The following is a 44092-nucleotide window of genomic DNA, read 5'->3' as shown; positions in this document are numbered from 1 at the left end:
AGACTGCGGCGGATGTGCGTGGGGACAGCGGGCCGGAGGTTGCTCGGCTGGTGGCCGGGCGGGTGCTCGATGTGCCGGATTTCCCCAAGGCGGGCATCGTTTTCAAGGATCTGACGCCGCTGTTCGCCGATGGTGCGGTGTTCCGGCAGGTCGTCGACGGGATCGTTGCGCACTACGGGGCGGACTCGTTCGATGTCGTCGCCGGGATCGAGGCGCGGGGGTTCGTGCTCGCGGCTGCCGTCGCCTATGCGACCGGCAAGGGCGTCGTGCCGGTGCGGAAGGCGGGCAAGCTGCCTCGGGAGGTGTTCGCGGCCTCCTACGCGCTGGAGTACGGCGAGGCGACGCTCGAGGTGCACCGGGACTCCTTCGCCTCGGGGCAGCGGGTGCTGGTGCTCGACGATGTGCTGGCCACCGGGGGCACGGCCGGGGCGGCGCTGGACCTTGTCGAGCGTGCCGGGGGGACCGTCGCCGGGCTCACCGTGGTGCTGGAGCTGGGCTTCCTCGGCGGACGGGAACGGCTCGGGGCGCGGGGCGTGCATGCCCTGCTGACCGTTTGATCCGGTTCTGCTCGGGCGTCGGCACTCTTTCGGCGGTTCGGGCCGGGGCGGCCGGGAACGCCCACGGGTAGGATGGCGTTTCCAACCGAGTGAGCAGAAGCGACGTGAGGAGGCCGGTGTCCAGCGACGTCGCCCCTCCGACGGAGGGCACGGTGCAGCCGACCGACGCGACCAGGGCTTCGACGACGCCGAGTGACTCGGCGTCGACGGCGGAGCCTGACCTGACCTCCACCGTTGCCGACGGCGCGGCGCAGGTCTCCGAGCGCACGCCCGGCGCAGCCGCGTCCCCGGCGGCGAGCACCCCGACCGGGACGCCCGCGGCCCCGGCCACGGCGACACCGGCCACGGCGGCACCGGCCACGGCGGCACCGGCCACGCCGACACCGGGGGCGTCGACACCGAGGGCGGCGACACCAGCCACGCCGGCACCGGGGGCGGCGAAAGCCACCAAGCCGACACCGGGCCCGGCCACCGCGGCCAGCGCGGCGCCGGGGACGACGAATGCGGCCGAGGGGACTCCGGCCAAGGCGACCCCGGCCAAGAAGGTCACGGCCCCGGCCAAGGCTGCGGGTGGAGCGGCGGCGGGCAAGGCCCCGGCGGCGGCCAAGGCCCCGGCCAAGGCCCCGGCAGCGGCTCAAGCGCAGGCCCCGGCAGCGGCCAAGGCCCCGGCAGCGGCTCAAGCCCAGGACTTGACGGCGGCCAAGGCCCCGGCGGCTTCGGCGCAGGCCGGGGGCGAGAGCGGCGGAAAGGCCGCGGGCAACACCGAGGGCAGGGCGGGCGAGAACATGACCGCGTCCGACCGCGGCGCGGGGCCGAACATGACCGTGTCCGACGAGAAGGGCAGCCCGCGTCCGGCACCCGGGCCGATGCAGCTCAGCCGGCCGATTGACGCGAACGGCGTACCCATCACGGGGTCGCAGTTGCCCGACCCCGACGTGACCCGGCCGGTCTCGCCGGCCTCGGGGGAGACGGCCGGGGGTTTCGGGCTGGCCAGCGCGCCCACCGGGCGGCGGGTCCGGGCCCGGCTCGCGCGGTTCAACGCGCCGTGGCAGAGCACGCAGGTCAGCGAGGTGCTCGAGCCGCTGATCGCGACGCACCGGGCGAGTCATCCGAAGGCCGACGGGCGGGCGCTGCAGCGGGCGTTCGACGTGGCGGCTCGGTGGCACTCGGGGCAGTATCGCAAGTCGGGCGACCCCTACATCACGCACCCGCTCGCCGTGGCGACGATCCTGGCCAATCTTGGCATGGACACCACGACGCTGGTGGCGGCGCTGCTGCACGACACGATCGAGGATACCGACTACGGCCTCGAGCAGATGCGTGCCGACTTCGGCGGCGAGGTGGCGCTGCTCGTCGACGGCGTGACCAAGCTCGACCGGGTCAAGCTCGGCGACGCCGCCAAGGCGGAGACGATCCGCAAGATGGTCGTGGCGATGGCCAAGGACCCGCGGGTGCTGGTCATCAAGCTCGCCGACCGGCTGCACAACATGCGTACCCTGACGTTCCTGCCGCGGCCGAAGCAGGAGCAGAAGGCGAAGGAGACGCTGGAGATCCTGGCGCCCCTCGCGCACCGCCTGGGCATGAACACGATCAAGTGGGAGCTCGAGGACCTCGCCTTCGGGACGCTCTTCCCGAAGCGGTTCGAGGAGATCAACCGCCTGATCGGCGAGCACCAGCCGCAGCGCGAGCATCTGCTGCGCCAGGTGACCAACCGCGTCCAGCTCGACCTCAAGTCTGCCAAGATCAAGGCGGAGGTCACCGGCCGGCCGAAGCACCTCTACTCGATCTATCAGAAGATGATCGTGCGGGGCCGCGACTTCAACGACATCTACGACCTGGTCGGGGTGCGGGTCCTGGTCGACACGGTGCGGGACTGCTATGCGGCGCTGGGGGTCATCCACGCCAACTGGCAGCCGGTGCCGGGCCGGTTCAAGGATTACATCGCGATGCCGAAGTTCAACATGTACCAGTCGCTGCACACGACGGTGATCGGCCCGACCGGCAAGCCCGTCGAGATGCAGATCCGCACGTTCGCGATGCACCGGACGGCGGAGTTCGGCATCGCCGCGCACTGGAAGTACAAGGAGCAGAAGGGCGCGACGATCGTCGGGCCGCCGGCCCACATCGACGAGATGACCTGGCTGCGGCAGCTGCTCGACTGGCAGCGCGAGGCCAGCGACCCCAGCGAGTTCCTGGACGCGCTGCGCTTCGACCTGTCCAGCCAGGAGGTGTACGTCTTCACGCCCAAGGGAGACGTCATCCCCCTGCCGACGGGCTCCACGCCGGTCGACTTCGCCTACGCGGTGCACACCGAGGTCGGGCACAAGACGATCGGCGCCCGGGTCAACGGCAAGCTCGTGCCGCTGGAGTCGACGCTGTCCAACGGCGACGTCATCGAGATCTTCACGTCGAAGTCGGCCACGGCCGGCCCGACGCAGGACTGGCTCGGGTTCGTGAAGAGCCCGCGGGCGCGTACGAAGATCAGGCAGTACTTCAACAAGGAGCGCCGCGAGGAAGCGATCGAGGTCGGCAAGGAGTCGATCGTCAAGGCGATGCGCAAGCAGGGCCTGCCCCTGCAGCGCATGCTGACCAGCGACAACCTCACGACCATCGCCCGCGACCTGCATCTCGCCGACGTCGCCTCGCTCTACGCGGCGGTGGGGGAGAGCGCGGTCTCCGCCCAGTCGGTCGTCCAGAAGCTCGTCGCCGGCTTCGGCGGCGAGGAGGGCGCGGTCGAGGACATCGCCGAGACCGCCGTCGCGACCCGCCCGCCGCGCAACCGCACCTCCGCGCAGGATCCGGGCGTGGTGGTGAAGGGCGTCAGCGACGTCTGGGTCAAGCTCGCCCGCTGCTGTACGCCGGTCCCGGGCGACTCGGTCTTCGGCTTCGTCACCCGCTCCGGCGGCGTCAGCGTGCACCGCGACGACTGTGCCAACGCCGAGGACCTGCGCGCCCAGGAGGAACGCGTCGTCGAGGTCAGCTGGAAGCCGACCGCCGCGTCGACGTTCCTGGTCGCCATCCAGGTGGAGGCGCTCGACCGGCACAAGCTGCTCGCCGACGTCACGCGGGTGCTGAGCGAGGAACGCGTCAACATCCTGTCCGCGACCGTCACGACGACGCGCGACCGGGTGGCGGTCAGCCGGTTCACGTTCGAGATGGCCGACCCCAAGCACCTGGGCCACCTGGTCGCCGCCGTCCGCAAGGTCGACGGGGTCTTCGACGCGTACCGTGTGACCTCGGGCGCTTGATCAACTAGCGCCTGAGCACACATCTCGGAGCGCAACCTTGAGAATCGTCCATTTCCGCGCGGCCGGGGTCTCCCTGGCGCTCGATCTCGCCGGGCCGGTGCCCTCGGTGCTGCACTGGGGCGCCGACCTCGGCGACCTCAGCGAGGCCGGCCTGCGGGCGCTGGCCGACAGTTCCGTGGTCGAGGTCCCGCACAACGCACCGGACGTGCCGCGGCGCCTGACGCTGCTGCCCGGCGAGCGGGAGTTCTGGTCGGGAACGCCGGCGCTCGCCGGGCATCTGGGCGGCCGGCGAACCACTCCGCGCCCGGTGCTCGTGGAGGCACAGGTCACCGGCGACACGCTCGTGGCGGAGCTGGCCGACGAGGTCACCGGCCTGCGGATCGGCGTGGAGGTTCAGCTCACGCCGCAGGGGCTCGTCCGGCTGCGGCACCGGGTGCGCCGGCCCGCGGGCGACGCCGATCCCGGGCAGCCGTACGAGCTGGCCGGGGTGACCGCCCTCCTGCCGCTCCCGCCGCGGGCGACCGAGCTGCTCGACTTCACCGGCCGCTGGGCCCGGGAGCGCCAGCCGCAGCGCCGCGAGATCACCGACGGCTCGCACCACCGGCACGGGCGCCGCGGCAAGCCCGGCCCGGACTCGCCGTTCCTGCTGGTGGCGGGCACGCCCGCGTTCGCGAACCGGACCGGCGAGGTCTGGGCCTTCCACCTGGCCTGGAGCGGCGAGAGCCACTGGCGCGTCGAGCGGCTGCCCGAGAGCGCACCGGTGCTCGGCGGGGGCGAGGCGCTGCGGCCGGGCGAGGTGCGGCTGCTGCCGGACGACGAGTACGTCACCCCCGACGCCTTCTTCGCCTGGTCCGACCGGGGTCTCGACGGCATCGCCGAGCGCTTCCACAGGTACCTGCGCGCCCGCCCGTCGCATCCCGTGCGCCCGCGTCCCGTGATCGTGAACACGTGGGAAGCGGTCTACTTCGACCACGACCTCGACCGGCTGCGCGCGCTCGTCGACAAGGCCGCCGAGGTGGGCGCCGAGCGGTTCGTGCTCGACGACGGCTGGTTCCTGGGCCGGCGCAACGACCGCACCAGCCTGGGCGACTGGGCGGCCGACCCGGTGGTCTGGCCGGACGGTCTGCGCCCGCTCGCCGATCACGTACGCGCGAAGGGCCTGGAATTCGGTCTGTGGTTCGAGCCGGAGATGATCAGCCTCGACTCGGCGGCGGCCCGCGAGCATCCGGAGTGGATCCTGAGCCCCTCGCCGGGCCTGGGCGCCCCGACCCGCCAGCAGTACGTGCTCGACCTCACCAACCCCGAGGCGTTCGACCATGTGCTGTCCGCGATGAGCACGGCGGTCAGCGAGTACGGCGTCGCCTACGTCAAGTGGGATCACAACCGGGAACTGCAGGAGGCCGTCTCCAGGACGAAGGGTGACGCGGTGGCCGTGTCGGCGCAGGCGCGGGCGGCCTACGCGCTCATGGACCAGCTCCGCGTACGCCATCCGGGCCTGGAGATCGAGTCGTGCTCGGCCGGCGGCTCCCGCATCGACCTGGGCGTCCTGGCCCGCACCGACCGGGTCTGGGCCTCCGACTGCATCGACCCGGTCGAGCGCGTGATGACCGACCGCTGGACCATGCAGCTACTGCCGCCGGAACTGGTCGGCGTGCACGTCGGCTCGTCGCCCGCCCACACCACCAGCCGCCGGACGGACACCACGCTCCGCTTCGCCGGCGCCCTGCTCGGCCACGCGGGCGTGGAGTGGGACCTCACCGCCCGTGACGAGGAGGAGCTGGCCGCCCTCCGGGCGTTCATCGCGTTCCACAAGAGCATCCGCCCGTTGATCGCGCGCGGCACGGTGGTGAACGCCGACGTGCCCGACCCCGCCACCACCCTCCGCGGCGTGGTGGACGAGGGCGCCGGGCGGGCGGTCTACGTCTGGACCCGCACGGTGACCTCGCCGGCCGTCCTGTCGGGGCAGGTGCTGTTCCCGGGCCTCGACCCCGCCCGCGACTACACCGTGCGCATCGTGAGCGACTTCGGCCTGCCGCAGTTCCACGGCCGGGTCCACTCCTCGTGGGTGCGGCAGGCCCTGGACGGCGGCATCGTGCTGCCCGGTGCCGTGCTCACCCGCGGCGGCCTGCCGATGCCCACCCTCGCCGCCCAGCAGGCCATGGTCTTGGATGTGATCTCATGACTGTGGATCTGCGACCCGTCCGGCGGCAGGACGTGCCGGAACTCACCGTGCTGCTCGGCCAGCTCGGCTACCCGACGACCGAGGCCGAGGTGTCGGATCGCCTCGCGCCCTGGCTGGACGACGCCGCGAGCTGGCTGATCGGCGCCGACGACGGCGGCAAGCTGGTGGGGGTGGCGGCGCTGCACGTCTCGCCGATGCTGGAGGTGACCGGGAAGAGCGCGCGGCTGGCGGCGCTCGTGGTCGATGAGCGTTACCGCAGCAAGGGCGTGGGGCAGGCGCTGGTCAAGGCCGTCGAGGAGCAGGCCCGGGCCGCGGGCGCCGTGAAGATGGAGATCACCAGCAGCCGGTACCGGGAGCGGACGCACCTGTTCTACCAGCAGCTGGGTTACGAGGACATCTGCTCGTCCTCCGCGCGCTTCATCAAGAGCCTCACTGCTTGACAGCTTGCTGAACCGGGACGAGCAGCGGGTGGCCCGGCTGGTCGCGACGCTGTACCCGGGCGCTGGGCCGTTCCGCCCGCGACGAAGGGCGCGCATGGAACGCGACAGCCGCGGCGCTCACGCTCATCCCGGCCGAGGCGGATGAGCTCACGGCCTCGTGGGCTGGACGCGCGGCTGGCGGGCGTACCCGGGAAGCGAGCAGGGCGGGCCCCCGAGGGGGACCCGCCCTGCTGAGCGTGAGGCGACGATCAGGACGCGGCGGTCATCGTCAGCGTCTTGATGTCGACTTCCTTCTTCGGGTGGCCGTCGCCCTGGCCGTTCGAGTTGTCGGTGCCGGCCTTGGCGACCGTGTCGACGATCTCGATGCCCTTGGTCACCTTGCCGAGCACCGTGTACTCCGCGGGGAGGTCGGTGTCGGCGTACGTGATGAAGAACTGGCTGCCCGTCGTGCTGGGCTCCGACGTCTTGGCCATCGCGATCGTGCCCTTGGGGTAGGCCGGCGTGGCGTTGGTCGGGAGGTTCTCCTCGGCGTACTTGAAGCTGGGGCCGCCGGTGCCGTCGGTGTCGCGGTAGCCCTTGCCGGTGGCGGTGGGGTCACCGCACTGCAGGACCTTGATGCCCTCGGTGGTGAGGCGGTGGCACTTGGTGTTGTCCCAGAACTTCTTCGACGCCAGGTAGGTGAACGCGCCGCCGGTGCAGGGTGCCTTGGACAGGTCCACGGACGCGGTGATGGCGCCCAGGTTGGTGTCCATGGTCAGGGTGCTCGTGCCGGTGTTGGGCACGTTGGCCGGGGGCGTGCCGACGTCCTTGACCTTGGAGCCGGTGCTGCCGTCCTCGGGGATCCACTGGCAGGCCACCGTGCCGGCGGGCGCGCTGGACGCGGAGGTCTTGGTGTCGTCCTTGCCGAGGGCGGTCACGACCCAGACCGCGGCGCCCGCGATGACGATGACGCCGATGGCCGAGCCGATGATCGCCTGCCGCTGGCGGCGCTTCTTCGCGGCGGTGGCGCGCTCGGCCATCTCCTTCTCGAGGCGGGCCCGCGCCGCCGCGCGCTGCCTGTCCTTGATCGACGACACGGTGTTCCTCCTGTATGCCTTCGTGCGATGAGGGGTGTCCGGGGGAGATTGTGCTCCCGAAAGCTCAGGACTCGCTGGAAGCCGACGGCGCGGTGGACGCTACGGCACCCTCCGGGACGTAGTCGCCCACCGTGATGCTCTTCACGGTGATCGTCTCCTTCGGCTTGACCTTGTCGCCGGCGGCGTCCGCCACCGTCGGGATCTTGCCGAGCTTGTCGACGGTGGCCATGCCGCCGGTCACCGTGCCGATGATCGAGTACTGCGGGTCGGTCTTCGGCGCGTAGTCCTTGAAGAAGATCAGGAACTGGCTGCCGTTGGTGCCGGGCGGGTCGCCGATCATCGCGACCGTGCCCTTGGGGTAGAGGGGTGCGGCGGGCGCGGCCGATGCGCTCGGGCTGGGCGCCGGGGCGTCGGCGACGGGCAGGTTCTCGTCGTAGATCGAGTACGTCGGGCCGCCCTGCCCGGTGCCGGACGGGTCGCCGCAGCGGATCGCGCCCTCGGCGGTGATCTCGTGGCACGTGGTGTTGTCGAAGAACTTCTTCTCCGCCAGGTAGGCCAGGTCGGCGGCGCTGCACGGCGCGTTCGTCAGGTCGAGCGTCGCGGTGATCGGGTCGCCCTTGTCCGTGGTGACCGTCATCGTGCGCGTGCCCGAGGTGGGGATGCCCGTGGTCGGCGGCTCGCCCACGTCCTTGAGGCTGGTGTTGCTGGTGGCGTCCTGCGGGGTCCAGACACACACGTCGGAGTCGGCGGCCGTGGTGGTCTCGTCGTCGGGGTCGAAGGCCCCGCTCAGCCACGCCACGCCACCCACGATCACGACCAGCGCGAGCGCGGCGCCGACCCCGGCCTGGATCTGCCGCCGCCGGCGCTGCCGGGCGGCCCGGCGGGCCATCTGGCGGTCGAGCTTCTCCCGCGCCAGCTGCCGCTGCCGGTCCTTGCTGGAAGCCACCGGGTGTTCCCCTCCTCGAGCTGAAACGTGCGCCGTGCCACACGCCCGCACGAGTGTACGGGTAACTCCTGGGAAAGTGGCGTGCGAGGTTGCGTCCCGGTCCGTACGGTGTGTCCCGCTAGGCTTTCCCGGGAAGGTCGGCTGGGGAAAGGGGCGTGCGGTGCTCGTCACCGGATTCGAGGCGCAGGCGTTCGGCACGAATTGCTACGTGCTGGCGGCCGGCCCGGGCGAGCAGGCGATCGTCGTCGACCCCGGCATCGGCGTGCTCGACCGGCTCGACGCGGTCCTCGCCGAGCACCGGCTGCAGCCCGCCGCGGTGCTGCTGACCCACGGCCACCTCGACCACGCCTTCTCCGTCGCGCCGGTGTGCGGGGCGCGCGGCATCACGGCGTACGTGCACCCCGACGACCGCGAGATGCTCGCCGACCCGGAGAAGTACCTGGGCCAGGGGCTCGCGCAGATGTTCGGCGGCCGGCTGCCCTACGCGCGGCCCGAGGACGTCACCGAGCTCACCGACGGCGCCACCCTGACCCTGGCCGGCCTGGAGATCACGGTCGACCACGCGCCGGGCCATACCGGCGGGTCGGTGCTCTTCCGCCTGCCGGGCGAGGGCACCCCGTGGGACGCGGACCAGCTCTGCCTCTCCGGGGACGTGCTCTTCGCCGGCTCCATCGGACGCACCGACCTGCCGGGCGGCGACACCGCCGTGATGCTGACCAGCCTGCGGGAGAAGATCCTGCCGCTGGCCGACGACACGGTGGTCCTGCCCGGCCACGGTCCCGAGACGACGATCGGCCGCGAGCGCGCCGGCAACCCGTACCTGCGGGAACTGCGCGCGCCCTGAAGGAAACGGGTCTGCGCGCCCGCTGAGGAGACGAAGAGATGAGCAAGCCCACCCCGCTGTCCGGCTTCCCGGAGTACCTGCCGGCCCAGCGGATGATCGAACAGCGCGTCGTCGAGCGCATCCGGACCACCTTCGAGCTGTACGGCTTCGCGCCGCTGGAGACCCGCGCGGTCGAGCCGCTCGACCAGCTGCTGCGCAAGGGCGAGACCTCCAAGGAGGTGTACGTCCTGCGCCGCCTGCAGGAGGACCCCGGCGCCAAGGACGACGCGAGCCTCGGCCTGCACTTCGACCTGACCGTGCCGTTCGCGCGGTTCGTGCTGGAGAACGCCGGCAAGCTGCAGTTCCCGTTCCGCCGCTACCAGATCCAGAAGGTGTGGCGCGGCGAGCGCCCGCAGGAGGGCCGCTACCGCGAGTTCCTGCAGGCCGACATCGACGTGGTCGACCGCGACACGCTGCCCTTCCACTACGACACCGAGATGCCGCTGGTGGTCGGCGACGCCCTGCGCTCGCTGCCGATCCCGCGCGTCACGATCCTGGTCAACAACCGCAAGGTGTGCGAGGGCTTCTACCGCGGGCTCGGCCTCGAGGACCCCGACCAGGTCCTGCGTACGGTCGACAAGCTCGACAAGATCGGCCCGGAGAAGGTGGCCGCCCTCCTGGTCGAGACGGCCGGCGCGACCGACGCCCAGGCCCAGGCGTGTCTCGCCCTGGCGTCCATCTCCGCGACGGACGGCTCCTTCGTGGACCGCGTCCGGGCGCTCGGCGTCACGAACGACCTCCTCGACGAGGGCCTCGACGAGCTGCTGCGCGTGGTCGAGGCGGCACCCGGCGATCTGGTCCGCGCCGAGCTCAAGATCGCCCGCGGCCTCGACTACTACACCGGCACGGTGTACGAGACCTCGCTCGAAGGCTACGAAAGGTTCGGCTCGATCTGCTCCGGCGGCCGCTACGACAACCTGGCCTCCGCCGGCACCGAGCGCTTCCCGGGCGTCGGCATCTCCATCGGCGTCTCCCGCATGCTGGGCCTCCTCTTCGGCCGCGACGCGCTGACGATCTCCCGCAGCGTGCCCACGGCGGTGCTGGTCGCCCTCCCGAACGAGGACGTCCGCCCGGCCAGCGACCGCATCGCCCGCGCCCTGCGCTCCCGCGGCATCAACACCGAGGTCGCCCCGGCGGCGGCCAAGTTCGGCAAGCAGATCCGCTTCGCCGAGCGCCGCGGCATCCCGTACGTCTGGTTCCCGGGCGCGGACGGCGAACCCGACCAGATCAAGGACATCCGCTCCGGCACCCAGCTCGACGCCGACGCCACCACCTGGCAGCCGCCGGCCGACGACGTCGACCCGCAGATCAGCGGCGGCTGACGAAGCGGGGATCCGCGGACCAGCGCTCAGGAGGCCCGCAGGGCGTCCCGCAGCGTGCCGAGCTCCTTCGAGACGGTGACGCCGGGACGTCCTGCAACGCTCTGCGCGCGGCTCAGGTTGCGCCGATAGCACTCGCGCTCGAGGCGCTCACTGGTGGATGTCGGCCGCGTCGGTGGGGAGGAGGTGTTCGACGGCCGGGGGACCCTCGGCCAGGGCGACCGCCTTCTCCTCCTCGTGCTCGTCGCTGCCGGTGAGGCGGCCGCCGTGCTGGCGCAGGTGCTCGTCCCAGGTGGGCACCTGGTAGACCTCGACGAACTGGTCGGCCTGCTCGCCGTCGCGGAAGAGGCCCCAGCGCGTCGCCCCCGTGCGCAGGCGGGAGCGGCGGACCGTGGACATCGCCTCGACGAAGGCGGCGCGGTTCTCCTCGCGGACCCGGTAGCGGGCGGTCACCAGGACCGGCCCGTCGTCGAGGTGCGGTTCGAGCATCAGGTTCGGCTCGGGCCAGTAGGTGGCGGGGCTGCGGTCGCCGGCGCGCTCGTGGAGGGGCAGGCGGCGGACGGTGGCCGTACCCGCGAGCATGCAGGCCGCGGCGGCGAGATAGGCCGCCTTCAGGCCGGTGAGCTCGGTGACCTGACCCCACACGAAGGCGCCCAGGGCCTGGGCGCCGGCGAAGACGACCTGGTAGACCGCGAAGCCGCGGGCGCGGACCCAGTTGGGGAGGAAGAGCTGCAGGCTCGCGTTCATGCGGGAGACCTGGGCCATCCAGGCGAGGCCGGCGAGTACGAGGGCGGGCACGACCGCGGCGGGCGCCGGGACCAGGGCGACGACGGCGAGGGCGGCGGCGTAGGCGAGGCCGGAGACGACCAGGAGCCGGTTGGGGGTGAGCCGGTCGCGGATGCGGGGCATGAGGATCGCCCCGAGGATCGCGCCTGCGCCGAGGGCGGCGAGCAGGACGCCGTACCCCCGGGAACCCATGTGGAGACGCTGGGCGACCAGCGGCACCAGGCCCCACACGACGCTGCCGGGCAGCACGAAGAGGATGACGCGCAGCAGGATGCGGCGGACCAGCGGGGCGTAGCGGACGTAGCGCTCGCCGGCGCGCAGGGCGGGGCCGAAGTGCTCGGCCTGGCTGCCGCTGTGCGGGGGCCGGCGCCAGCGCAGCAGCGCCAGGCCGAAGACGACGAAGGACAGGGCGTTCAACCCGAAGACCACGGGTACGCCGGCATGCGCGACGAGCAGCCCGGCCACCGCGGGCCCGGCCGAGCGCGCGAGGTTGGTGTTGACGGCCCCCAGCGCCGAGGCGGCGGGCAGCGCGTCGCGCGGGACGAGCTCGGGGATGATCGCCTGCCACGTGGGCAGCGTCAGCGCCTGTCCCACGCCGAGCAGGAACGTGAAGACCAGCAGCACCGGCGGCGGCATCCGGTCCGTGGCGGTCAGCACGGTGAGCGTGGTGGCGACCGCGAAGAGGGCGGCCTGGACGGTCAGCAGCAGCCGGCGCCGGTCGAAGACGTCCGCGAGGGTGCCCGCGGGCAGGGCCAGGAGCAGGACCGGCAGCATCGTGGCGGTCTGGACGAGGCTGACCCAGGTGGCGGCGCCCGGCTCGTCGACCAGGCGCCAGGACGCGCCGACGGTCTGCATCCAGGTGCCGACGTTGCTGGCCAGCGAGCCGATCCACAGCCCCCGGAAGATCTTGTCGCGCAGCGGCGTCCAGGCTGTGGTCACACGCCCGGAGCCTACTTCCTGCGCTTGGCCCCCGGCCCGGGACGGGGCACCACGTCCCGGTACGCCGTCACCGCGTGCCCCTCCGCGCAGTGCAGCTCGGCGTGGATCTCGGCCCCGCAGTCGCGGTGCGTCAGCGACAGCGCGGGCCCCTCGGGATCGGCCAGGTGGCGGTCTCCCCAGGCCTTCACCGCCACGAGTACGGGGTACAAGTCGAAGCCCTTCGCCGTCAGCCTGTACTCGTGGCGGACCCGCGCGCCCGGCTCCTGGTACGGCTCGCGGCGCAGCACCCCGTGCGCGACCAGGTCGGCGAGGCGGTTGGCGAGCACCTGGCGCGGGATGCCGGTCCGCTCGCGCATGTCGGCGAAGCGCCGGATGCCCATGAAGATCTCCCGGAGCACCACGAGGGTCCACTTCTCGCCGAGCACCTCCATGGCCCGGGTGATCGTGCAGTTCTCGACGGACCAGTCCAGCGAGACGGGACGAGATGTGGCCTGGGTCATAGTCACGAGGCTAAGTCTGATTGACAGACACAGCAACCCGTGCGAATCTGCGTCCATGACGCAGACCCAGAGCCGGACTCGGACCTTCGAGTGGACCGACCCCGCCGGCCACGCGGCCCACGTGAGCGGCATGTCCGGGCTCGCCGTGCTGCAGGCCATGGCGACGGGCGAGCTGCCCGCGCCGCCGGTGCTGCAGATGCTCGGCATCACCGGGTTCGAGGCCGCCGAGGGCAGCGTCACCGTCCGGCTGGTGCCGCAGGAGTTCCACTACAACCCGCTCGGCAGCGTCCACGGCGGCGTCATCTCGACCCTGCTCGACACCGCCGCCGCCTGCTCGGTGCACAGCACGCTGCCCGAGGGCGTCGGCTACACGAGCCTCGACCTGTCCGTGAAGTTCCTGCGGCCGGTCACCCTCGCCCTCGGCGAGATCGCCGCCACGGGCGCGGTCCTGCAGCGGGGCCGGCGCACGGCCCTCGCCGAGGCACGCCTCACCGACCCGGCCGGCCGGCTGCTGGCCCACGCCACGTCCTCGTGCATGCTGTTCGACCTCACAGCAGGACATTGAGCAGGATCGTCAGCACCACCGACGCGACGATCGAGAGCAGGATCATCGACAGGCAGCCGCCGGCGCCGCCGAGGACGCGGACTTCCGTGTTTCCGATTCGCATGCGGGGTCGCGTACCCATCGAAACCGGTCTCATGTCTCGGCGTTGAGGCGAGCGGCCTGGCGGGTCAGGTGGTCGCGCTCGGCGAGGTTCGGGGCCTTACGGGCCGCTTCCGCGTAGAGGCGCGCCGCCAGCGGGAGGTCGCCGGCGCGCTCGTGCAGATAGGCGGCCACCGCCGTGTGGCGGGGCAGGGCGTCGTCGACCTCCCCGAGCGCCGCCAGGCCGGCCCGGGCGCCGTCGGCCTCCCCGACCGCGACGGCCCGGTTGAGCCGGACGATCGGGCTGCCGGTCAGGCGGAGCAGCTCGTCGTACCACTCGACGATCTGCACCCAGTCGGTCTCGCCGGCCGTGGGGGCATCGGCGTGCAGGGCGGCGATGGCGGCCTGGGCCTGGTACTCGCCCAGCCGGTCGCGCGACAGGGCCAGCTGCAGGATGCCGACGCCCTCGGCGATCATCGCCGTGTCCCACCGGCTGCGGTCCTGCGCGGCCAGCGGCACCAGGCTGCCGTCGGCCGCGGTCCGGGCGCCGCGCCGGGCGTGGTGCAGCAGCATGAGCGCGAGCAGCCCGGCGACCTCGGGGTGGTCGAAGGCGGCCGCCAGCTGCCGGGTGAGCCGGATCGCCTCCGCGGCCAGGTCCACGTCGCCGGAGTAGCCCTCGTTGAACACCAGATAGAGCACCCGCAGCACGGTCGCGACGTCGCCGGGCGTGTCGAAGCGGACGCCGTCGACGGTGCGCTTCGCGCGGCTGATCCGCTGGGCCATGGTGGCCTCGGGCACCAGGTAGGCCTGGGCGATCTGCCGCGTGGTCAGCCCGCCGACCGCCCGCAGGGTCAGCGCGACCGCCGACGCCGGGGACAGCGACGGGTGCGCGCACAGGAAGTAGAGCTGCAGCGTGTCGTCCACGGCGGACGCCGGCCCGGGCGGCGGCTCCGCGTCGACGAGCTCCTCCCGGCGCCGGCGGGCGGTCTCGGAGCGGGCGGCGTCCAGGAAACGGCGCCACGCCACGGTGACCAGCCAGCCCTTCGGGTCCCGGAGCGGGCCGGCGCGGAGAGCCTCGATGAGCGCCTCCTGGACGGCGTCCTCGGCCGCCGCGAAATCGGCTCCGCGGCGGACGAGAACCCCGATCACCTCGGGGATGAGCTCCCTCATTCGGTGATCGTCGGCGGCTCGGTCAGGAACGGGCGCAGCTCCAGCCACTCGTGGATCGGCTTGCCGCCGGCGCCGGGCGCGGCCGACAGCTCCCCGGCCAGGGCGACGGCCCGCTCGTAGCTGTCCACGTCGATCACCATCCACCCGGCGATCAGGTCCTTGGTCTCCGGGAACGGCCCGTCCGTCACGGGCGGCCGGCCCTCCCCGTCGTACCGGACGAAGGTCCCTTCGGGGGCGAGCGCCTGCCCGTCCACGAACTCCCCGGTCTGCTCCAGCCGCGCCGCGAAGTCGTTCATGTACTTGATGTGCGCCGAGATCTCCTCCGGCGTCCACTTCTCCATCGGCACGTCGTTGACCGCCGCCGGGGCGCCGCGGTAGTGCTTGAGCAGCAAGTACTTCGCCATGATGGTCTCCTCGGTCCGTGTGCGGCCCATTCTGGCCGCTCTCATCCCGGGGACGGAGCCGCGCCGCCGTTCTCGACATCCCGCACCCATTCATTTCTCAGAACGGCGTAGACCAGCTGATCCGCCCACGCGCCGCGCAGCTGGTAGCTCGCGATGTGCCGCGCCTCCTGCCGCATTCCGAGCCGGGCCATGAGACGCGCGGACGCCGTGTTCTCCGCGTGGCACCGCGCGTAGACCCGGTGCAGGCCCCACTCGCCGAACGCCCAGTCCAGCATCGCGGCGGCCGCCTCCGTGGCCAGCCCGCGGCCGCCGTGCTCCGGATGGAAGACGTACCCCAGCTCGGCGGTCCGGTACTCCGCGCTGCGCCAGACCAGCTCCACCGTGCCGATGACCCCGGCCCCCTCGGTCACGGCCACGGTCAGGCAGTCGCCCTCGGCCCGCAGCACGTCCTCGGTGGCCATGGCGATCACCGAAGATCTCGACTGCTCCCGCGTACGCGGCCCGGCGCCGAGCATCCAGCGGGTGACGTCCTCGCGGCGCTGCCAGGCGTACACGTCGTCGAGATCGTCCAAGGAGATGGGGCGCAAGGTCAGTCGCGCGGTGCGGAGCGGGAACGGCGGCCGGATCATCGGACGAGGGTAGCGACGCCCTACAGTTCAGGCATGATCAATGGCATCCTGATCCCGGGTGGCACCGGCCGCATCGGCACGGTGCTCGACCTGGCGTGGGAGACCCTCGCCGACCGCACCGCCCACGTCGAGGACATCACCTGGGAGACCCCGCGCGGCCTCCTCGACGACGACGCGGCCGCCGCCCTCTTCGTCCGCAAGCACGTCGAAGAGGCCCTGGACCGCGCCCTCGACGTCGCCCCGCGGGCCAAGCCGGTCCTGATCGCCAAGTCGCTCGGCACCTACGCGGCCGGGCTGGCCCTCGAACGCTCGCTGCCCGCGGTCTGGCTCACCCCGCTGCTCACCCGCCCGGTCATCGCCGAGGCCATCACCCGCAACCCCGCACCCCAACTGCTGATCGGAGGTACGGCCGACAAGCGCTGGTGGGACCCGGAAGCCGCCCGCGCCACCGGCAAGCAACTCCTCGTCGTCGAGGACGGCACCCACTCGCTCCGCGTGCCGGGGCCGATCCGGCGCTACACCGACGTGCTGGGCGACGTGGGCACCGCGATCGAGCAGTTCCTCGACTCGGTGGACCCGCGCCTTTGATGGTGCCGCCTCGGGGTCCGTGAGGGGAACCGGCCGCCCTCATCGGGACGAGCACCTGCGCCAGGCACCCCGTGGACGCGCACCGATGTCCTCGGCCTGGAGGAGGCGCGGCGAGCGAACGAGATCGCCGCGTCGGCGCAGGAGGTGCGGCCGGTCTGCAGGTGGCCACCGTGGCCGAGCATCTCGAGGCGTGCGGGTCCCGGGGCCGGGGGAGTGGCGCGGGTGGGGTCGGCGCGGAACTCGACAATTAGCCGGATGTTTCGGATTTGTTCCGTTTAACCTCAGAAGCGAACCGATCTCTCAATGGCGCCCGGGGCGCCGTACCGGGGTCGCAGCATGCCGCGGCAGCCGCGGCCGGGGAACGGGGACCTTCCGCATGAAGATCGTGAGCCTGCGCCGCCTGCGTGGACCCAACGTGCACCTGTCCCGGCCGGCGGTGGTGGCCCGGCTCGAGCTCGGCGCGCTCGCGGGGCGGGAGACCACCGATCTGGCCGGGTTCCCCGAGCGGCTGCTGCGGGCGCTACCCGGGCTCGCCGAGCACCACTGCGCGGCGGGGACGCCGGGCGGGTTCGTCAGCCGGATGCGCGGGGGCACCTACTTCGGGCACGTGACCGAGCACGTCGCCCTGGAGCTGTCGCAGCGGATCGGGCGGGACGTGAGCTTCGGGCGTACGGTGTCGGCCGGCGCAGCCGGGGTCTACGACCTGATCCTGGAGTGCCCGGTGGACGAGTCGCCGGAGTCCACGGTGCCCGGGCGGCTGCTCGACGAGGCCGCCGCGCTGGTCGAGGCGGTGGCGGGCGGGGCGATCGTGACCGCCACGGAGCTGGGCGGGCGGCTGGCCGGGCTGGCGGAGCTGGCCGAGCGGGAGGCGACCGGGCCGAGCACGCGGGCGATCATCGCGGCGGCGCGGCGGCGGAACATCCCGGTCGAGCGGTTCGGGGATCTGAGCCTGGTGCGGCTCGGGTGGGGCGTGCGGCGGCGGATGGCGTGGGCCGCGATGACCGACCGGACCAGCGGCGTGGGCATCGACATCGCCGGGGACAAGCAGGTCACGCGGGAGCTGCTGGCCGACGCGGGGGTGCCGGTCGCCGAGGGCGGGGCCGCACGCGACGTCGACGGAGCGAAGAAGCTGCTGGCCGAGCTGGGCGGGCCGGTCGTGGTCAAGCCCCGGTACGGGCGGCAGGGCGCGCACGTGACGCTCGGCATCCGTACCGAAGCCGAAGTGGAGCTCGCCGTCGCGGCCGCGGGCGGTGACGCCGTGGTGGAGCGGCAGCTGGACGGCCGGGACTACCGGGTGCTGGTCGTGGCGGGGGAGGTGGTCGCCGCCGCCGAGCGCGTCGCCGCGCACGTCGTCGGGGACGGGCGGGCCACCGTCGCGGAGCTGGTCGAGCGCACCAACGCCGACCCGCGGCGGGGGATCGGGCACTCGCGCGTGCTGACGCGCATCGAGCTCGACGAGGACGCGGCGGCGGTGCTGCGGGGGCAGGGGCTGGGCGCGGAGGACGTACCGGCGGAGGGGTTGCGGGTGTGGCTGCGGGCCGCGGCGAACCTGTCGACCGGCGGGACCGGGCACGACGTCACCGACCGGGTGCATCCCGACGTGACGCGGCTGTGCCTGCGGGTGGCGGCGCTCGTGGGGCTGGACGTGGCCGGGATCGACCTGCGGCTGCCGGACATCGCCGAGCCCGTGCCGCCGGCCGGCGAGGGCCCGTACGCGGGCGGGGTGATCGAGGTCAACGCGGTGCCGGGGCTGCGCATGCACCTCTCCCCGGCGCGCGGGCGGTCGCGGGACGCCGGGGACGCGATCGTGCGGGCGATGTTCCCGAACGGGTCGGACGGGCGCGTGCCGACCGTCGCGGTCACCGGCACCAACGGCAAGACGTCGGTCGCCCGGATGACCGCGTGGATGCTGGCCGGGACCGGGCTGCGGGTGGGGCTGACCACGACGGACGGGGTCAGCATCGACGGCCGTACGGTCCATCGCAGCGACGCCACCGGGCCGCGCTCGGCGCAGATGGTGCTAGGGGACCCGCAGGTGCAGGCGGCGGTGCTGGAGACCGCGCGGGGCGGGCTCCTGCGGCGCGGGCTCGGCTACGACTGGACGGACGTCGGGGTGATCACCAACATCACCGCCGACCATCTGGGGCAGGACGGGCTCGACTCCATCGAGGATCTCGCGCACGTGAAGGCGCTGGTGGCCGAGCGGGTCCGCGACGGCGGCACGCTGGTGCTCAACGCCGACGACCCGTGGGTGCGCAGCCTCGCCGACCGGCCGCGTACGCGCGCCGACCGCAAGCGGCTGGTGTGGTTCGGCACCGATGCGGCGCAGCCCGTGGTCGCGGCCCATCTGGGGCGCGGCGGGACGGCGTACCTGCTGGACGACGGCTGGCTCGTGCAGGCCAACGGCGCCCGGCGGACCCCTTTGCTGCGTACGGCGGACGTGCCGGGCGCGTTCGGGGGAGCGGCGCCCTACGTGGCCGTCAACGCCCTCGCCGCGATCGCCGCCGCCCGGGCGCTGGGCACGTCGGTGGAGGCCGCCGTCGAGCGGCTGTCCGGCTTCGAGCCGCGCGTGCACAACCCGGGGCGGGGGACGGTGCTGCGGCTGGACGGCGCGACGCTGTTCGTGGACTACGCGCACAACCCGGCGGCGCTGGCGGCGGTCATCCGCACCCTGCACCGCCTGTACGGCCCGGACCGCTGCGTGGCCGTCGTCACGCTGCCCGGCGACCGCCGTGACGACCTGCTGGCCGCGTGCGCGCAGGTGATCGCGGACGGGATGACGCGCGTGGTGCTGCACGACGACGAGAACCCGCGCGGGCGGGCGCCGGGCGAGGTGAGCGCGCTGGTCGAGCGGGAGATGCGCGCCCGGCGGCCGGGGCTGCGGTCGGTCCGCGCCGACGGGCACCGCGCGGCGATGGCGGCGGCCCGGGAGCTGGCACGGCCCGGGGACGTGGTGCTCGTGCTCTACGAGAGCCTGCGCCCGGTGCTGGCGCATCTGGACGAGCTCGGGGCGGTGGCGGTGGACGCGGCACCCGTCGTCCTGCCCGGCCGGCACCCGGCGGCGGTGCGGGCCGAGCGCGAAATGTCCACTTTGCGCTAGCGTGGGGGCCACCGCGGGTAATCCGGCATGATCGGCGTGCGTTTTTCACCCGATCAGGCGGGGTGCCGCAGGTCATTGCCGTGAGGCAAATAACAGTACGCCCGTACGCCAACGTCGGTGGGAGCGATCCCATGGCTGGTGGAGCGGATTCCGACCAACGCGGCAAATCCCCCGGCGCCCTCGGTGGACGACCGTCGAAACAGGTGTGACCAGGCATTTCGGCCGTAGCCCCGGGTGGCCCCCGCGGGCCCGGAAAGGCTGCCCATCCGGACGGCGCCGCAGGTCCGGCCGCTGCGCAGCGAGTCGAGACAGTGACCGAACGTCGGCTAACATCCAGGCCGTCGACGGGGAATGCTCGGTCTCACGGGGAGACCGCTCAGGGCCTGCCCCGGCACCGGGTCCGCATGGCGGTGCGCCCTCCGGTGTTGTCCTGCCAGCGCGCATGTGGGGGCACGCACATGAGCACGACGGACCTGCCGGGCGCCAGCCTGCTCGCCAACCGTTACCGGTTGGTCGAGCGACTGGGGGCCGGCGGGATGTCAGTGGTGTGGCGAGGCTTCGACGAGGTCCTCGGCCGGCAGGTCGCGATCAAGGTCCTGCCCCCGTCCGCCAGCGCCGACCCGGCCTTCCGGCGGCGGCTGCGCGCCGAGGCCCAGGCCGCCGCGCGCCTGAGCCATCCCCACATCACCAATGTGTACGACTACGGCGAGGCCACCACGGTCGACGGCGAGCCGGTCCCGTTCGTCGTGATGGAGCTCGTCGACGGCGAGTCGCTCGCCGCCGTCCTGGCCCGCGCGCAGCGGCTGCCCTGGCAGGCGGCCGTGCGGATCGGCGCCGAGGTCGCCGCCGCCCTGGCCGCCGCCCACGCCCGGGGCATCGTGCACCGCGACGTGACGCCGTCCAACGTGATGCTGACGTCCGGCGGCGCCAAGGTCGTCGACTTCGGCATCTCCGCGCTCATCGGCGAGAACGACATCGACCCCGACGGCAGCCTGCTGGGCACCCCGGCCTACCTGGCCCCGGAGCGCCTCGAGGGCGGGCAGGTCAGCCCGGCGACCGACGTCTACGCGGTCGGCCTGCTCATCTACCGCACCCTCATCGGCCAGCTGCCGTGGGACGTGGGCACGACCACCGCCCTGCTGCGCGCCCACCAGTACACCGAGCCCGACCCGCTGCCCCCGGTCGACGGCCTGCCGCCCGCCGTGGCGGAGCTGATCGGCGACTGCCTGCGCAAGAACCCGGCCGACCGGCCGTCCAGCGCCGAGCTGGCCGACGTGCTCGGCACGGTCGCCGCCCGGGTGCCGGCCGCGGACGCGCTCGTGCCGGACTGGGCGGACACCGGCGAGAACACGACGATCCTGCCCGGGTCCTACCCGCGCACCGACCCGCTCGACCGGTTGCGCGCCGCCGCCGCGCCGCCGCAGCCGCGCAACATGCGGGAGCGCACATACGCCCGCCCGGCGCCCGTGCCGATGGGCCCGGACGCGACCGGGGACGTCGACCCGGACGCCGTGGCCACCGGCCTCGTGCCGCCGTCCGTGGCCGCCGGTCCCGTGCCGCCGTCCGTGGCCGCCGACCTCGCGCCGCCGGCGCTGCGTCCCGCCTTTGAGGGTGGGACGGTCGCGCCGGTCTCGCCCGCGGCGCCGCCTCCCGTGGAGCCGCCCGCGCCCGAGGCGCCGGGCCCGCAGCCCCGGCCGGAGCGCGGGACCGCGCTGCGCCGGCACCCCCGGACGGCGCTCGTCAGCGGCGTCCTCGTGCTGGTCGTCGCCGGCGGCTGGGCGGTCGCCGCCGCGGCCGGCAACGACGAGGGCAGGCCCGCCGGAGCCGTGCCGCCCCAGCCGGCGGCGGCCGGCAACCCGTGCGTGGTCAGCTACTCGGTCTGGTCGGACGCCAAGAAGCGCTTCAAGGCCGCCGTGATCCTCGCCAACCGCGACAACCGGCCGATGGCGGGCTGGAAGCTGTGGTTCGTGCTCCCCGGCGACCAGAAGGTGACGGGCACGGGCGCCACGGCGCTCCGGCAGAACGCCAACGCCATCACGATGTCGCAGCCGGCGCCGCTGCCGCCGCAGGGCACCGTGACGATGCAGGTCACCGGCCGCTACAAGGCCAGCAACGCGGCGCCCATGGTGTTCGAGCTCGACGGGCGGACCTGCGACACGTACGTGTCCGACGCCCCCGGCGAGCCGTCCCGCCCGGTCGAGCTGCTGCCCAACGGCTCGGTCCGGCTCGGCGCACCGGTGCGCCAGGCGCCCGTCCCGGGCATCTCGGTCGACCCGGACGGCGTCGCGGTGCCCGTCCCCGTCACGTCGGACCCGGCGGGCGCCCCGTCCGGCAGCACCGATCCGGGCGGCTCGACCGACCCGGGCGGCGGCACCGACCCGGGCGGCGACACGGGCACCGACGAGCCCGGCACCGGCACGGACCCGGACGACACCACGACCGACCCCGGCACCGGCACGGACACCGGCGAGCCCGGCACCGGCACCGACACGGGCGAGCCCGGCACGGGGACGGACACCGGCGCGCCCGGCGGCGACAACCAGAACCCCGACCCGAAGCCGCCGGGCCCCGGCACCGGGGGCTCCGAGGAGCCGGAGGTGCCCACCGCGCCGGAGGTCGACACGGAGGAGCCCGAGGACGAGGACAACGGCCCCGTCCAGGTGAGCGGGCAGTCCGCCGCCGGCGAGGGCTCCGCCTCCGCCAGCCGGACCTGACGGTCGCCCGCCGCACGCCCCTCTCGTCCCGCCGGACCTGACGCGTCGCCCGTGCTTTTCTCGCGGGACCTGACGCATTGCCTGCGGGAAACACGGAGGTCACGGGGCGCCGGGGCGAGTTAGAGTCGGAACCGGTGCGTGCGGGCCCGAGCCTCCCGGAAACGGTGCATACCGCGTCGGCGAGCCTGCGCGCCACGGCGGCGCCCGCGTGGACACTGGTGGTACCGGCCTGCACCCTGAGCGGTTCCGGAGCGGCACCGCCGCGAGCGTCAGCTGGGACACGAGGTCGTCGCACCATCGGGGAGTTCGACATGTTGAGCACCGTGCAGGACCTGGCCGCCGAGGCGCTCTTCGCCTCGCACCTCCAGCCCTCCGACTGCCCGGACCGGCGGTCGGTCGAGGCGGCCGTGACCGCGATGATCCTCCGCCACGGCAGCGACGGCTGCGCGCTGGTGGTGGCCGGGGAGTTCGGCGACCACCCGGAGGCGGCGGTGCGGCGGATGAGCTGGGTGCGGCACGAGCTGAGCGCCATGGCGGACGCGCACCGCAGCCCGCACTTCGCCAGCTGAGCCCGCGCCCCCGCCGGCTCGGCCGCGGTCGCCCGGTCCGCCTGCGGCCGCTCGCCCAGTCGCCCGCCCGGCCGGTCGCCCGCTCCGCGGCCGCTCGCCCGGCCCCTCGCCCAGTCGCCCGCCCGGCCGCTCGTTGGCGGCTCGCCCGGTCGCCCCGCCCGGTCGCCTCGCCCGGCCGCTCAACCGGCGGCTCGCCCGGCCGTTCGGTACCGCTCGCGCGGCCGCCTGCCCCGGACCCGGAGCGCTAAACCCGGCCCGCCGCCCGAGACCTGAGTCTTTTTCCGAAAAAACTCCATAAAAGCAACCGAGTTCGCCCGCCGCTGCACCCGGCGACGGCAAATGTCTTCCTCGGCGGCCGGCACATCGGCCGACCAGGGGCCGGCGCACCTGTCGGCCCTTGTGAGAGCGAGGAGGACTCCGTGACCACCACGACCGAACTCCCCGCCACCACCGGCGTGCACCACGACGCGCCCTCCGCGCGCGACATCGAGGACCTTGTCCGGGAGCACATGCCGATGGTGGGCCACCTGGTCCGGGAGCTGCTGAACAGGGTGCCGGGCCACGTCCACGCCGACGACCTCTCGTCCGCCGGGTTCGCCGCGCTGCTCGGCGCCGCCCGGTCCTTCGACGTGAGCCGCGGCATCCCCTTCCACCGCTTCGCCGCCGTCCGGATCCGGGGCGCGCTGCTCGACGAGCTGCGCGGCCAGGACTGGGCGAGCCGGTCGGTGCGGGCCCGCGCCCGCAAGACCGCGCAGGCCCGGCAGGAGCTGACCGCGGCCCTGGGGCGTACGCCCTCGGAGGCCGAGGTCGCCGAGCTGCTCGGCATCGGCGTCGCCGAGCTCGCGTCCGTCGAGGACGACGTGCAGAAGGCGGCGCTGCTGAGCCTGCAGGGGTTCCCGACCGGTGCGGCGGAGGAGATGGTGCCCGAGCTGTCGGAGGGGCCCGAGGACCTGCTGATCAAACGCGAGCGGCTGGGCTACCTGCACCAGGCGATCCAGGCGCTGCCCGAGCGGCTGCGCCTGGTGGTGACCCAGTCGTTCCTGCAGGAGAAGCCGCTCAGCGAGGTGGCGGCCGAGCTGGGCGTGACCGAGTCGCGCATCTCCCAGCTGCGGACCGAGGCGCTGCGCCTGCTGCGGGAGGGGCTGAACAGCTCGCTGGCACCGGAGCTGCTCACGGTGGCGGCGGGCGGGCCGCGTACCCGGAAAGGGTGCCTGCAACGGCGCCGGACCGAGTATTTCGCCCGGGTGGCGGAGCAGGGCAACCTGCGCACCCGGCTGGCGCTGACCGACAGCCACGGCGTGCCGATCGCGTTCACGACGAACAGAGCGGCCTGACGTACCGGCGGTGGGGAAGCCGTCCGGCAGTCACAGCAGGTAGGGATCGGCCAGCGCGCGCAGGCCGGCGTCGTCCGGGTGCTCCACGAGCCACCGGACGGTGCCGGCCAGCATGTCCGCCAGCTGGATCCGCGGGTGCTCCTCCAGGGGCAGCAGCCGTACGCCGGTGATCAGTCCGCCGGTCAGCTCGCGGAGCTGATCGATCCGGCGGGGCGGCAGCATGATCTGCCGGTCGTGCACCACGGTCACCGGGCCCCAGCGCTTGGCCGCGGCCTCCAGCGCCGGGATCAGCGGGTCGAGCACCGAGTTGAGCACCGGGTCGGCGAGCAGCCACGAGCGGAACAGCTCGGCGCGCTCCCGTCCCTCGCTCAGCCCCGACACGCGGAAGAACTCGTCGACCACGCCGGGCCGGTCCTTGCCCCGCAGCATGTCGTTGGCCGCCGCCAGCACGTACGGGGAACGCTCGGTCCGCTCCGGGTCGAGGTCGAGCAGCGTCGCCAGCCGGCCGACGACCCACTCGGTCTTGTCCAGCACGAACACGGTGCCGTGCCCGGCGATCGGCGAAGAGGAGAGGAACCAGCGCAGGACGGCCCGGTTCTTCTCCCGGAGCAGGTGACTCGCCCGGTAGGCCGACGCCGGCGACCTGATCCGCGCCCGCAGCTCCAGCAGCAGCTCCGCGGCCACCGCCTCGTCGAGCTGCACCGCCGCGTGGGCGAAGGCGGGCGTGGTGGAGTCGATCAGCTTCTCACCCTCGTACCCGGACTCGTCGCACCAGATCTCGTCCACGCCTCCCAGGCTATTCCGCGTGTCGATCGGGTTGTGCGTCCCCGATCTTGGGACCATCACCCGGGGTAACACGCAGGAAACGTAGGGCTGCAAACATCGGCCGGGATCAGGGGAGGTGCTGTGTTCCTCAGTCAGCACGAGCAGGAACGGCTGCTCATCCACGTCGCGGCGGACGTCGCCCGGCGCAGGCAGGAGCGGGGGCTCAAGCTCAACCACCCGGAGGCGACGGCGATCATCACGGCGTTCCTGCTCGAGGGGGCGCGCGACGGGCGTACGGTCGCCGAGCTGATGGACGCCGGCCGGCGCGTGCTGACCCGCGACGACGTCATGGAGGGCGTCCCGGAGATGCTGGCCGAGGTGCAGGTCGAGGCGACCTTCCCGGACGGGACCAAGCTCGTCACCGTGCACGGGCCGATCGCGTGATCCCCGGGGAGATCGTCTTCGGGGACGGCGAGATCGAGATCAACACCGGCAGGACCGAGCTGACGCTGCCCGTACGCAACACCGGCGACCGCCCGATCCAGGTCGGCTCGCACTTCCACTTCGCCGAGGCGAATGCGGCGCTCGACTTCGACCGCGACGCGGCGTGGGGCCACCGGCTCGCGGTGCCCGCGGGGACGTCCGTCCGGTTCGAGCCGGGGATGCCGCGCGACGTGACGCTCGTACCCCTGGCCGGTCGTCGCATCGTGCCCGGCCTGCGGGGACTGGCCGGCGGGCCGCTCGACCCGTCGCCGCGCGAGGACATCGAGCCGGCCGGCTCGCTCGACGAGGAACTGCCGGGGGATCTGCGATGACCAGTCTCGACCGCGCCCGGTACGCGGCGCTCTACGGCCCGACGACCGGCGACCGCATCCGGCTCGCCGACACCAACCTGCTCATCGAGATCACCGAGGACCGCAGCGCCGGCCCGGCCCCCGGCGACGAGGTCGTCTTCGGCGGCGGCAAGGTCATCCGCGAGTCGATGGGACAGTCCCGCGCCACCCGCGCCGAGGGCACCCCGGACACCGTCATCACCGGTGCGGTCATCCTCGACCACTGGGGGATCATCAAGGCCGACGTCGGCATCCGCGACGGGCGCATCACCGCGATCGGCAAGGCCGGCAACCCCGACACCATGGACGGCGTCCACCCCGAGCTGGTCATCGGCGCGGGCACCGAGATCATCGCCGGCAACGGCAAGATCCTCACCGCGGGCGCGATCGACAGCCACGTGCACCTGATCAGCCCCACGATCCTCGACACCGCGCTGGCCGCCGGCATCACCACGATCATCGGCGGCGGCACCGGGCCGGCCGAGGGCACCAAGGCCACCACGGTCACGCCGAGCTCCTGGTACCTCGCCCGGATGCTCGAGTCGCTCGACCGCTGGCCGATCAACGTGCTGCTGCTCGGCAAGGGCAACACCATGAGCGAGGAGTCGCTCTGGGAGCAGCTGCGCGGCGGTGCGGGCGGCTTCAAACTGCACGAGGACTGGGGTACGACGCCGGCGGTCATCGACGCCGCCCTCAAGGTGGCCGACGCGTCGGGCGTGCAGGTCGCCATCCACACCGACACGCTGAACGAGGCCGGGTTCGTGGAGGAGACGCTCGCCGCGATCGCCGGGCGCTCGATCCACGCGTACCACACCGAGGGCGCCGGGGGCGGGCACGCGCCGGACATCATCACGGTCGCCTCGTACCCGAACGTGCTGCCGTCGTCGACGAACCCGACCCGGCCCTACACCCGCAACACCCTCAGCGAGCACCTCGACATGCTGATGGTCTGCCACCACCTCAACTCGGCGGTGCCCGAGGACCTGGCGTTCGCCGAGAGCCGCATCCGGCCGTCCACGATGGCGGCCGAGGACCTGCTCCACGACCTAGGCGCCATCGCGATGATCGGGTCGGACTCGCAGGCGATGGGGCGCGTCGGCGAGGTCGTCATGCGTACCTGGCAGACCGCGCACGTCATGAAGGCCCGCCGCGGCGCGCTGCCCGGCGACGGCCCCGCCGACAACCTGCGCGCCCGCCGGTACGTCGCCAAGTACACGATCAACCCGGCCGTCGCCCACGGCATGGCCGAGCAGGTCGGCTCGGTGGAGCCCGGCAAGCTGGCCGACCTGGTGCTGTGGGACCCGGCGTTCTTCGGGGTGCGGCCGGCGCTCGTCATCAAGGGCGGCATGATCGCGTCCGCGCAGATGGGCGACGCCAACGCCTCGATCCCGACGCCGCAGCCGGTGCTGCCCCGGCCGATGTTCGGCGCGTACGGGGTCGTGCCCGCCCAGACGTCCGTGGCGTTCGTGGCCCCGGCCGCGATCGACGCCCTGCTGGGTGACCGGATCGGCGTCAAGCGCGCGCTGGTGCCGGTCGCCGACACCCGCGCGGTCGGCAAGGCGGACCTGCCGCTGAACGACGCCCTGCCGCGCATCGAGGTGGAGCCGGACACGTTCGTGGTCCGCGTCGACGGCGAGGTCATCGAGCCGGACCCGGTGACCGAGCTGCCCATGGCCCAGCGCTACCACCTGTTCTGATGTCCCTGGCCACCCTGCTCGTCCTCGCCGACGGGCGCCTGCCGTCGGGCGGGCACGCGCACTCCGGCGGCCTGGAGGCCCAGGTCGCCGCGGGCCGGGTGCGTGACCTGTCCGACGTGTACGGCTTCCTGCGCGGGCGGCTGCACACGGCCGGTCTCGTGGCGGCTGCGTTCGCCGCGGCCGCCACCGTCTCTTCCGCCGTCGCGGATCTCGACGCCGGTTTCGACGCGCGGACGCCCTCGCCCGCGCTGCGTCGCGCGTCGCGGGCCCAGGGGCGGGCGCTGCTGCGGGCCGGGCGCGCCATGTGGACCCTGCCCGCTGTCCGGGATCTCCACCAGCCCGTCGCCCTCGGCGTCCTGGCCGGTGCCGCGGGGCTCGGGCCGCTGGACGCCGCCGTGGCCGCCGCGCACGGCACGACGACCGGACCGGCGAGCGCCGCGGTGCGGTTGCTCGGCCTGGACCCGTACCAGGTGCATGGTCTTCTTGCTCGTCTCGCCCCCGCCTGCGACCGGATCGCGGCGGAAGCAGTCTCTTTCGTGAATGCCCCGGTCGACGACCTGCCGGCCGCGGGCGCGCCACTGCTCGACATCGGCGCCGAGCTGCACGCCACCTGGGAGGTGCGTCTCTTTGCATCCTGACGATCACGACCACGAGGTTCCCCACACCCATCCGGATCCCGGCGTCGACCCGCACACGCCCCTGGGCGTGGGCCCGCGGGCGCTGCGCATCGGCATCGGCGGCCCGGTCGGCTCGGGCAAGACCGCGCTGGTCGCGGCCCTGTGCCGGGCGCTCGGCGGCGAGCTGCGGCTGGCCGTGGTGACCAACGACATCTACACCACCGAGGACGCCGACTTCCTGCTCCGCAACGGCGTGCTCCCGGCCGAGCGCATCCGCGCGGTCGAGACCGGCTGCTGCCCGCACACCGCGATCCGCGACGACATCTCCGCCAACCTGGACGCGGTCGAGGACCTCGAGGCCGAGCTGGGCCCCCTCGACCTGGTCCTGGTGGAGAGCGGCGGCGACAACCTGACGGCGACGTTCAGCAAGGGCCTGATCGACAAGCAGATCTTCGTCGTCGACGTGGCCGGCGGCGACAAGGTCCCCCGCAAGGGCGGCCCCGGCGTCACCACCGCCGACCTGCTGGTCATCAACAAGACCGACCTGGCCCCGCTGGTCGGCGCGGACCTGTCGGTCATGGACCGCGACGCCCGCGCCCGCCGCGGCGACCTGCCCACGGTCTTCCAGTCCCTGACCGAGGACCGCAACGCCACCGCCGTCGCCGACTGGATCCGCGGCCTGGTCTCCGCCCGCGTCGCGGCGGTCTGATGCGGGCTCGCGCTCGCATCGTCGCCGAACAGGACGGCCGCGGCGGCACCCGCCCGGCCGTCCTGCACGGCGAGTCACCCCTGCTGCTGCGCCGCACCGGCCCCCGCGGCGGCGACCTGACAGTCCACCTGGTCGGAGGGGCGGCCGGCCCACTGCGCGGCGACGACCTGCGCCTGGACATCTCGGTCGGCCCGGGCGCCCGGCTGGCCGTCCACAGCGTCGCGGCCCAGCTCGCCCTGCCCGGGCGGCCCGGCCTCCCGGCCTCCCGCTTCGAGATCCACGCCACCGTCGCCGCCAGCGGCACGCTGCTCTGGACCCCCGAACCGCTCATCGCCGCCGCCGGCTGCGACCACCGCACCCGCACCACCATCGACGTCGCCGAGGGCGGCACCCTCCTCTGGCGCGACGACCTCGTCTGCGGCCGCCACCACGAACCCGCCGGCGACCTGACCGCCGACATCACCGTCCGCTACGCCGGCCGCACCCTCTACCGCCACGAGCTCCGCGTCGGCCCGTCCGCCCCCGCCTGGTCCGAAGCCGCCGTCCTCGGCGGCGCCCAGGCCGTCGGCACGATCGTCCTGGCCGGCCCCGCCCTGCCCGACCCGGCCCTGCTCCCGGGCGAGGCGGCCCTGATGCCCCTGGCCGGCCCCGGCCTCCTCGCCACCGCCGTAGGCCCCGACATCCGCGACGTCCGCCGCGCCCTCGACCCGCTGTGCGCGGTCCCGATGCTCCTGCCCCGGTGATGGCCTGTTCGTCTGACCACTAGCCTCGGGCCTATAGTCGCGCGTGATGCTGCCGCGCGACCGCGCCCAGCCTTGAGCGGTGTCCGCATCCGATTCCGCGGACATCCGAGCCCGCGCACAAAAATAGGGGGGTAAGCGGCCTCTCGGCGACTCACCCCCCAGCTACACCGGGAAGGCTAACCCCTCGTGGCTCTGGTTGACAAGCCGTACGACTCCGGCGTGCAGGAACGGCTGCTGGACTACTACTCCCACGACGCCCCGTGGTCCCGTCAGCTCTGGCGCCTCAGCTCAGTTCTGGAATTGCGGGAGCTGCTCGAGGCGGCCAGGGCACGGCACGAGGGAGTGCTCAGCGACTCGGCGGTGAAGTATCTGAGTGACTGTCTGGTCAATCGGGTCAAGCGGGACGTCGGTCTCGGCGCGCCGTCCCAGCGGGGGAGAATCGTTGGAGACATCGGCCGTAATCTGGTGCCCGGCGGTCATGATGCCGTCGCGCTCCACCTGGTCACGGAACAAGCCGACGGTGATTATCTACGCAGGTGGGCCGATGAGGTCCGACGGAGCTCGCCGCATGTGGAGGTCGTTTCCCGGGCGATCGGCAGCTACCTGCTCGACGCGGGATTCAGCCGGACGGCGCTGCACAAGTGGTGGACGTATCACGGCAAGCACGCCCCCGACACCGCCTCGATCGCCGACCTGATCGACGAGGCTGTCGTCCTCGTGCGGAGACCCTTCGTGAGGTTCACGGTGTGTGTGCCATTGCCGGCAAGCCCGCCCCTGCCCATGCGGTCGGGAGTGCACCAGGATCAGGGCTGGTTGACGTCCCGCGAGACGTCGGACTGGCTGTCCCGATGGGTTCCCTCCGTGCCGCCGATCCGGCAGTCCGGAGCGCTCCTGCTGGAGATCGATGCCCGGGACGTTCACGCGGCGATCGAGAAGGCCGCGACGACGGTCGCGCGACTGGTGGCCCGGTTCCGCGTGGGCATGCGTGAGCGGATGGAATTTCTGGATCAGCTCTTCGTCATCGGCTACGACGCGCCATTCGAGTACGCGATGTCGCCGCGTCGTTTCGAATTGCACGCTCTGCACAAGACGAGCGCCGTTTTCGACCTGGATCTGCCGGCCGAGTTCGACGCGGTGCTCGAGCTGCTGGAACCGCTGGACGGGGGCGCCCCGGCCGCGGCAGTGGCCGGAAGCTGGGCCGCCCTGGAAGCTCTCTTCGTCGGTCCGGGCGATGGCAGGAAGAGGGTCATCGCGGCCAACCGGATAGCCCGGGTCGTGGCGTGCAGCTACGTCCGGGCCGAATTGACCGCCCTGGCCAACGCCTGCGCGATCGGGGACGACGAGCTGGCGACCGCCATTCGCGGTCTGCCGGAAAATGCCGACCGCGCCAAGCTGTTCGAGGATGCGCTCAAGGCTGGAGCCCCCGTCTCCTTCGAGCGGACGCGGCACCGGCTGGCGCTCGATCGGATGCGAGCGCTGATCACCGATCCCGGCCGGGTGCTGCCGCGCATCGTGGCGCAGCTCGAGGACGCCTTCCGGCGGCTCTACCGGCAGCGGAACCTGGTCGTCCACGCGGGGGACCTGACCTCGGTCGCGCTGGCCGGCACCCTGCGTACGGTCGCGCCCCTCGTCGGTGCCGGCATCGACCGGATCGTGCATGCCGGCGCGGTCGGCGGCCGCTCACCGCTGGAGGTGGCGGCGCTGGCCGAGACCAACCTGGGCCGGGTGGCGGACGGTGACACCCGGCTCGTGGAGTTGCTCGGCTGAGCGCTCAGCGGTTGGTGAAGAAGGAGACCGCCTCGGTGAGGGCCAGGTCGGTCAGTTCCGGGTCGTGGCGGGCGCCGATGTCGCGCATGAAGGCGTGTTCGCCGCCCGCGTAGATGTGGAGCTCCGTGTCGGTCAGGCCCGCGTCGTAGAGGGCGGCGATGGTCTGCAGGCGGGCGTCGGCCGGGACGTGCGGGTCCTGCGAGCCGAAGACGACCAGGAGGCGGCCGTGGATGTCGGCGGCGCGCTGGAGGGAGTCGGCGGTGTCCGCGCCCAGGGCGCCGTTGTGCAGGCCGGTGGGGTAGAAGCAGACCGTGGCGGCGACGCGCGGGTCGAAGGCGGCCCGGAAGGCGAGGTGGCCGCCGAGGCAGAAGCCCGTGGCCAGCAGGGTCGTGGTGTCGTCGCGGTTCTCCAGGTGATCGAGGACGGCGACCCGGTCCGCGTCGAACTGGGCCGTGGTCGTGGCCGCGGCGCCCGCCAGGCCACGCTGCTTGCCCTCGTCGTCGAACTCCAGGACCACGCCGCCCAGCTCGCCGTGCGGGTAGATCTCGGGCACGCAGACCACGAAGCCGCTCGACGCCAGCCGGCGGGCCGTGCGCAGGGTCGACTCGGTCAGCTGAAAGATGTCCGTGTAGAGCACCACGCCGGGCAGCGGGGCGTCCCCGACGGGCCGGATCACGATCGACCGGATGTCCCCGGCCGGTGCCGGGATGTGCAGCTCTTCCTCGCGCAACTTCATGCGCAGGACCCTATCGCCGGGACGCGCGACTCCGTGATCAACTCACCGTCGCGCGGGTAACGTCGCAGGCATGACTTCCGCAATCGATCTGCACGGCGACGCCCACGTCGACCGCTACCTCGAGACCGACGGCGAGGACGGCTTCCACTGGCGCAACGGGACGACGATCCTCATCCTCTTCACGAGGGCCGCAAGTCCGGCGAGCAGCGCCGCCACGCGCTGATCTTCCGCGAGCACCAGGGCGCCTACCTCGTCGTCGCCTCCAAGGGCGGCGCGCCCGAGCCGCCCGCGTGGTTCCTCAACCTGCAGGCCGACCCGGCCGTCGAGGTCCAGATCAAGGGCGAGCGCTTCGCCGCGACGGCCCGCGTGGCGACCCCGGAGGAGAAGCCGGCGATGTGGGCGGCGATGACCGAGGTCTGGCCCGACTACGACGAGTACCAGACGAAGACGTCCCGCGAGATCCCGGTCGTCGTCCTCGACCGCGCCTGACGTCCGGCGCCGGCCGGGGTCAGCACGCCGCACGGTGAGCCGGCGGTCCTGCGCGGGCAGGGCCCGCGCGGTGGAACGGGGCAGCAGGGGCGGTGTCCGCTTGCGACACTGACCCGATGAGTGTCGAGCTGGTGCCCCGCTTCACCGTCGACGACGCCGAGCTGAGCGCCCTGCACGCCCGCGCCTTCGGCAACGACCCGGCCGAGGTCCAGCCGTGGTCCGAGCGCCTCCAGCGGCACGCGCTCACGTGGCTCGGGGCCTTCGCCGGCGACCGCCTCACCGGCTTCGTCCACCTGGCCTGGGACGGCGGCAGCCACGCCTTCCTGCTCGACCCCGTCGTGGACCCGGCCCACCGGCATCGCGGCCTCGGCACCGCGCTGGTCAAGGCCGCCGCCGGCGAGGCCCGGGCCGCCGGCTGCACCTGGCTGCACGTCGACTTCGAGCCCCACCTGAAGCCGTTCTACCTCGAAGGATGCGGCTTCCGCGCCACCCCGGCCGGTCTTCTGCGCCTGCGCTAGCCGGCGTCCGGTGATGCCGGTTCCGCCGCCACGTCGCTCACGCGGGCGGCGACCAGCGGTCCCGATCTTCCGGTACGGGCGCGAACGCGCCGGCGTCCCGCAGCAACGCGCCGAGGGCGACCGCGTCCGGAGTGCTCGCCGCGGTGAGCACCAGGCCCCCGTCCGCGGTGGGAGCGCCGGCGGCGAAGCCGGTGGGGAGCACCGGGCCCCCGTCCGTGGGACCGCCGGCGGGGAGCACGGAAGCGCGCAACGGGCTCAGGTAGGTGACGCGGCCCGCCCACGGCGTCCGCGGGCCGCCGCGCTGGGGGACCCGCTGCCGCCGGGTGCCGGCCTGTCCCCAGTCCGGCTGCCAGACCGCGGCCAGCGCGGCCAGCATCGGTGCGAGCAGGGGATCCCAGCTCCGGGCATCCTCCGTACGCGCGGGCGCGATCGCCACGGTGACGCCGTTGAGCAGTCCGGCCTCCGGGCGGGCGAGCCCGGCCGTGGCGGTGTAGTGGATCGGGGTGGCGGCTGCCGCACCGGCGTAGGCCGTGAGGCGGTAGCCGTACCCGTCGTCGCGGGCCGCGTCGGCGACGAGCGTCTCCTCCGCCGTGCCGTCGCCGATCCGCACGTCGGACTCGCCGTCGTGCACGTACCACCCGGCGAGGAGGGGACTCAGCTCGGCGAGCGCCAGCCGGGTGTCGCGCCACCGGGCCGCGACGCCGCCGGCGGTCTCCGCCCGTGGCCCCCACACCACCTGTACGGTGATCTCGTCCGGCATCACGGGAAGCACCGTACCCGGATCTCCGGCACGTTCGCGGCCACCAGCGTGTCGTCGAGCAGCGCCGCCAGCGTGCAGTCCCGGACCCGCCACTCGACCGGGGTGCCCGCGGCCGCCGCGCGCTGGCGCTGGGCCTCGTCGATGAGCTGGTCGACGCCGGACTGCTTCTTGTTCTGCTTCGCGCTCGGCACGGTGAAGAAGAACTTCCACCGGCCGGTCTTGGCGTCCACGAACGAGCTGTAGTCGTCCTTGGCGTCGAGCAGCAGGCCGTTCTCGAAGCCGTCGAAGTGGACGTCGATGGTCCGGCCCTCATAGCGCACGCCGCTGACCCGGTACTCCTTGGCCCGGGTGACGCCGGTCGCCCGCTCCTGGAACCCGGCCCACGTGGACCCGGGCGCGGAGTAGCGGTTCGGGGGAGTGTCCACCCACTGCCCCGGGCCGCCGTCGGTGTCGCCGGCGCGGGGGTCGCGCAGCGCCGAGCCGGGCGGGCCGCGCAGGGTGAGCTGCCGGTCCCGCTCGATGCGCCGGACCTGCTGGGTCACCTCCGCCTGCACCTGCGCGTGGGCCAGCACCTCGGCCGTGCCGGTGACCGTGATGACGCTGACCCCGCCGCCGCGCCGGGCCCGGGCGGCGGCGACCGCGGCCTGATAGGCGGCGCCCGCCTCGGGCGAGACGCCGGTCAGGACGCCGGACCCGTTGGCCGGGATCGTCGTGGGCGCGCCGACGGCCGTCCCGGCGACCCTCCCGTCGACCATGACGGTCGCGACCATCGACGCGGTGACCTGGGCCTGCCGTACCCGGGCGGCGCCCGTCCCGGCCACGGTGCTGCGCACCTGCACGGTCACGACGCAGCCGGACGGGCCGCACGAGACCTGGGCGCTGCCCTGCACGGCGAACGTGACGTCGGCGTCGACCGCCTCGGTGAGGTCGCCGGCGGCCTCGGCGAGGTCGTCGTAGGTCTGCTCGAAGTCGGCCGGGGACATCGGGACCATGTCGAAGCTCACCTGCGCCGGCGGCGGGCTCGGCGCTGCCGGCGCCCGCACCGGTAAACCGGCGGCGGCTCGGAGCATGCCCCCGCCGATGTCCGGGAGGTCCGGCAGATCGGGCAGGTCCGGCAGGTCCGGGAGCGGCGGGAGGCTCGGCACCGCGGGCGGCGCGGGCAGGCTGGGAGACGCCGGGCGGGCGGGTGTCGCCGACCGCTCCGGCGCGGTGGATCCGCCCGGCAGGGCAGGCAGGCTGGGGAGCGGTCCCGGAGAGACCCCTCCCGTGCCGGCGGCGGTGTAGCGGACGACGCGATAGGGCTGGTCCGCCGTGACGTACAGGTCACCGGCCGGCAGGCGCGCGTGGCGCACGGCGACCCCGGCGATGCTGCTGCCCCGGTCGAACGGGCCGGGGAACTCTGCGTCCGCGAGTGCCGCGCTCAGCCGGGCGCCGAGCCGCACCGGCCCGGTGAGCCCGGCGCCGGCGGCGATCAGCGGCGAGCTGCCGCCGGTCACCCACCGCCCGGCGACGACCGCGGCGGCCGACCCCGGAGCCAGCGCGCCGGCCAGGGCCTCCGGGGCTTTCACATAGGACCGGCCCCCGACGGTCATCGTGTCGAAGCTCAGGCCACCCAGCGTCATCCGGCCCAGCGCGTCCCCGCCCGCGGTGATCCGCTGGTCGAGGCGGGCGCCGCCGATCGAGGTCGTGGTGTGCAGCACCGGGCTGGCGACGAGGGCGGCGACCGCCTCCCGGAAGGGCCGCCCGGGATCGCGCCGCCCGAGCACCACCAGCACGCCCGCCACGGCGACCGCCAGCACGACTCCGGCGGCCAGCGGCACCATCAGGCGCGCCCGCCGGTACCAGGGCCGGCCGGGCTCCTCAGGCCGGTCCTCAGAATGTCCAGAGTGGATCGACATGTCCGCTCACCCCCGTGCCGGAAAAAAGCCGAGCCCGGATTGTAGCGACGATCGTCGATCGCGCGCGGGCCCGGCCCTCCGCTCCGGCCGGCGGCGGTGACCTCGGGCGGGCTTGATCGTTGGAACCCATGTGACGGACGATGACGGGACGCTGGTGCGGGTGGCGTCGCTGCCGGTGGACTGGACGCTGCAGATCCTCGTCGACGAGGTGAACGAGGACGGCAAGGAGCCGCAGAAGCTGCTCCTCGCCGTGCACGGGGCCGTCATCGCGGGGACGCTGGTGTCCGAGGCGGACTGGCTGGCGGGTCAGGGGTTCCTGCCGTTCGCCGAGCAGTCGCGGGAGCGGCTGTCGCGGCGCCGGGAGCTGCTCGCGCAGGTGGCCGCCAAGCGCAGCCGTGACGATCTGACCGACGACGAGCGGGCGGCCGTCGACGGGGGCGCCGCCTTCCTGCACCTGGTCGACGTCATCGTGCTCGACGGCTCGCCCGCCTTGACGACCCTGTCCGGCGCGCGGACCGGCTGGCGCTTCCGGCTCTCCGACGTGTCCGGCTGGTCCCCGGCCGAGGTGACTCTGGAGGCTCAGCCCACGTAGAGGACCGCGTCGATCTCGATGTCGAAGCCGACGAGCGGCACCGGCAGCGTCGTGCGTACGGGCAGATCGTCGCCCTTGATGTACTCGGCGTAGATCTGGTTCATCTCCGCGAAGTCCCCGAAGTCGCGCAGGTAGACCCCGACCCGGACGGCGTCGTCGAGCGAGGCTCCGGCGGCCTCGGCCACGGCGGCGAGGTTGCGGAAGGCCGCGTGGGCCTGCTCGGCGAAGCTGCCGGTGACCCGGGTGCCGTCGGGCAGGGCGGGCACGCACCCGGCGAGATAGATGGTGTCGCCGGCGACGACGGCCTTCGAGTAGGGTCCGCCTGCGGGGGCGGCGTTCGGGGCTTGGACAGCGCGTTTGGGCATCTCAAGATCCTATCGGGGAAACTGTTCGGCCAGGCCGTCCACGCCCACCAGCGGCGCGGACAGCAGGGTGCGGAGGTCGTGCTCGCGGCGGGCCAGGGCGGCCCGCTGCGCGTCTGTCAGCGGCACCCACGGCGGCACCGGGCCGGGCAGGACGGGTGGCAGCAGGCGCCCGCCGACATAGGTGGCCTCGTTGACCAGTCGCAGCGGCGACCGCCGGACCTGGCGGTGCGCGTCGACCAGCTCGAAGGAGCCCTCCTCGACCCGGAAGACGGCGATGTCGGCCGGCGCCCCCACGTCGAGCGAGCCGCCCGGCAGCCCCAGCGCGCGGGCCGGGTGCGTCGTCACGGCCGCGAGCACGTCCGGCAGGGCGACGCCGAGGGCGAGGAGCTTGGCCATGGTGGTGGGCAGGTCGAAGACGGGCCCGTGCAGCGACCGTGCGTGGAGATCCGTCGAGACGGTGTACGGCCGGAGCCCCGCCGCCAGCTGAGCGGCGGCCACGTCGAAGGCGAACCCCCCGGACCCGTGCCCGATGTCCATCAGCACGCCCCGGTCCACGGCGGCGGCGAGCGCCGGCCCGGACGGCGACGCGATGCCCGAGGCGCAGTGCGTGACGATGTCGCCGGGCCGCAGCACGTCGAGCACCTCGTCGACCGCGGGCGGCGCCGCTCCGATGTGGACCATGACCGGGATGCCGCACGCCTCCGCGACGCGCAGACCCCGGCGCAGCGGCTCGATGCCGTTGTCGCCGACCGTCTCCCGGTCGATGCGTACCTTGATGCCCCGCACCCTGTCCCGATGCGCGCGCACGGTCTCGATCGCCAGCCCCACGTCGCAGTGGGCCAGGTCCCGGCTCTCCCCGGTACGCCCGGCCAGCCCGATCGCGGAGATGTTCAGCAACACGGGCGTCCGGACATCCCGGGCCGGGAAACCGTTGAGGGTGAAGGCGCCGGTCGACCCCGCGTCCACCCACGTCGTCACCCCGGTACGCCACGCGAGAGGCGCCGGATCGATCCCCCAGTAGCCGGGCCCCACATGCGTGTGCAGGTCGATCAGCCCCGGCGTCACGAGCAGCCCCCGCACGTCGTGCACCACCGCGCCGTCCAGCCCGGGACCGGTCGCCGCGACGAGTCCGTCGTGGACGGCGAGGTCGCCGCCGGGGGAGCCGCCGCGCAGCACCAGGTCGTACCTCATGGGGTGTCCAGGGCCGCGGTGATGGCCAGCCGGTAGAGGCGCGTCGGCCGGCCCTTGCGGTGCAGCTGGGAGCTGCCGTCGTCGACGGCGAGGGCGGACGAGCTGAGCTTGCGGATCAGCCGCCGCCCGCTCGGGTCGGTGATCCCCAGCGACCGGGCGAGGTCGCTGGGGGAGACCGGCCGGCCCGCGAGCGTACGTTCGATGGCGGCGAGCCGCGACAGCGTGGCGGGGCTGAGCCCGACCCGGCCGGCGAGCGCCTCGATGCCGCCGTGCTCGCGGTAGGTGTAGGCGAGCGGCGCCCCGGACGCCCCCATCGGCCCGATCATCATGCCGTTGTCCGAGATGAGGTACGCGCCCGGATCGGCGTCCTGCTCGGCGCGCGTGGCGGCCCGCTCGGCGAGCGCCACGGACAGCCGGGCGGACGCCCCGAGCCCGAAGCCCGCCACCGCCCGTACGCCCAGGGTCTCCCGCGCCTCGGCCAGCACCGGCAGCGTCACCCACCGGTGCGTGACCGCCTCGAACAGCCGCGCGTGGGCGAACACGACGACGCCCCGGCGCCCGCGGTTGTCGATCCACGCGTCCGCGAACTCGGGGGTGTTGAGCAGCAGGTGGTGCAGCCCGACCCGCGCCCGGTCGACGTCGGCGCCCGGCGCCACCAGGAAGATGCCGGCGGCGAAGCGCTGCCCGTCGGCCTGCTTGTTGCGCACGCGCGACGCGAGCTCGTGCAGGTCGGCGCGGATCGTCCCCGGGGTGGCGAGCGCGTTGAGCACGGCCACCTGCCCGTCGAGCGCGGCGGCCACGCCGGTGCGGACGCTGATCACGTACGGGGCGCGGCTCTCGGCGAGCGCCGCCCGGTGGAAGGCGACCACGTCGGCGATGGGCTGCTCCGGGTCGAACGGCAGGCACGCGATCGCGCCGTGGTCCAGGTCGAGCGCCGTGGCGACCTCGTCCACCGTCTCCTGCGTGAACGTGTCGATGCTGACCGGGGTGGCCGGCCAGCCGTTGCCGCGGGCCCGCGACCAGGCGAGGGCCAGGTCGAGCGCGGCCGAGCGGGTGACGGACACCGGCAGGTCGGCGGGGAGCAGGTCACGGCACCGCGCGTACGGGACGAGGCCGAGCAGCAGCCCGTCGAGCGGCCCGGCGGCGAGCAGGCCGGCGACCCGGTCGCGGATCTGGTCCTCCCGCTCGTACACCGTCCACGCGAACGTCACCCCGGTCAGCGTGCGGGCCGCCTCCTCGAAGCGGGCGCGATGCCCGGCGTGCAGCACGAGGCCGATCGTCATCGCCGCGGGCACACTCGTCTCCCTGCACCGTAGTGGTTCGTAAGTGGTCCGTAGTAGCTTCCACACAATGCGCGAAAGCGCGAAGGCGGTCAAGGGAGGCCCCGCATGATTCTGGACATTCCTGAGGCGACGATCGACTGGCGCGCCAAGGGCTTCTGGCAGCCCGAGGGCGAGGTGAGCGTCCGCGACTTCGTGGCCGCGAAGCACACGCTCTTCGACGGCTCGTTCACGTGGCCGCTGCTGGTCGTGCGCGACTCGGCGGTCCGGGCCAACATCGCGACCATGGCGGAGTACGCCCGGCGGCACGGCTTCTCGTTCGCCCCGCACGCCAAGACGTCGATGGCCCCGAGCCTGCTCGAGGCGCAGCTGGCCGCGGGCGCGTGGGCGCAGACGGCCGCGACCGCCAACCAGGCCCTGGTGCTGCGGCGCCTCGGCGTACCGCGGGTGCTGATCGCCAACGAGGTGCTCGACCCGACGGCCCTGCGCTGGCTCGCTGCGGAGTCGCGGAAGGGCTGGGAGGTCCTCGTCCAGGTCGACTCGGTCCCGGCCGCCGAGGCAGCCGGCGACCTGCCCGTGCTCATCGAGGTCGGACACCGCGGCGGGCGCACGGGGTGTCGTACCGTCGCCGACGTCGTGTCTGTCGCCCGGGCCGCGCGCAACCCGGTCGGCGTCACGGCGTACGAAGGCGCCCTGAGGACGGCCGAGGAGGTCGACGCGTTCCTCGCGCTGCAGGTCGAGGCCGTGCACGCGATCGCGGACCGGCTGCCGGCCGAGGTGATCGTCTCGGCCGGGGGCAGCGCGTGGTTCGACCGGGTCGTCGCCGCGCTCGAGGGCCAGTGGCTGCCCGGGCACACGGTCCGCGCGGTGCTCCGCAGCGGCGCGTCGGTCACCCACGACGAGGGCTTCTACCGCGAGCGGACGCCGTTCAACCGGGTCGCCGAGGGGTCGCTGACGGCCGGGCTGGAGCTCCACGCGCAGGTGCTGTCCACTCCGGAGCCGGGGCTGGCGATCGTCGGCATGGGCAAGCGGGACGCACCCTTCGACGAGGGGCTGCCGGTCACCGCGGCGGGGGAGGTGGTCCGGCTCAACGACCACCACACGTACGTCCGGACCGACTCGCTCGCCGTCGGTGACCTGGTCCGCTTCGGGTTGTCGCACCCGTGCACGGCTTTCGACAAGTGGCGTTACATCCCTGTGGCGGACGATGCCGACGTCGTTGTGGACGTGTTGCACACCTATTTCTGACGCGATTGAGCCTTGACGATCGCCGGTCCGGCCAGGACAGTGAGGGCACCCCAAGCAACGAACCACTTACGAACATAGTTCGTCAGGAGTGCCCTCATGAAACTCCGCCTGGCGACGGCCGCGGCCCTCGCTCTCACGCTCACCGCCTGTGCCCCGTCGACCTCGTCACCGTCGGATGCGCCGTCGGACGGCGGCGCCCGTACCGGAACGCTCAAGGTCTGGCTCTTCGACGAGCCGAACCGGGCGCCCAAGGAGAAGGTCGTCCAGGAGGCGATCGCGGAGTTCACGGCGAGCCACCCGGACACGAGCGTCGACGTCCAGTACATCGCCGTCGACACCCGCAGCGAACGCTTCAAGGGCGCGTTCAACGATCCGGGCAGCGCGCCGGACGTCGTCGAATACGGCAACACCGACCTTCCGGAGTACGCGGCCGCGGGCGGCCTGGCCGACGTCGGCGCGCTCGCGGACGCCGACCTGACCGCCGACGCGAGGGCCAGCGCGACCTACGAGGGCACCCTGCTCGGCGTCCCGTGGTACCTCGGCGTGCGCGCCCTCTACTACCGCACCGACCTGTTTCAGGAGCTCGGGCTGAAGCCGCCCGCCACGCTCGCCGAGGTCACCTCGACGGCCCGGACGATCCGGGAGAAGAAGCCGGACCTCTTCGGGATCGCGGTCGGCGGCAAGTACACGTACGCGGCGATGCCCTTCGTGTGGGCGAACGGCGGCGAGATCACGGACATCGACTCGGCGCCGGCGCGGGCCGGGCTGAAGGCGTACACGGATCTGATCGCGCCGGACAACTGCCCGCCGCAGCAGTGCGCGGACCTGACCGGCGGCAAGACCGTGGACCTCTTCGCGAGCGGCAAGGCCGCGATGGGCATCCTCGGCAACTTCAACCGGGCGGCCGTGGACGCGGGCGTGGCCAAGGGCAAGTACGCCGTCGTGCCGCTGCCCGGCGTCGCGGCCGGCTCGGTCGCCCCGGCCTTCGCGGGCGGCAACAACCTCGGCATCATGAAGAACGCGCAGCGCCCGGCCCTGGCCGCGGACTTCCTCACCCTGCTGGCGAGCAAGAAGTACCAGTCCAAGATGTACGACGCCATGGGCAACCTGCCGACGCTGAAGTCCGCGAGCGACGAGATCGCCGGCAAGGACCCGTTCGTCAAGCCGTTCCTGGACACGATCGCCGCGGGCACCAAGTTCGTGCCGCTCGACCCGGGCTGGGGCAAGATCGACTCGTCCGCCGTGCTGCCCACGATGATCGAGAAGGTGGCGACGGGCAAGGCCTCCGTCGACCAGGCCACCGCGGACGCCGCGCGCGAGATCGACGCGGCCCTGACGAAGTGAGATCGCGTTTCACGCCCCTGTGGTTGCTGCTGCCCGCCGGCATCGTGCTGGCCGCGCTGTTCGCGTACCCGATGTACCAGCTCGGGCTCATCTCGGTGCTGGACTTCACGCAGGCGCAGGTCAGCGGCGGGCAGCCGACCCGCTTCGTCGGCCCGGACAACTACACGCGGCTGCTGGGCGACGGGCAGTTCTGGTCGGTGCTGCTGGCCACGGTCGGGTTCGCCGCCGCCTGCGTGGTGGCGACCCTGGCCGTGGGGGCCGCGCTGGCCGTACTCCTCACCCGCATCAGCCGGATCCCCCGCCTGCTGCTGTCGCTCGCCGCGATGGCCGCGTGGGCGGTCCCGGCGGTGAGCGGGTCGACCGTGTGGATGTTCCTCTTCGACACCGACCTCGGCTTCGTCAACCAGCTGCTCGGCCTCGACGGCCACAACTGGTTCTACGGCCGGTGGTCCGCCTTCACCCTGGTCGGCGCGGCGGTGGTGTGGGCGGCGTTCCCCTTCGTCATGGTCACGCTCTACGCCGGCATCTCGGCGATCCCCGGCTCGGTCGTCGAGGCCGCGGCGCTGGACGGCGCGACCACCTGGCGTACCTTCTGGCAGATCCTCGTGCCGATGCTGCGCCCGGTGCTGGCGATCGTCGTCATCCAGTCGATCATCTGGGACTTCAAGATCTTCACCCAGATCTACGTGATGACCCGCGGCGGCGGCCTCGCGGGCCAGAACCTCACCCTCAACGTGTACGCCTACCAGCAGGCGTTCGCCTCCAGCGAGTACGGCCTCGGCTCGGCGATCGGCGTCGTGACGATGCTGATCCTGCTCGCCGTCACGCTGCTCTATCTCCGTACCCTGCGCCGCTCGGGGGAGCCGCTGTGAAACGCGTTCTCGACACCGTGGCCGTGGCGATCGCCGTGGCCGTCGTCTTCCCGATCTACTGGATGGTCCTCGCCGCCGTGAAGCCGGCCGGCGAGATCCAGTCGCTGCACCAGCGCCCGTGGACCCTGGCGCCGTCGCTCGACGCCTTCCGCCGGGTTCTCGCCGTCAACGACTTCGGCCGCTACTTCCTCAACAGCGTCCTCGTCGCCCTCGTCGTCGTGGTGCTCTCCGGCGTACTCGCCTTCCTCGCCGCCGTGGCGCTCACCCGGTTCCGCTTCCGGCTGCGCACGACCGTCCTGGTGCTGTTCCTCGTCGCGCAGATGGTGCCGGTCGAGGCGCTGACGATCCCGCTCTTCTTCCTCGTACGCGACCTGGGCGCCCTCAACACGCTCGGCTCCCTGATGCTGGTGCACACCGCGTTCACGCTGCCCTTCGCCATCTGGATGCTCCGCGGCTTCGTGGCGGCGGTGCCCGACGAACTCGACGAGGCGGCGCAGCTCGACGGGGCGTCCCGGCTGACCGTCCTGTGGCGGATCCTGTTCCCGCTCGTCGCGCCCGGCCTCGCCGCCACGAGCGTGTTCTCCTTCATCCACGCGTGGAACGACTTCCTGTTCGCCCGTACCTTCATCATCAGCGCGACCGACAACCAGACCCTGCCCATGGCCCTGCTGGTCTTCTTCAAGCCGGACCAGAACGACTGGGGCGCCATCATGGCCGCGTCGACGCTGATGACGCTGCCGGTGCTGGTGTTCTTCCTGCTCGTCCGCCGGCGCCTGGTCGCCGGCCTGGGCGGGGCGGTGAAGGATTGATCCCGCGTCCGTCGGGGTCCTTCACTCCGGGCGGCTATATTCTGGACATTTCCGGCTCGGTCTCGATCCACGCCGATTCGCCGGCTGGCGCCTTCTACGCGCAGCAGACGTTGCGCCAGCTGCCGCCCTCGTTCGCCGGCCGCATCGAAGACGGGCCGCGCTTCGCCTGGCGCGGGGTGATGCTCGACGTGGCGCGGCACTTCATGCCGGTCCCGGACGTGGTGCGCTTCCTCGACCTCATGGCGATGCACAAGCTCAACGTCCTGCACCTGCACCTCACGGACGACCAGGGCTGGCGCATCGACGTGCCCGGCCGGCCGCGCCTGACCTCGGTCGGCGCCTGGCGGCCCCGCTCGATGCGCGGATCCCGGCAGCACGGCCGGTACGACGACATCCCGCACGGCGGCTTCTACAGCACCGCTGACCTGCGTGCTCTGGTCGCGTACGCCGCCGCCCGGCACATCACGATCGTGCCCGAGGTCGACATGCCCGGGCACATGCAGGCGGCGCTGGCCGCCTACCCCGCGCTGAGCCCCGGTTTCGAGGGCGATGTCATGACCGCCTGGGGAATCTCGCCGCACGCCCTCGCGCTCAACCCGTCCACGATGGACTTCTGCCGGGCGGTCCTGGACCACGTGTGCGACATCTTCCCGTCCCCGCTGATCGGCATCGGCGGCGACGAGGTCGCTTCGGACATATCGCCGTTCGTCTCCTTCGTCGCCGACCACCTCGCGACCCGGGGCCGCCCCGTCTACGCCTGGGACGACATCCTCACCGCCGGCGCCCCCGCCGACGCCGTCACCCATCGGGACGAGCTCGGCGCCGAGCTCCT

40 protein-coding genes and 1 pseudogene are annotated in these 44092 nt (G+C 73.2%); 27 read left to right on the top strand and 14 right to left on the bottom strand.

The genetic code is table 11. The annotated features are described in order from the left end of the window. The first annotated feature begins 14 nt into the window (after nucleotides 1-14). The 4 genes from RBH18_RS22265 (at nucleotide 15) to RBH18_RS22250 (ending at nucleotide 6427) form a co-directional block, all read left to right on the top strand. Entirely contained in the window at nucleotides 15-557 is a 543-nt protein-coding gene (locus RBH18_RS22265; RefSeq protein ID WP_306210828.1) for an adenine phosphoribosyltransferase, read from the top strand. 818 nt (nucleotides 558-1375) lie between these two features. Then, nucleotides 1376-3805 (top strand): RelA/SpoT family protein, encoded by a 2430-nt coding sequence (locus RBH18_RS22260; protein ID WP_372338962.1) that lies wholly within the window; start codon nucleotides 1376-1378, stop codon nucleotides 3803-3805. A 37-nt stretch (nucleotides 3806-3842) separates the two neighbouring features. After that, complete coding sequence (locus RBH18_RS22255; protein WP_306210822.1) at nucleotides 3843-5987, top strand: alpha-galactosidase; 2145 nt, start codon at nucleotides 3843-3845, stop codon at nucleotides 5985-5987. Beyond that, entirely contained in the window at nucleotides 5984-6427 is a 444-nt protein-coding gene (locus tag RBH18_RS22250) for a GNAT family N-acetyltransferase (protein WP_306210820.1), read from the top strand. The genes RBH18_RS22255 and RBH18_RS22250 overlap by 4 nt, the downstream gene beginning before the upstream one ends. A 248-nt stretch (nucleotides 6428-6675) precedes the next feature. Here the strand turns inward: RBH18_RS22250 and RBH18_RS22245 are convergent, their stop codons facing one another. Beyond that, entirely contained in the window at nucleotides 6676-7503 is an 828-nt protein-coding gene (locus tag RBH18_RS22245; RefSeq protein ID WP_306210818.1) for a peptidylprolyl isomerase, read from the bottom strand. Between the two features lie 64 nt (nucleotides 7504-7567). Then, complete coding sequence (locus tag RBH18_RS22240; RefSeq protein WP_306210816.1) at nucleotides 7568-8449, bottom strand: peptidylprolyl isomerase; 882 nt, start codon at nucleotides 8447-8449, stop codon at nucleotides 7568-7570. A 160-nt stretch (nucleotides 8450-8609) separates the two neighbouring features. On the opposite strand from RBH18_RS22240, the gene RBH18_RS22235 reads away from it, so the two are divergent. Together RBH18_RS22235 and hisS are read left to right on the top strand one after the other, a co-directional pair. After that, nucleotides 8610-9293 (top strand): MBL fold metallo-hydrolase, encoded by a 684-nt coding sequence (locus RBH18_RS22235; RefSeq protein WP_306210814.1) that lies wholly within the window; start codon nucleotides 8610-8612, stop codon nucleotides 9291-9293. 38 nt (nucleotides 9294-9331) lie between these two features. Continuing rightward, complete coding sequence (hisS, locus tag RBH18_RS22230) at nucleotides 9332-10654, top strand: histidine--tRNA ligase (protein ID WP_306210812.1); 1323 nt, start codon at nucleotides 9332-9334, stop codon at nucleotides 10652-10654. 147 nt (nucleotides 10655-10801) lie between these two features. On the opposite strand, the gene RBH18_RS22225 is transcribed toward hisS, so the two are convergent. Beyond that, nucleotides 10802-12376, bottom strand: a complete 1575-nt coding sequence (locus RBH18_RS22225; RefSeq protein ID WP_306210810.1) for an MFS transporter — start codon at nucleotides 12374-12376, stop codon at nucleotides 10802-10804. Between the two features lie 11 nt (nucleotides 12377-12387). Then, entirely contained in the window at nucleotides 12388-12876 is a 489-nt protein-coding gene (locus tag RBH18_RS22220; RefSeq protein ID WP_306210824.1) for a winged helix-turn-helix transcriptional regulator, read from the bottom strand. Between the two features lie 55 nt (nucleotides 12877-12931). Here RBH18_RS22220 and RBH18_RS22215 point away from each other — a divergent pair, with 55 nt between their 5' ends. Then, nucleotides 12932-13441: a PaaI family thioesterase gene (locus RBH18_RS22215; protein WP_306210808.1), complete on the top strand. Its 510-nt coding sequence runs from the start codon at nucleotides 12932-12934 to the stop codon at nucleotides 13439-13441. Nucleotides 13442-13573: 132 nt separating this feature from the next. Here the strand turns inward: RBH18_RS22215 and RBH18_RS22210 are convergent, their stop codons facing one another. From RBH18_RS22210 to RBH18_RS22200, 3 genes are read right to left on the bottom strand one after another with little or no spacing between them, the layout of a single operon-like run. Beyond that, nucleotides 13574-14689, bottom strand: coding sequence for an RNA polymerase sigma factor (locus RBH18_RS22210; RefSeq protein ID WP_306210806.1), 1116 nt, complete (start codon nucleotides 14687-14689; stop codon nucleotides 13574-13576). Then, nucleotides 14686-15093: a YciI family protein gene (locus RBH18_RS22205; RefSeq protein WP_306210804.1), complete on the bottom strand. Its 408-nt coding sequence runs from the start codon at nucleotides 15091-15093 to the stop codon at nucleotides 14686-14688. The genes RBH18_RS22210 and RBH18_RS22205 overlap by 4 nt, the downstream gene beginning before the upstream one ends. A 41-nt stretch (nucleotides 15094-15134) precedes the next feature. Further along, nucleotides 15135-15722 (bottom strand): GNAT family N-acetyltransferase, encoded by a 588-nt coding sequence (locus RBH18_RS22200; protein ID WP_306210802.1) that lies wholly within the window; start codon nucleotides 15720-15722, stop codon nucleotides 15135-15137. A 33-nt stretch (nucleotides 15723-15755) separates the two neighbouring features. Between RBH18_RS22200 and RBH18_RS22195 the strand changes: the two genes are divergently transcribed. The 5 genes from RBH18_RS22195 to RBH18_RS22175 all read left to right on the top strand — a co-directional run bounded on the left by RBH18_RS22195 (nucleotide 15756) and on the right by RBH18_RS22175 (nucleotide 24027). Then, nucleotides 15756-16310 (top strand): alpha/beta hydrolase, encoded by a 555-nt coding sequence (locus tag RBH18_RS22195; protein ID WP_306210800.1) that lies wholly within the window; start codon nucleotides 15756-15758, stop codon nucleotides 16308-16310. A gap of 376 nt (nucleotides 16311-16686) precedes the next feature. After that, nucleotides 16687-19410 (top strand): cyanophycin synthetase, encoded by a 2724-nt coding sequence (cphA, locus tag RBH18_RS22190; protein ID WP_306210798.1) that lies wholly within the window; start codon nucleotides 16687-16689, stop codon nucleotides 19408-19410. Nucleotides 19411-19868: 458 nt separating this feature from the next. Next, nucleotides 19869-22124 (top strand): protein kinase domain-containing protein, encoded by a 2256-nt coding sequence (locus RBH18_RS22185; RefSeq protein WP_306210796.1) that lies wholly within the window; start codon nucleotides 19869-19871, stop codon nucleotides 22122-22124. Between the two features lie 311 nt (nucleotides 22125-22435). Beyond that, nucleotides 22436-22693, top strand: a complete 258-nt coding sequence (locus RBH18_RS22180; RefSeq protein ID WP_306210794.1) for a hypothetical protein — start codon at nucleotides 22436-22438, stop codon at nucleotides 22691-22693. 419 nt (nucleotides 22694-23112) lie between these two features. Beyond that, nucleotides 23113-24027, top strand: coding sequence for a sigma-70 family RNA polymerase sigma factor (locus RBH18_RS22175; protein ID WP_306210792.1), 915 nt, complete (start codon nucleotides 23113-23115; stop codon nucleotides 24025-24027). Between the two features lie 30 nt (nucleotides 24028-24057). Here RBH18_RS22175 and RBH18_RS22170 read toward each other — a convergent pair whose 3' ends face one another. Further along, nucleotides 24058-24813, bottom strand: coding sequence for a hypothetical protein (locus RBH18_RS22170; RefSeq protein WP_306210791.1), 756 nt, complete (start codon nucleotides 24811-24813; stop codon nucleotides 24058-24060). 120 nt (nucleotides 24814-24933) lie between these two features. Here RBH18_RS22170 and RBH18_RS22165 point away from each other — a divergent pair, with 120 nt between their 5' ends. The 7 genes from RBH18_RS22165 (at nucleotide 24934) to RBH18_RS22135 (ending at nucleotide 31158) form a co-directional block, all read left to right on the top strand. Continuing rightward, a complete protein-coding gene (locus tag RBH18_RS22165; protein ID WP_306210788.1) occupies nucleotides 24934-25236 on the top strand; it encodes an urease subunit gamma in 303 nt (100 codons plus the stop codon). Continuing rightward, on the top strand, nucleotides 25233-25607 hold the full coding sequence (locus RBH18_RS22160; protein ID WP_306210786.1) for an urease subunit beta: 375 nt from the start codon (nucleotides 25233-25235) through the stop codon (nucleotides 25605-25607). Before RBH18_RS22165 ends, RBH18_RS22160 begins: the two co-directional genes overlap by 4 nt. Continuing rightward, entirely contained in the window at nucleotides 25604-27322 is a 1719-nt protein-coding gene (locus tag RBH18_RS22155; protein WP_306210784.1) for an urease subunit alpha, read from the top strand. Before RBH18_RS22160 ends, RBH18_RS22155 begins: the two co-directional genes overlap by 4 nt. Continuing rightward, complete coding sequence (locus RBH18_RS22150) at nucleotides 27322-27960, top strand: urease accessory protein UreF (protein WP_306210782.1); 639 nt, start codon at nucleotides 27322-27324, stop codon at nucleotides 27958-27960. Before RBH18_RS22155 ends, RBH18_RS22150 begins: the two co-directional genes overlap by 1 nt. After that, a complete protein-coding gene (gene ureG / locus RBH18_RS22145) occupies nucleotides 27950-28648 on the top strand; it encodes an urease accessory protein UreG (RefSeq protein ID WP_306210780.1) in 699 nt (232 codons plus the stop codon). Before RBH18_RS22150 ends, ureG begins: the two co-directional genes overlap by 11 nt. After that, a complete protein-coding gene (locus RBH18_RS22140; RefSeq protein ID WP_306210778.1) occupies nucleotides 28648-29391 on the top strand; it encodes an urease accessory protein UreD in 744 nt (247 codons plus the stop codon). The genes ureG and RBH18_RS22140 overlap by 1 nt, the downstream gene beginning before the upstream one ends. A gap of 219 nt (nucleotides 29392-29610) precedes the next feature. Next, nucleotides 29611-31158, top strand: a complete 1548-nt coding sequence (locus RBH18_RS22135; RefSeq protein ID WP_306210777.1) for a hypothetical protein — start codon at nucleotides 29611-29613, stop codon at nucleotides 31156-31158. A 4-nt stretch (nucleotides 31159-31162) separates the two neighbouring features. Here the strand turns inward: RBH18_RS22135 and RBH18_RS22130 are convergent, their stop codons facing one another. Next, entirely contained in the window at nucleotides 31163-31894 is a 732-nt protein-coding gene (locus RBH18_RS22130; RefSeq protein WP_306210775.1) for a dienelactone hydrolase family protein, read from the bottom strand. A 70-nt stretch (nucleotides 31895-31964) separates the two neighbouring features. Here RBH18_RS22130 and RBH18_RS22125 point away from each other — a divergent pair. Beyond that, nucleotides 31965-32383, top strand: a pseudogene (locus tag RBH18_RS22125) (nitroreductase family deazaflavin-dependent oxidoreductase). Between the two features lie 116 nt (nucleotides 32384-32499). Then, a complete protein-coding gene (locus RBH18_RS22120; RefSeq protein WP_306210773.1) occupies nucleotides 32500-32901 on the top strand; it encodes a GNAT family N-acetyltransferase in 402 nt (133 codons plus the stop codon). 37 nt (nucleotides 32902-32938) lie between these two features. On the opposite strand, the gene RBH18_RS22115 is transcribed toward RBH18_RS22120, so the two are convergent. Further along, nucleotides 32939-33664, bottom strand: coding sequence for an Imm52 family immunity protein (locus RBH18_RS22115; RefSeq protein WP_306210771.1), 726 nt, complete (start codon nucleotides 33662-33664; stop codon nucleotides 32939-32941). Next, complete coding sequence (locus tag RBH18_RS22110) at nucleotides 33661-35559, bottom strand: Tox-REase-5 domain-containing protein (protein ID WP_306210769.1); 1899 nt, start codon at nucleotides 35557-35559, stop codon at nucleotides 33661-33663. Before RBH18_RS22110 ends, RBH18_RS22115 begins: the two co-directional genes overlap by 4 nt. A gap of 130 nt (nucleotides 35560-35689) precedes the next feature. On the opposite strand from RBH18_RS22110, the gene RBH18_RS22105 reads away from it, so the two are divergent. Then, entirely contained in the window at nucleotides 35690-36151 is a 462-nt protein-coding gene (locus RBH18_RS22105) for a hypothetical protein (RefSeq protein WP_306210767.1), read from the top strand. Here the strand turns inward: RBH18_RS22105 and RBH18_RS22100 are convergent. Genes RBH18_RS22100 through RBH18_RS22090 form a run of 3 tightly spaced genes read right to left on the bottom strand, consistent with a single transcriptional unit; the run spans nucleotide 36139 to nucleotide 39002 of the window. Further along, nucleotides 36139-36516 (bottom strand): RidA family protein, encoded by a 378-nt coding sequence (locus RBH18_RS22100; RefSeq protein WP_306210765.1) that lies wholly within the window; start codon nucleotides 36514-36516, stop codon nucleotides 36139-36141. The genes RBH18_RS22105 and RBH18_RS22100 overlap by 13 nt on opposite strands. 9 nt (nucleotides 36517-36525) lie before the next feature. Further along, entirely contained in the window at nucleotides 36526-37707 is a 1182-nt protein-coding gene (locus RBH18_RS22095; protein ID WP_306210763.1) for an amidohydrolase/deacetylase family metallohydrolase, read from the bottom strand. After that, nucleotides 37704-39002, bottom strand: coding sequence for a transcriptional regulator (locus tag RBH18_RS22090; RefSeq protein ID WP_306210761.1), 1299 nt, complete (start codon nucleotides 39000-39002; stop codon nucleotides 37704-37706). Before RBH18_RS22090 ends, RBH18_RS22095 begins: the two co-directional genes overlap by 4 nt. 93 nt (nucleotides 39003-39095) lie before the next feature. Here RBH18_RS22090 and RBH18_RS22085 point away from each other — a divergent pair, with 93 nt between their 5' ends. The 5 genes from RBH18_RS22085 to RBH18_RS22065 form a co-directional block, all read left to right on the top strand. Next, a complete protein-coding gene (locus tag RBH18_RS22085) occupies nucleotides 39096-40235 on the top strand; it encodes an alanine racemase (protein WP_306210759.1) in 1140 nt (379 codons plus the stop codon). Nucleotides 40236-40331: 96 nt separating this feature from the next. After that, complete coding sequence (locus RBH18_RS22080; protein WP_306210757.1) at nucleotides 40332-41579, top strand: extracellular solute-binding protein; 1248 nt, start codon at nucleotides 40332-40334, stop codon at nucleotides 41577-41579. Further along, nucleotides 41576-42451, top strand: coding sequence for a carbohydrate ABC transporter permease (locus RBH18_RS22075; protein WP_306210755.1), 876 nt, complete (start codon nucleotides 41576-41578; stop codon nucleotides 42449-42451). Before RBH18_RS22080 ends, RBH18_RS22075 begins: the two co-directional genes overlap by 4 nt. Next, complete coding sequence (locus RBH18_RS22070; protein ID WP_306210753.1) at nucleotides 42448-43260, top strand: carbohydrate ABC transporter permease; 813 nt, start codon at nucleotides 42448-42450, stop codon at nucleotides 43258-43260. Before RBH18_RS22075 ends, RBH18_RS22070 begins: the two co-directional genes overlap by 4 nt. 110 nt (nucleotides 43261-43370) lie before the next feature. Then, a partial coding sequence (locus RBH18_RS22065; protein ID WP_306210752.1) for a family 20 glycosylhydrolase occupies nucleotides 43371-44092 on the top strand: 722 nt, incomplete at its 3' end.

This window comes from Actinoplanes oryzae, from assembly GCF_030757795.1.
Taxonomy (GTDB): domain Bacteria; phylum Actinomycetota; class Actinomycetes; order Mycobacteriales; family Micromonosporaceae; genus Actinoplanes.
The sequence above is the reverse complement of the archived record's forward strand: the minus strand, read 5'-3'. Positions and strand labels throughout refer to the sequence as shown.

Coding starts and splice junctions, on each gene's coding strand:
- RBH18_RS22210 (WP_306210806.1), bottom strand. CDS start 14,689: ATGAGGGAGCTCATCCCCGAGGTGATCGGGGTTCTCGTCCGCCGCGGA.
- RBH18_RS22220 (WP_306210824.1), bottom strand. CDS start 12,876: ATGACCCAGGCCACATCTCGTCCCGTCTCGCTGGACTGGTCCGTCGAG.
- RBH18_RS22180 (WP_306210794.1), top strand. CDS start 22,436: ATGTTGAGCACCGTGCAGGACCTGGCCGCCGAGGCGCTCTTCGCCTCG.
- RBH18_RS22080 (WP_306210757.1), top strand. CDS start 40,332: ATGAAACTCCGCCTGGCGACGGCCGCGGCCCTCGCTCTCACGCTCACC.
- RBH18_RS22095 (WP_306210763.1), bottom strand. CDS start 37,707: ATGAGGTACGACCTGGTGCTGCGCGGCGGCTCCCCCGGCGGCGACCTC.
- RBH18_RS22085 (WP_306210759.1), top strand. CDS start 39,096: ATGATTCTGGACATTCCTGAGGCGACGATCGACTGGCGCGCCAAGGGC.
- RBH18_RS22110 (WP_306210769.1), bottom strand. CDS start 35,559: ATGTCGATCCACTCTGGACATTCTGAGGACCGGCCTGAGGAGCCCGGC.
- RBH18_RS22250 (WP_306210820.1), top strand. CDS start 5,984: ATGACTGTGGATCTGCGACCCGTCCGGCGGCAGGACGTGCCGGAACTC.
- RBH18_RS22195 (WP_306210800.1), top strand. CDS start 15,756: ATGATCAATGGCATCCTGATCCCGGGTGGCACCGGCCGCATCGGCACG.
- RBH18_RS22130 (WP_306210775.1), bottom strand. CDS start 31,894: ATGAAGTTGCGCGAGGAAGAGCTGCACATCCCGGCACCGGCCGGGGAC.
- RBH18_RS22140 (WP_306210778.1), top strand. CDS start 28,648: ATGCGGGCTCGCGCTCGCATCGTCGCCGAACAGGACGGCCGCGGCGGC.
- RBH18_RS22120 (WP_306210773.1), top strand. CDS start 32,500: ATGAGTGTCGAGCTGGTGCCCCGCTTCACCGTCGACGACGCCGAGCTG.
- cphA (WP_306210798.1), top strand. CDS start 16,687: ATGAAGATCGTGAGCCTGCGCCGCCTGCGTGGACCCAACGTGCACCTG.
- RBH18_RS22215 (WP_306210808.1), top strand. CDS start 12,932: ATGACGCAGACCCAGAGCCGGACTCGGACCTTCGAGTGGACCGACCCC.
- RBH18_RS22100 (WP_306210765.1), bottom strand. CDS start 36,516: ATGCCCAAACGCGCTGTCCAAGCCCCGAACGCCGCCCCCGCAGGCGGA.
- RBH18_RS22205 (WP_306210804.1), bottom strand. CDS start 15,093: ATGGCGAAGTACTTGCTGCTCAAGCACTACCGCGGCGCCCCGGCGGCG.
- RBH18_RS22150 (WP_306210782.1), top strand. CDS start 27,322: ATGTCCCTGGCCACCCTGCTCGTCCTCGCCGACGGGCGCCTGCCGTCG.
- hisS (WP_306210812.1), top strand. CDS start 9,332: ATGAGCAAGCCCACCCCGCTGTCCGGCTTCCCGGAGTACCTGCCGGCC.
- RBH18_RS22155 (WP_306210784.1), top strand. CDS start 25,604: ATGACCAGTCTCGACCGCGCCCGGTACGCGGCGCTCTACGGCCCGACG.
- RBH18_RS22185 (WP_306210796.1), top strand. CDS start 19,869: ATGAGCACGACGGACCTGCCGGGCGCCAGCCTGCTCGCCAACCGTTAC.
- RBH18_RS22200 (WP_306210802.1), bottom strand. CDS start 15,722: ATGATCCGGCCGCCGTTCCCGCTCCGCACCGCGCGACTGACCTTGCGC.
- RBH18_RS22260 (WP_372338962.1), top strand. CDS start 1,376: ATGACCGTGTCCGACGAGAAGGGCAGCCCGCGTCCGGCACCCGGGCCG.